At 58.9% G+C, this 56051-nt stretch carries 57 protein-coding genes (2 of these 57 cut by a window edge); 29 read left to right on the top strand and 28 right to left on the bottom strand.

Translation table 11 applies throughout. The features are described 5' to 3' along the window. The 3 genes from P349_RS06565 to mltB form a co-directional block, all read right to left on the bottom strand. Positions 1-472, bottom strand: the 5' portion of a protein-coding gene (locus P349_RS06565) for a metal ABC transporter permease (protein WP_032648012.1). Its footprint begins 389 nt before the window's first position; the window shows 472 of its 861 coding nt (coding positions 1-472); its start codon is at positions 470-472; the stop codon falls past the left edge of the window. Continuing rightward, positions 469-1122, bottom strand: a complete 654-nt coding sequence (locus tag P349_RS06570; protein WP_032648014.1) for a metal ABC transporter ATP-binding protein — start codon at positions 1120-1122, stop codon at positions 469-471. The genes P349_RS06565 and P349_RS06570 overlap by 4 nt, the downstream gene beginning before the upstream one ends. Before the next feature lie 312 nt (positions 1123-1434). Further along, complete coding sequence (gene mltB / locus P349_RS06575) at positions 1435-2535, bottom strand: lytic murein transglycosylase B (protein ID WP_193745671.1); 1101 nt, start codon at positions 2533-2535, stop codon at positions 1435-1437. 251 nt (positions 2536-2786) lie between these two features. On the opposite strand from mltB, the gene srlA reads away from it, so the two are divergent. The 7 genes from srlA to gutQ all read left to right on the top strand — a co-directional run bounded on the left by srlA (position 2787) and on the right by gutQ (position 7723). Further along, positions 2787-3350, top strand: a complete 564-nt coding sequence (srlA, locus tag P349_RS06580) for a PTS glucitol/sorbitol transporter subunit IIC (RefSeq protein ID WP_032648017.1) — start codon at positions 2787-2789, stop codon at positions 3348-3350. Then, the gene (srlE, locus tag P349_RS06585; RefSeq protein WP_024907704.1) at positions 3347-4306 is read left to right on the top strand and encodes a PTS glucitol/sorbitol transporter subunit IIB; all 960 of its coding nucleotides are present in this window, start codon (positions 3347-3349) and stop codon (positions 4304-4306) included. Before srlA ends, srlE begins: the two co-directional genes overlap by 4 nt. 12 nt (positions 4307-4318) lie before the next feature. Next, on the top strand, positions 4319-4681 hold the full coding sequence (gene srlB / locus P349_RS06590) for a PTS glucitol/sorbitol transporter subunit IIA (RefSeq protein WP_022649147.1): 363 nt from the start codon (positions 4319-4321) through the stop codon (positions 4679-4681). Between the two features lie 14 nt (positions 4682-4695). Then, a complete protein-coding gene (srlD, locus tag P349_RS06595) occupies positions 4696-5475 on the top strand; it encodes a sorbitol-6-phosphate dehydrogenase (RefSeq protein WP_023294411.1) in 780 nt (259 codons plus the stop codon). 93 nt (positions 5476-5568) lie between these two features. Beyond that, positions 5569-5928, top strand: a complete 360-nt coding sequence (gutM, locus tag P349_RS06600) for a transcriptional regulator GutM (protein WP_032648019.1) — start codon at positions 5569-5571, stop codon at positions 5926-5928. A 63-nt stretch (positions 5929-5991) separates the two neighbouring features. Further along, positions 5992-6765, top strand: coding sequence for a glucitol operon DNA-binding transcriptional repressor SrlR (gene srlR / locus P349_RS06605; protein WP_021241949.1), 774 nt, complete (start codon positions 5992-5994; stop codon positions 6763-6765). Further along, positions 6758-7723: an arabinose-5-phosphate isomerase GutQ gene (gutQ, locus tag P349_RS06610; protein ID WP_024907709.1), complete on the top strand. Its 966-nt coding sequence runs from the start codon at positions 6758-6760 to the stop codon at positions 7721-7723. Before srlR ends, gutQ begins: the two co-directional genes overlap by 8 nt. Here the strand turns inward: gutQ and norR are convergent. Further along, positions 7720-9234, bottom strand: coding sequence for a nitric oxide reductase transcriptional regulator NorR (norR, locus tag P349_RS06615; protein WP_032648021.1), 1515 nt, complete (start codon positions 9232-9234; stop codon positions 7720-7722). The genes gutQ and norR overlap by 4 nt on opposite strands. A 186-nt stretch (positions 9235-9420) precedes the next feature. On the opposite strand from norR, the gene norV reads away from it, so the two are divergent. The 5 genes from norV (at position 9421) to P349_RS06635 (ending at position 15880) form a co-directional block, all read left to right on the top strand. Further along, entirely contained in the window at positions 9421-10869 is a 1449-nt protein-coding gene (norV, locus tag P349_RS06620) for an anaerobic nitric oxide reductase flavorubredoxin (protein WP_032648022.1), read from the top strand. Next, the gene (gene norW, locus P349_RS06625) at positions 10866-11999 is read left to right on the top strand and encodes an NADH:flavorubredoxin reductase NorW (protein ID WP_032648024.1); all 1134 of its coding nucleotides are present in this window, start codon (positions 10866-10868) and stop codon (positions 11997-11999) included. Before norV ends, norW begins: the two co-directional genes overlap by 4 nt. A 244-nt stretch (positions 12000-12243) precedes the next feature. Next, positions 12244-12402: a hypothetical protein gene (locus P349_RS26660; RefSeq protein WP_162837374.1), complete on the top strand. Its 159-nt coding sequence runs from the start codon at positions 12244-12246 to the stop codon at positions 12400-12402. Positions 12403-12589: 187 nt separating this feature from the next. Beyond that, entirely contained in the window at positions 12590-14080 is a 1491-nt protein-coding gene (nagE, locus tag P349_RS06630; protein WP_032648026.1) for an N-acetylglucosamine-specific PTS transporter subunit IIBC, read from the top strand. Positions 14081-14212: 132 nt separating this feature from the next. Continuing rightward, positions 14213-15880, top strand: a complete 1668-nt coding sequence (locus P349_RS06635) for an SgrR family transcriptional regulator (RefSeq protein WP_032648027.1) — start codon at positions 14213-14215, stop codon at positions 15878-15880. Here the strand turns inward: P349_RS06635 and P349_RS06640 are convergent. From P349_RS06640 to P349_RS06655, 4 genes are all read right to left on the bottom strand, one after another. Further along, complete coding sequence (locus P349_RS06640) at positions 15853-16875, bottom strand: HoxN/HupN/NixA family nickel/cobalt transporter (protein ID WP_032648029.1); 1023 nt, start codon at positions 16873-16875, stop codon at positions 15853-15855. The two genes, P349_RS06635 and P349_RS06640, sit on opposite strands and share 28 nt — an antisense overlap. Next, positions 16853-19093 carry a carbamoyltransferase HypF gene (gene hypF, locus P349_RS06645; protein ID WP_032648031.1) on the bottom strand — a complete coding sequence of 747 codons (2241 nt, stop codon included), beginning with the start codon at positions 19091-19093 and terminating at the stop codon, positions 16853-16855. Before hypF ends, P349_RS06640 begins: the two co-directional genes overlap by 23 nt. Positions 19094-19098: 5 nt before the next feature. After that, complete coding sequence (gene hydN, locus P349_RS06650) at positions 19099-19644, bottom strand: electron transport protein HydN (RefSeq protein ID WP_029739520.1); 546 nt, start codon at positions 19642-19644, stop codon at positions 19099-19101. A gap of 134 nt (positions 19645-19778) precedes the next feature. Next, positions 19779-20792: a LacI family DNA-binding transcriptional regulator gene (locus tag P349_RS06655; protein ID WP_032648032.1), complete on the bottom strand. Its 1014-nt coding sequence runs from the start codon at positions 20790-20792 to the stop codon at positions 19779-19781. 214 nt (positions 20793-21006) lie between these two features. Between P349_RS06655 and ascF the strand changes: the two genes are divergently transcribed. Further along, the gene (gene ascF, locus P349_RS06660; protein ID WP_032648034.1) at positions 21007-22458 is read left to right on the top strand and encodes a PTS cellobiose/arbutin/salicin transporter subunit IIBC; all 1452 of its coding nucleotides are present in this window, start codon (positions 21007-21009) and stop codon (positions 22456-22458) included. Between the two features lie 18 nt (positions 22459-22476). Beyond that, a complete protein-coding gene (locus P349_RS06665) occupies positions 22477-23901 on the top strand; it encodes a 6-phospho-beta-glucosidase (RefSeq protein WP_032648036.1) in 1425 nt (474 codons plus the stop codon). Between the two features lie 88 nt (positions 23902-23989). Here the strand turns inward: P349_RS06665 and hycI are convergent, their stop codons facing one another. The 9 genes from hycI to hycA all read right to left on the bottom strand — a co-directional run bounded on the left by hycI (position 23990) and on the right by hycA (position 31768). Beyond that, positions 23990-24445 carry a hydrogenase maturation peptidase HycI gene (gene hycI, locus P349_RS06670; RefSeq protein ID WP_032648037.1) on the bottom strand — a complete coding sequence of 152 codons (456 nt, stop codon included), beginning with the start codon at positions 24443-24445 and terminating at the stop codon, positions 23990-23992. Beyond that, entirely contained in the window at positions 24438-24848 is a 411-nt protein-coding gene (locus P349_RS06675) for a formate hydrogenlyase maturation HycH family protein (RefSeq protein ID WP_032648039.1), read from the bottom strand. The genes hycI and P349_RS06675 overlap by 8 nt, the downstream gene beginning before the upstream one ends. Continuing rightward, positions 24845-25612 (bottom strand): formate hydrogenlyase subunit HycG, encoded by a 768-nt coding sequence (hycG, locus tag P349_RS06680; protein ID WP_032648040.1) that lies wholly within the window; start codon positions 25610-25612, stop codon positions 24845-24847. The genes P349_RS06675 and hycG overlap by 4 nt, the downstream gene beginning before the upstream one ends. Then, complete coding sequence (locus tag P349_RS06685) at positions 25612-26154, bottom strand: formate hydrogenlyase complex iron-sulfur subunit (RefSeq protein ID WP_032648042.1); 543 nt, start codon at positions 26152-26154, stop codon at positions 25612-25614. The genes hycG and P349_RS06685 overlap by 1 nt, the downstream gene beginning before the upstream one ends. 9 nt (positions 26155-26163) lie before the next feature. Next, complete coding sequence (hycE, locus tag P349_RS06690) at positions 26164-27873, bottom strand: formate hydrogenlyase subunit HycE (protein WP_032648044.1); 1710 nt, start codon at positions 27871-27873, stop codon at positions 26164-26166. Positions 27874-27888: 15 nt separating this feature from the next. Further along, positions 27889-28812, bottom strand: coding sequence for a respiratory chain complex I subunit 1 family protein (locus P349_RS06695; RefSeq protein ID WP_032648046.1), 924 nt, complete (start codon positions 28810-28812; stop codon positions 27889-27891). 1 nt (position 28813) lies between these two features. Further along, positions 28814-30628: a formate hydrogenlyase subunit 3 gene (gene hycC, locus P349_RS06700; protein ID WP_032648048.1), complete on the bottom strand. Its 1815-nt coding sequence runs from the start codon at positions 30626-30628 to the stop codon at positions 28814-28816. Beyond that, a complete protein-coding gene (locus P349_RS06705; RefSeq protein ID WP_032648049.1) occupies positions 30625-31233 on the bottom strand; it encodes a 4Fe-4S dicluster domain-containing protein in 609 nt (202 codons plus the stop codon). Before P349_RS06705 ends, hycC begins: the two co-directional genes overlap by 4 nt. 70 nt (positions 31234-31303) lie before the next feature. Further along, positions 31304-31768 carry a formate hydrogenlyase regulator HycA gene (hycA, locus tag P349_RS06710; protein ID WP_032648183.1) on the bottom strand — a complete coding sequence of 155 codons (465 nt, stop codon included), beginning with the start codon at positions 31766-31768 and terminating at the stop codon, positions 31304-31306. Positions 31769-31979: 211 nt separating this feature from the next. Here hycA and hypA point away from each other — a divergent pair, with 211 nt between their 5' ends. From hypA to P349_RS06760, 10 genes are all read left to right on the top strand, one after another. Continuing rightward, entirely contained in the window at positions 31980-32330 is a 351-nt protein-coding gene (gene hypA, locus P349_RS06715) for a hydrogenase maturation nickel metallochaperone HypA (RefSeq protein WP_029739533.1), read from the top strand. A gap of 3 nt (positions 32331-32333) precedes the next feature. After that, a complete protein-coding gene (hypB, locus tag P349_RS06720; RefSeq protein ID WP_032648051.1) occupies positions 32334-33197 on the top strand; it encodes a hydrogenase nickel incorporation protein HypB in 864 nt (287 codons plus the stop codon). Continuing rightward, on the top strand, positions 33188-33460 hold the full coding sequence (locus P349_RS06725) for a HypC/HybG/HupF family hydrogenase formation chaperone (protein ID WP_032648053.1): 273 nt from the start codon (positions 33188-33190) through the stop codon (positions 33458-33460). The genes hypB and P349_RS06725 overlap by 10 nt, the downstream gene beginning before the upstream one ends. Positions 33461-33462: 2 nt before the next feature. Next, the gene (gene hypD, locus P349_RS06730) at positions 33463-34584 is read left to right on the top strand and encodes a hydrogenase formation protein HypD (protein ID WP_032648055.1); all 1122 of its coding nucleotides are present in this window, start codon (positions 33463-33465) and stop codon (positions 34582-34584) included. Beyond that, a complete protein-coding gene (gene hypE / locus P349_RS06735; protein ID WP_032648057.1) occupies positions 34581-35591 on the top strand; it encodes a hydrogenase expression/formation protein HypE in 1011 nt (336 codons plus the stop codon). The genes hypD and hypE overlap by 4 nt, the downstream gene beginning before the upstream one ends. Before the next feature lie 56 nt (positions 35592-35647). Continuing rightward, a complete protein-coding gene (flhA, locus tag P349_RS06740) occupies positions 35648-37720 on the top strand; it encodes a formate hydrogenlyase transcriptional activator FlhA (RefSeq protein ID WP_032648059.1) in 2073 nt (690 codons plus the stop codon). 152 nt (positions 37721-37872) lie between these two features. Beyond that, complete coding sequence (locus P349_RS06745) at positions 37873-38871, top strand: ABC transporter substrate-binding protein (RefSeq protein WP_032648061.1); 999 nt, start codon at positions 37873-37875, stop codon at positions 38869-38871. Further along, positions 38871-39908 carry a FecCD family ABC transporter permease gene (locus tag P349_RS06750; RefSeq protein ID WP_032648063.1) on the top strand — a complete coding sequence of 346 codons (1038 nt, stop codon included), beginning with the start codon at positions 38871-38873 and terminating at the stop codon, positions 39906-39908. The genes P349_RS06745 and P349_RS06750 overlap by 1 nt, the downstream gene beginning before the upstream one ends. Then, on the top strand, positions 39908-40669 hold the full coding sequence (locus P349_RS06755) for an ABC transporter ATP-binding protein (RefSeq protein WP_032648065.1): 762 nt from the start codon (positions 39908-39910) through the stop codon (positions 40667-40669). The genes P349_RS06750 and P349_RS06755 overlap by 1 nt, the downstream gene beginning before the upstream one ends. A 16-nt stretch (positions 40670-40685) precedes the next feature. Then, positions 40686-41906 (top strand): MDR family MFS transporter, encoded by a 1221-nt coding sequence (locus tag P349_RS06760; protein WP_032648066.1) that lies wholly within the window; start codon positions 40686-40688, stop codon positions 41904-41906. Positions 41907-41911: 5 nt separating this feature from the next. Here P349_RS06760 and P349_RS06765 read toward each other — a convergent pair whose 3' ends face one another. Further along, positions 41912-42256 (bottom strand): nitrous oxide-stimulated promoter family protein, encoded by a 345-nt coding sequence (locus P349_RS06765; protein WP_024909244.1) that lies wholly within the window; start codon positions 42254-42256, stop codon positions 41912-41914. 175 nt (positions 42257-42431) lie between these two features. On the opposite strand from P349_RS06765, the gene P349_RS06770 reads away from it, so the two are divergent. Next, complete coding sequence (locus P349_RS06770) at positions 42432-42662, top strand: SymE family type I addiction module toxin (RefSeq protein WP_032648067.1); 231 nt, start codon at positions 42432-42434, stop codon at positions 42660-42662. Between the two features lie 113 nt (positions 42663-42775). Then, complete coding sequence (mutS, locus tag P349_RS06775; RefSeq protein ID WP_032648069.1) at positions 42776-45337, top strand: DNA mismatch repair protein MutS; 2562 nt, start codon at positions 42776-42778, stop codon at positions 45335-45337. Positions 45338-45475: 138 nt separating this feature from the next. Here mutS and P349_RS06780 read toward each other — a convergent pair whose 3' ends face one another. The 3 genes from P349_RS06780 to P349_RS06790 are packed head-to-tail and all read right to left on the bottom strand — an operon-like array spanning position 45476 to position 47727. After that, a complete protein-coding gene (locus P349_RS06780; protein ID WP_003862116.1) occupies positions 45476-45697 on the bottom strand; it encodes a non-oxidative hydroxyarylic acid decarboxylases subunit D in 222 nt (73 codons plus the stop codon). Positions 45698-45707: 10 nt separating this feature from the next. Beyond that, positions 45708-47135: a non-oxidative hydroxyarylic acid decarboxylases subunit C gene (locus P349_RS06785; protein WP_024909247.1), complete on the bottom strand. Its 1428-nt coding sequence runs from the start codon at positions 47133-47135 to the stop codon at positions 45708-45710. After that, positions 47125-47727, bottom strand: a complete 603-nt coding sequence (locus P349_RS06790; RefSeq protein WP_024909248.1) for a non-oxidative hydroxyarylic acid decarboxylases subunit B — start codon at positions 47725-47727, stop codon at positions 47125-47127. The genes P349_RS06785 and P349_RS06790 overlap by 11 nt, the downstream gene beginning before the upstream one ends. 171 nt (positions 47728-47898) lie before the next feature. On the opposite strand from P349_RS06790, the gene P349_RS06795 reads away from it, so the two are divergent. Beyond that, positions 47899-48306, top strand: coding sequence for a MarR family winged helix-turn-helix transcriptional regulator (locus P349_RS06795; RefSeq protein ID WP_024909249.1), 408 nt, complete (start codon positions 47899-47901; stop codon positions 48304-48306). On the opposite strand, the gene P349_RS06800 is transcribed toward P349_RS06795, so the two are convergent. Then, positions 48303-49190, bottom strand: a complete 888-nt coding sequence (locus tag P349_RS06800; protein WP_032648071.1) for a LysR family transcriptional regulator — start codon at positions 49188-49190, stop codon at positions 48303-48305. The two genes, P349_RS06795 and P349_RS06800, sit on opposite strands and share 4 nt — an antisense overlap. 108 nt (positions 49191-49298) lie before the next feature. Between P349_RS06800 and P349_RS06805 the strand changes: the two genes are divergently transcribed. Then, positions 49299-50501 carry an MFS transporter gene (locus P349_RS06805; RefSeq protein ID WP_032648073.1) on the top strand — a complete coding sequence of 401 codons (1203 nt, stop codon included), beginning with the start codon at positions 49299-49301 and terminating at the stop codon, positions 50499-50501. Continuing rightward, the gene (locus P349_RS06810; protein WP_024909252.1) at positions 50498-50878 is read left to right on the top strand and encodes a DUF4440 domain-containing protein; all 381 of its coding nucleotides are present in this window, start codon (positions 50498-50500) and stop codon (positions 50876-50878) included. The genes P349_RS06805 and P349_RS06810 overlap by 4 nt, the downstream gene beginning before the upstream one ends. A gap of 52 nt (positions 50879-50930) precedes the next feature. Here P349_RS06810 and rpoS read toward each other — a convergent pair whose 3' ends face one another. The 6 genes from rpoS to ispF form a co-directional block, all read right to left on the bottom strand. Further along, on the bottom strand, positions 50931-51923 hold the full coding sequence (gene rpoS, locus P349_RS06815; protein ID WP_008499600.1) for an RNA polymerase sigma factor RpoS: 993 nt from the start codon (positions 51921-51923) through the stop codon (positions 50931-50933). Between the two features lie 59 nt (positions 51924-51982). Continuing rightward, on the bottom strand, positions 51983-53107 hold the full coding sequence (gene nlpD / locus P349_RS06820; RefSeq protein WP_032648075.1) for a murein hydrolase activator NlpD: 1125 nt from the start codon (positions 53105-53107) through the stop codon (positions 51983-51985). A gap of 116 nt (positions 53108-53223) precedes the next feature. Next, complete coding sequence (locus tag P349_RS06825) at positions 53224-53850, bottom strand: protein-L-isoaspartate(D-aspartate) O-methyltransferase (RefSeq protein WP_023333224.1); 627 nt, start codon at positions 53848-53850, stop codon at positions 53224-53226. Further along, positions 53844-54605, bottom strand: a complete 762-nt coding sequence (surE, locus tag P349_RS06830) for a 5'/3'-nucleotidase SurE (RefSeq protein WP_032648077.1) — start codon at positions 54603-54605, stop codon at positions 53844-53846. Before surE ends, P349_RS06825 begins: the two co-directional genes overlap by 7 nt. Then, on the bottom strand, positions 54586-55635 hold the full coding sequence (gene truD / locus P349_RS06835) for a tRNA pseudouridine(13) synthase TruD (protein WP_032648079.1): 1050 nt from the start codon (positions 55633-55635) through the stop codon (positions 54586-54588). The genes surE and truD overlap by 20 nt, the downstream gene beginning before the upstream one ends. Further along, on the bottom strand, positions 55632-56051 hold the 3' portion of the coding sequence (gene ispF / locus P349_RS06840) for a 2-C-methyl-D-erythritol 2,4-cyclodiphosphate synthase (protein ID WP_008499607.1). Its footprint extends 60 nt past the window's final position; the window shows 420 of its 480 coding nt (coding positions 61-480); its start codon lies off the right edge, out of view; it ends in the stop codon at positions 55632-55634. The genes truD and ispF overlap by 4 nt, the downstream gene beginning before the upstream one ends.

Genomic DNA, 56051 nt, shown 5'->3' with positions numbered 1-56051 from the left:
ACATTGCCAGCACGATAAGGGTGAACATACACACGCCCGTGACAAACAGCGCGGCGTCGTTGTCCACGGCGAGGATGGAGCCAAACAGCAGATGCAGCAGATCGACATTCGACCCGCGAAGCGACACCAGCGTAACCCCCAGCGCCAGTGAGCCGAGATAAAACCCGGCAAAGCTGGCATCTTCTTTCAGCGGCGTGCGGCGACTGACCAGACCAGCCAGCAGCGCCACGGTAATGCCCGCGATAAAACCGCCCATACTCATCGCCAGCAGCGACATGCCGCTGAGCAAGTATCCCACGGCGACGCCCGGTAAAATGGCGTGAGAAAGGGCATCGCCCATCAGGCTCATCCGGCGCAGCTGAAGAAACACGCCAAGCGCGGTAGTGCTGACGGAGAGCGCCAGGCAAACCACCAGCGCGCGACGCATAAAGCCGTACTCAATAAACGGCTGAAAAAAGAGATGCCAGATCATGCCACCCTCACCCGCTCGGTTTTCCACTGGGGAACGTCAGCATCCAGCCGCAACGTCTGCGGGAAGTGGCGCGACACGCGCTCGCTGTCGTGCAGTACCGCGAGCAGTGTTTGCCCCTGCATATACATCTCCAGCATCACATCCATCAGCACGTTGCAGGTGGCCTCATCGACCCCGGTAAAGGGTTCATCCAGCATTACCAGCGGCGCCTGCTGCACCAGGACGCGGGCAAACAGCATGCGCTGGAACTGGCCGCCGGAGAGCTCATCGATGGTGGATAACGCCATGGATGCCAGCCCAACGCGCTCAAGCGCACTGGCAATGCGCAGCCGCGTTTCGCGACGAAACCCGGAGAAAAGCGAAATGCCCGGCCAGCAGCCTATGCTTACGACGTCCTGTACGGTCAGCGGAAACTGCGCCTCCAGCGCGTGACGCTGTGCCAGCCAGCCGATTACCGGACGCTTACCCTGCCAGCGGAAGCCACCGCTGACGGGCGGGATAAACCCGGCGAGCGTTTTCAGTAAGGTGGATTTCCCGCAGCCGTTAGCGCCGACAATCGCGGTCATGCTTCCGCGCTCAATCGTGCCCGAGAGGGGTCGCGTAACGGGCAGGCGTTCATAACCCGCGACCAGTTCATTCATCACGATCATGGCAATGCCACCGCCCAGCGCACGGCCAGCCCGATAAAGACAACAAGCACCAGCGCCAGCAAAAGCCGAACCAGAGCAGACAGAGAAAAAAGGGACGTTGACATGTCGATACCGCATTAAACGTTATAACATAACAATAATAAAAGACGGTTAAGATGTAAATGGAGGGTTTAAAAGGGAGTGTGGCGAAATGTTTCTGCAAAACTTCCCTCTCCCGTGGGAGAGGGTCAGGGTGAGGGCATCAGGCCGCACCGTGCGCGCCGCCATGCCGGGTGGCGGCGTTGCCTTACCCGGCCTACCCGTCGGAGCAGCTTACTGACTAAACGGTGACGCCGCCGGCACGCGGGCCTGCGATACAGCCAGCCCCAGTTGCCACACCGCCATCGCATAGTGAGTGCTGTGGTTATAGCGGGTAATGGCGTAGAAGTTCGGCAGGCCGTACCAGTACTGATAGCCCGTTCCGACATCCAGACGCAGCAGGCTCGCCTGTTGCGCATTACCCAGCGGCTGCGTTGGCGTTAAGCCTGCCGCGGTCAGCTGCGAAATGCTGTAGTTGGTTTTGAAGCCATTTTCCAGCCCCGGCGCCTGACCGTTCGCCTGCACCGCCACCTGGCCGCCCGGCACCCAGCCGTGCGCTTTGAAGTAGTTCGCCACGCTGCCAATGGCATCCACCGGATCCCACAGGTTGATGTGACCATCTCCGTTAAAGTCGACGGCATACTGTTTATAGGACGACGGCATAAACTGGCCGTAGCCCATCGCGCCGGCAAACGACCCTTTCAGATCGAGCGGATCGTCCTGCTCGTTGCGCGCCATCAGCAGGAAGGTTTCCAGCTCGGAAGAGAAATACTCCGCGCGGCGCGGGTAGTTAAAGGAGAGCGTCGCCAGCGCATCCAGGATGCGGGTTTTACCCATCACGCGGCCCCAGCGGGTTTCCACGCCAATAATCCCGACAATGATTTCAGGCGGTACGCCGTACACCTGCCACGCGCGGTTGAGCGCATCTTCATACTGATTCCAGAACACCACGCCGTTTTGCACGTTGTCCGGGGTAATAAACTGTTTGCGATAGCGCAGCCACGCGCCGTTTGGCCCGCTCGGCACCTGGGCCGTCGGCGCCTGCCTGTCCATCAGGCGCAGCACGTAGTCCAGACGCTTGGCCTGAGACAAAATTTCGTGCAGCTGCTGTCTGTCAAAGCCGTGTTTGCTCACCATTTTATCGATGAACTGCTCGGCCGCCGGGTTATTCGCGAAGTCGCCGCCCATCTGCATCATATTGTGCTGCGGCTCCAGCAGGAATCCTCCGGAAGGCGCGCCCGCCGTTTGCTGAACGGCTTCGGTCTTAGGTTTGCTACTACAGGCAGACAGCAGAATAAGCGCAGGCAACAGCGCTGCATAACGACGCTTGAACATGAGACATCCATTTAACGGGTTCGATAAGAACCCAGTATGGTAAAGCATCCGCAACACCTCAAGGAAGCGGTACGCACCTCCCCCACGCAAATCCGCGCTTTTTTACACCGAAAATCATTCACCACGTCAATTAACTTTCAAAATAATCCATTTTTCTTTCATTGTGAGATCTAACTAACACTTTAAAACCTTTCAAAGTGATTATTATTAGCCACAGATAGACAAAAACAAACGCCCCACAGGAGAGAAGAATGATAGAAACCATCACCCACAGCGCCGAGTGGTTCATCGGGCTGTTTCAGAAAGGCGGAGAAGTGTTCACCGGCATGGTGACCGGGATCCTGCCCCTGCTGATCAGCCTGCTGGTGATCATGAACGCGCTGATCAACTTTATCGGCCAGCAGCGTATTGAACGCTTCGCCCAGCGCTGTGCCGGGAATCCGCTGTCCCGCTACCTGATACTGCCCTTTATCGGCACCTTCGTGTTCTGCAACCCGATGACCTTAAGTCTCGGTCGCTTCATGCCGGAAAAGTACAAGCCGAGCTATTACGCCGCCGCCTCCTACAGCTGCCATTCGATGAACGGCCTGTTCCCGCACATCAACCCCGGCGAGCTGTTTGTGTATCTCGGGATCGCCAGCGGTCTCACCACGCTTGGCCTGCCGCTCGGCCCGCTGGCGGTGAGCTATCTGCTGGTCGGCCTGGTCACCAACTTCTTCCGCGGCTGGGTGACCGACCTCACCACCGCCATTTTTGAGAAAAAAATGGGCATCCAGCTTGAACAGAAAGTTCATCTTTCAGGAGCCACAGCATGAACCGGATCCGCATTGAGAAAGGCACGGGCGGCTGGGGCGGCCCGCTGGAGTTCGACGCCACCGAAGGCAAAAAGATTGTTTACATCACCGCGGGGACGCGCCCGGCGATCGTCGACAGGCTGCGCGAGCTGACCGGCTGGGAAGCGGTCGACGGCTTCAAGGAAGGGGAACCGCCGGAAGCGGAAATCGGCGTGGCGGTGATCGACTGCGGCGGCACGCTGCGCTGCGGCATCTACCCGAAGCGCCGCATTCCGACGGTGAACATTCACTCCACCGGAAAATCCGGCCCGCTGGCGCAGTACATTCTTGAAGACATTTATGTCTCAGGCGTGAAGGAGGACAACATCACGCTGGTGAATGGCAACCCCGCGCCGCAAAAAGCGGCCCCGCGCGAGTACGACACCAGCAAGAAAATCACCGAGCAGAGCGACGGCCTGCTGGCGAAGGTCGGGATGGGCATGGGTTCCGCCGTGGCGGTGCTGTTCCAGTCCGGGCGCGACACCATCGACACTGTGCTGAAGACCATTCTGCCGTTTATGGCGTTCGTCTCGGCGCTGATCGGCATCATCATGGCCTCCGGCCTGGGCGACTGGATTGCCCACGGGCTCGCCCCGCTCGCCAGCCACCCGCTCGGCCTGGTGACGCTGGCGCTGATCTGCTCCTTCCCGCTGCTGTCGCCGTTCCTCGGCCCGGGCGCGGTGATTGCCCAGGTCATCGGCGTGCTGATTGGCGTGCAGATTGGTCTGGGGAACATTCCTCCGCACCTCGCCCTGCCCGCCCTGTTTGCCATTAACGCCCAGGCAGCGTGCGATTTCATACCCGTGGGGCTGTCGCTGGCGGAAGCGCGCCAGGACACCGTGCGCGTGGGCGTGCCGTCCGTGCTGGTCAGCCGCTTCCTGACGGGCGCGCCGACGGTGCTGATTGCCTGGTTTGTCTCCGGCTTTATTTATCAATAAGAGGTTCCTGTCATGACCGTGATTTACCAGACCACCATTACCCGCATCGGCCAGAGCGCCGCCGACGCGCTGAGCGACCAGATGCTGATCACTTTCCGGGAAGGGGCGCCTGCGGATATCGAAGAGTTTTGCTTTATCCACTGCCACGGCGAGCTTAACGGTGAGCTGAAGGCAGGAAGCCAGCTTGAACTGGGCGAGGCGCGCTATGCCGTGACCGCCGTCGGCGACGTGGCCGAACAAAACCTGCGCGAGCTGGGCCACATCACCCTGCGTTTCGACGGCCAGCCGCAGGCGGAGTATCCCGGTACGGTTCACGTTGAGGGTCCGGTTCCGCAGGCTGTCACCCCAGGCTGCACGTTAAAATTTGTTGCGTAATTAAGGAGAAACACATGAGTCAGGTTGCCGTTGTCATTGGTGGAGGACAAACCTTAGGCGAGTTCCTCTGCCGTGGGCTTGCCGCTGAGGGCTATCGCGTGGCGGTAGTGGACATTCAGAGTGAAAAAGCCGCCCGCGTGGCGGACACCATTAACACCGAGTTTGGCGAAGGGATGGCGTACGGGTTTGGTGCCGACGCCACCAGCGAGCAGAGCGTGATGGCGCTGGCCCGCGGCGTGGACGAGATTTTTGGACGCACCGACCTGCTGGTCTACAGCGCGGGGATTGCGAAAGCGGCCTTTATCAGCGATTTCGAACTGGGGGATTTTGACCGCTCGCTGCAGGTGAATCTGGTGGGCTATTTCCTCTGCGCCCGCGAGTTTTCCCGTCTGATGATCCGCGACGGCATTCAGGGGCGCATCATTCAGATCAACTCAAAATCAGGGAAAGTGGGCAGCAAGCATAACTCCGGCTACAGCGCGGCGAAATTTGGCGGCGTGGGGCTGACGCAGTCTCTGGCGCTGGATCTGGCCGAATACGGCATTACCGTGCATTCGCTGATGCTGGGCAACCTGCTGAAATCGCCGATGTTCCAGTCCCTGCTGCCGCAGTACGCCACCAAGCTCGGCATCAAGGCTGAGGAAGTGGAGCAGTACTACATCGATAAAGTGCCGCTGAAGCGCGGGTGCGATTATCAGGACGTGCTGAACATGCTGCTGTTTTACGCCAGCCCGAAAGCCTCGTACTGCACCGGACAGTCGATTAACGTCACCGGTGGGCAGGTCATGTTCTGAGTTCATTCCCCGGTGGCGCTGCGCTTACCGGGGCTACAACACCACGTAGGCCGGGTAAGGCGCAGCCGCCACCCGGCAATTAAAGGAGCCGATATGGTCACCGCACTCATCACCGTTGCCGCCCTCGCCTGGCTCTGCCAGATGGCGTTCGGCGGCTGGCAAATCCACCAGTTTAATCGCGCGTTTGATGCCCTGTGTCAGAAAGGTCGCGTCGGAGTCGGACGTTCCGGCGGACGCTTCAAACCGCGGGTCGTCGTGGCTATTGCGCTGGATGAAAACAATAACGTCTGCGATTCACTGCTCATGCGCGGCATGACCGTCTTTGCCCGTCCGGTGAAAATCCAGGCAATTAACGGCATTTCGTTGCAGGAATTGCAGCCTGATGTGATCTTTCCCCATGATCCACTCTGTCAGAATGCACTATCATTAGCGCTTAATCTGAAACATGGATAATTTCGTTGTGAAAGCTATAGACTTGCGAAATTATCATTTCGCAACCTAAGGAACGAAGCGCCTATGAAACCTCGTCAGCGGCAGGCGGCCATTCTCGAACATCTGCAAAAGCAGGGAAAATGTTCGGTAGAGGATCTGGCCCACTACTTTGACACCACCGGCACGACAATACGCAAGGACCTGGTATTGCTCGAAAACTCTGGCGCCGTCATTCGAACCTACGGCGGCGTGGTGCTCAATAAGGATGAAGCGGACCCGCCTATCGATCACAAAACGCTGATCAACACCCACCAGAAGGCGCTGATTGCCGAAGCGGCGGTGAAATTTATCCACGATGGCGACTCCATTATCCTTGACGCCGGCAGCACCGTCCTGCAGATGATCCCGCTGCTCAGCCGCTTTAACAACATCACGGTGATGACCAACAGCCTGCACATCGTCAACGCCCTGTCAGAGTTCGACAGCGAGCAGACCATCCTGATGCCCGGCGGCACCTTCCGCAAAAAATCCGCTTCATTTCACGGCCAGCTGGCGGAGAACGCCTTCGACCATTTCAGCTTTGATAAACTGTTCATGGGCACCGACGGCATCGACCTGAACGCGGGCGTTACGACGTTCAACGAGGTGTTCAGCGTCAGTAAAGCCATGTGCAACGCCGCGCGGGAAGTAATTTTGATGGCAGACTCGTCGAAGTTTGGCCGCAAAAGCCCCAACATTGTCTGTAGCCTGGAAAGCGTTGATAAGCTGATTACCGACGCGGGTATCGACCCGGCGTTCAGGAAAGCGCTGGAAGAGAAAGGCATCGACGTGATCGTAACCGGAGAAAGAGATGAGTGATTTTCTGTTAGAAACGGGCCGCCAGACGCTGATGCTGGAATTGCAGGAAGCCAGCCGCCTGCCGGAACGTCTGGGCGAGGATTTTGTCCGCGCCGCCAACACCATTATCCACTGCGAAGGCAAAGTGATCGTGGCAGGCATCGGTAAATCCGGCCATATCGGCAAAAAGATTGCTGCGACGCTCGCCAGCACCGGCACCCCGGCGTTCTTCGTGCATCCTGCAGAGGCGCTGCACGGCGATCTGGGGATGATAGAAAGCCGCGACGTAATGCTGTTTATCTCCTACTCCGGTTCGGCCAAAGAGCTGGACCTGATTATTCCGCGCCTGCAGGAAAAATCGGTCGCCCTGCTGGCGATGACCGGGAAATCCCGCTCGCCGCTGGCGCTGGCCGCCAAAGCGACGCTGGATATTTCCGTTGAGCGTGAAGCCTGTCCGATGCACCTCGCCCCGACGTCCAGCACCGTCAACACGCTGATGATGGGCGACGCGCTGGCGATGGCGGTAATGCAGGCGCGCGGCTTTAACGAAGAAGATTTCGCCCGTTCGCATCCGGCGGGGGCGCTCGGCGCACGCCTGCTCAACAAGGTTCACCACCTGATGCGCACTGACGATGCTATTCCGCAGGTCAAACTCGATACCAGCGTCATGGACGCGATGCTGGAGCTGAGCCGCACCGGCCTGGGGCTGGTAGCGGTGTGCGATGACGACGGGTACGTCAAAGGCGTGTTCACCGACGGCGACCTGCGCCGCTGGCTGGTGGGCGGCGGCAAGCTGGAAACCAAAGTGTCGGACGCCATGACCCAGGGCGGGCTGACGCTGAACGCCGAGAGCCGCGCCATTGAAGCCAAAGAGGTGCTGATGAAGCGCAAAATCACCGCCGCGCCGGTGGTGGATGACGCCGGCAGACTGTGCGGTGCCATCAACCTGCAGGATTTCTATCAGGCCGGGATTATCTAACCCTTCAGTCCGAGACGCTTCGCCAGCCGGTGCAGGTTGGCGACGTCCATCTCCAGCGCCCGGGCGCACGCCGCCCAGTTACGGTTATTCTGCTCCAGCGCGCGGGTAATCATCTGACGCTGAAACGTCTCCGTGGCTTCACGCAGATTTTCATTCGCTATTTCTGGCGCCGCCTGCACGACAGCCGGTGCGGTTTCATCCTGCAGCGCAAAATGCCGCGCGTGGATCACCACTTCGTCACCCGAGCGCGTCGCCCGCGCCAGTACCACCGCACGGTGGATCGCATGCTCCAGCTCGCGCACGTTGCCCGGCCAGCCGTAGCTCAACAGATGCGCCCTCGCCCCCGGGCTCAGCACCACGCGGGAAAGCCCCATCCGGAGACGGCACTGCTCGCAGAAATAGCCCGCCAGCAGCACCACGTCGTCCCCGCGCTCGCGCAGCGGCGGCACGGTAAGTGGGAACACGCTCAGGCGGTGGAACAGGTCGGCGCGGAACTGCCCGGCCAGCACCGCTTCACGCAGGTCACGGTTGGTCGCCGCCAGCACGCGAACGTCCACTCTGTGACTGCGATCATCCCCCACGCGCTGGATGTCGCCGTACTGCAACACGCGCAGCAGCTTGGCCTGTAGCGACAGCGACAGCTCGCCAATTTCATCCAGAAACAGCGTACCGTTATCGGCCATTTCAAACTTGCCGCTGCGGTTGCTGATGGCCCCGGTAAACGCTCCCTTAACGTGACCAAACAGCTCGCTTTCCGCCACGCTCTCAGGAAGCGCGGCGCAGTTGAGGTACACCAGCGGGTTAATCGCGCGCGACGAGGCTTCGTGAATGGATTTCGCCACCAGCTCCTTACCGGTGCCGGTTTCGCCGAAGATCAGCACGTTCAAATCTGAGGCGGCAACAATCTCAATCTCTTTTTTGAGCTGCGCCATGCCCGGAGAGAGGCCAATCATCTCTGTGTGCGTTATCTGCTCAAACGCCGCCGGGCTGCCGGGAAGAATATTCTGGCTCTCCAGCTGTTCAATCAGCAGCGCGTTGTTAAGCGCCCCGGCGGCCAGCGCCGCAATCAGGCGCAGTTCTTCATCGCTAAAGGTGTCGAACTGGTCCGGCGACAGGCCGTCGAGGGTTAACGCGCCAATCAGATTCTGCCCAGCAAACAGCGGCAGGCCGATACAGGCGTGTACCTTCAGGCTCTCCTGTCCGGGAATAAGCCCGTCGTACGGATCGGGCAAGTCGCTGTCCGCCGGGAAGCGCACCACGTCACCCGCGCGGGCGATAGTTTCCAGACGCGGATGGCCTTCAAGGGTAAAGCGCCGTCCGAGCACATCCTTCGCCAGGCCGTCGATCGCCAGGGGAATAAACTGTCGTCCTTCGTAGCGCAGCAGCGCCGAGGCGTCGCACGCCAGCACGTGGCGCAGCGTGGAGATCAGCCGCTGAAAGCGGTCCTGATGGCCGATACCGGTTTGCAGCTCAATGGCGATCTTCGCCAGCACGTCTACGGAAAAGCTCATGTCTGCCTCGCTGTCATTTTGACAATGCATGTTGTCATAGTGACACTGTTTTGAATAGTCATAATGACTACCCATTACGGATCATAAAAATATTAATTAAGTAAAATCAATAAAATAAAAGTTGGCACGCAACTTGATATAAGCAAACCATCTTATTTGAAAATGCTGTATTACGTAGAGGTTGCTATGTCTATTCTGGTTAAAAATAACATTCATTGGGTCGGTCAACGTGACTGGGAAGTGCGCGATTTCCACGGGACGGAATACAAAACGCTGCGCGGCAGCAGCTACAACAGCTATCTCATCCGCGAAGGAAAAAACGTGCTGATCGATACCGTCGATCACAAGTTCAGCCGCGAGTTCGTGCAGAACCTGCGCAGCGAAATCGATCTCGACGCCATCGATTACATCATCATCAACCACGCGGAAGAAGATCACGCCGGCGCGCTGACCGAGCTGATGTCTTACATCCCGAACACACCTATCTACTGCACCACCAACGCCATCGACTCGATCAACGGCCACCACCACCATCCAGAGTGGAACTTCCACACCGTGAAAACCGGCGACGCGCTGGATATCGGTAATGGCAAGCAGCTGATCTTCGTGGAAACCCCGATGCTGCACTGGCCGGACAGCATGATGACCTACATGACCGATGACGCGGTGCTGTTCAGTAACGACGCCTTCGGCCAGCACTACTGCGACGAACGTTTGTTTAATGACGAAGTGGATCAGACAGAGCTGTTCGAGCAGTGCCAGCGGTACTATGCCAACATCCTGACCCCGTTCAGCCGCCTGGTGACGCCAAAAATTACCGAAATCCTCGGCTTCAACCTGCCGGTGGAGATGATTGCCACCTCCCACGGCGTAGTATGGCGTGAGAACCCGACCCAGATCGTCGAGCTGTATCTGAAGTGGGCGGCGGATTATCAGGAAGACCGCATCACGATCTTCTACGACACCATGTCCAACAACACCCGCATGATGGCGGACGCCATTGCCCAGGGCATCAACGAAGTGGACCCGAACGTGGCGGTGAAAATCTTCAATGTGGCGCGCAGCGATAAGAATGAGGTGTTAACCAACGTGTTCCGCTCTAAGGGCGTGCTGGTGGGCACCTCCACCATGAACAACGTGATGATGCCGAAAATTGCCGGTCTGGTAGAAGAGATGACCGGCCTGCGCTTTCGCAACAAGCGCGCCAGCGCCTTTGGCTCCCACGGCTGGAGCGGCGGCGCGGTAGACCGTCTCTCCACCCGCTTACAGGATGCGGGCTTTGAGATGTCCATGAGCCTGAAGGCCAAGTGGCGCCCGGATATCGACGCCCTGGAGATCTGTCGCCAGCACGGTCGCGACATTGCCCGTCAGTGGGCGCTCGCTCCGCTGCCGGAAGTGGCGGCAAAAGCACCCGAACAGCAGGAAGCCTGCGCCTGTGCCGCCGCGGCAGCCGCCGATCTCGGCCCGCGCATGCAGTGCAGCGTCTGCCAGTGGATTTACGATCCTGACCTGGGCGAACCGCTGCAGGATGTTGCCCCGGGCACGCCGTGGCGCGACGTGCCGGACAATTTCCTCTGCCCGGAATGTTCCCTCGGTAAGGACGTCTTTGACGAACTGGGTACGGAGGCAAAATGAGCAACGGTATCGTCATCATCGGCTCGGGCTTTGCCGCCCGTCAGCTGGTGAAAAACATCCGCAAGCAGGATGCCAGCGTGCCGCTGACGGTGATTGCCGCCGACAGCATGGACGAGTACAACAAGCCTGATTTAAGCCACGTTATTAGCCAGAATCAGCGCGCCCAAGACCTCACCCGCCAGACGGCGGGGGAGTTCGCGGAACAGTTCAACCTGCGTCTGTTTCCGTACACCTGGGTCACCGATATCGACGCCGCCGCCCGCGTGGTGAAAGCAAAAGAGAAGACCTGGCAGTACGACAGGCTGGTGCTCGCCACGGGTGCCTCTGCTTTCGTGCCGCCGATTGAGGGCCGCGAGCTGATGCTCACCCTCAACAGCCAGCAGGCGTATCAGGCCAGCGAAACGGCGCTTCGCGACGCAAAGCGCGTGATGATTGTCGGCGGCGGACTGATAGGTACCGAACTGGCGATGGATTTCAGCCGGGCAGGCAAAGCCGTTACCCTGGTCGACCATGCGGCGAGCATTCTGTCGGCGCTGATGCCCGCAGAAGTAAGCAGTCGCTTACAGCATCGTCTGACTGACATGGGGGTGCATCTGCTGCTGAAATCGCAGCTGCAAAGCCTGCGCAAAACCGAAGGCGGTATTCGTGCCACGCTCGACCGCAGCCGCAGCGTTGAGGTGGATGTGGTTATCGCGGCGACGGGACTGCGCCCGGAAACTGCGCTGGCGCATCGTGCAGGCGCCGAAACAGGCCGTGGCGTGAAGGTAAATAGCTACCTTCAAACCACGCAGCCCGATATTTACGCGTTAGGCGACTGCGCTGAAATCAACGGTCAGGTGCTGCCTTTCCTGCAGCCGATACAGCTGAGCGCCATGTATCTGGCGAAAAACCTGCTCGGCGGCAGCGCACCGCTGAAACTCCCCGCCATGCTGGTGAAGGTTAAAACGCCAGAGTTACCGTTGCATCTTGCGGGGGAGACGCAGCGCATGGATCTGAGCTGGCAGATTGCCATTGAACCTCACGGAATGGTTGCACGCGGCTCTGACGCCGAAGGTCAGGTACGCGCCTTTGTGGTTAGCGAAGATCGGATGAAGGAGGCTTTCGCTCTGCTGAAATCGCTGCCCGCGTAACCCGTAATCTCTTGCCACGCTCACTTAACCATTGGATGATATTATCCGCTGCCCCGATGTCCCGGGGCTTTTTTTTGCGAATTCTATTCAGGACATAAATACAAACAAGATAAATCATCAACATTAATCCCTTAACCATTACATCCATCAATATTTAAATACGGAACACCTGATAAACGCCAGCCTGTTTTATTCCCTGTTTTCGGCTTATCCTAAAAATAGACCCATTAGCCGGAGACATCCCATGACCACCTTTAGCAAAGAACTCAACTACCTTTCCGCCTATTTTAAACAGGCTAAAAAATCAGAACATATTTTGTTTCGCTGGCTCTACCTCAGCCCGGAGGCGCGCATAGAGCGCCTGAGAGAACTGATGATGCCGGTGAGTAAACGTGATAACTGAAGCACGACCAGTTTAAAACCGGAACAAATTAGTTACTTCATCATTGTTTATGCCGTGAACAATTCGCTGATAAAATATAATAAAAATTAATTTATTCCGCATCACATTTTTATTACAGGGACTTTCGCATTAAAATAAAAGGTGTTATTTTTCGTCGTGAATTAAGTCCTTTTTGGAATCCACTCTCATGAACGCATTTAGTTATCTGCAACGTCTGGGTAAAGCCCTGATGTTGCCAATCGCCACCCTGCCCGTTGCAGCGATATTATTACGCCTCGGGCAGCCTGATGTTTTTAATATTCCGTTTATAGCCAGCGCCGGTGGCGGTATCTTTGACAGTCTACCTTTGTTGTTTGCCTTAGGGATCGCCATTGGTCTGGCAAAAGACAACGCCGGTGCTGCAGCCCTCGCAGGGGCGGTGGGTTTCCTGGTGCTTACCAAAGCCACGGCCGTCATAAACTCATCCATTAACATGTCCTTCTTCGCCGGGATCATTGCCGGTGTCGTCGCGGGTCACTGCTACAACCGTTTCTCAAACACCAAACTTCCGGACTTTCTCGCCTTCTTTGCGGGCAAACGCCTGGTGCCGATCGTAACCGGGCTTATTTGCCTGTTCATCGCCTGGATTTGCGGGTATGTCTGGCCTTCCGTGCAGCACGGTATTGATACCTTCAGCCTGTTTGTCTCCCGCAGCGGCGAACCGGGGTGGTTTATTTATGGTGTCCTGAACCGCGCGCTAATCCCCTTCGGTTTGCATTACATTCTGCACTCCGTCTTCTGGTTTAGTCTCGGCGACTGCCTGAAAGTGACTTACGATGCCGCCAGCGCGGTACACAATATCTGTCTGGCCCCTGACGTGGTAAAAGGGCTGGTGGTTGGCGGTGCTGTACCGGGTATTGACGGTTCCAGCATCACGCAGATTGCAACCGACCTGACCCGTGGCGACCTTAACCGCTTCTTCGCCGGTGACCCGCATGCAGGCGTTTACATGGCCTGGGCTTACCCGATCTTTATGGGAGGCCTGCCGGGTGCCGCGCTGGCGATGTATTTCGCCGCACCGAAAGCACGTCGCGCTACCGTAGGGGGGATGCTGCTTTCTGTGGCTCTGACCGCTTTCCTGACCGGCATTACCGAGCCCATCGAGTTCTCCTTCCTGTTCCTTGCCCCTGCTCTGTATGCGCTGCATGCGGTACTGGCGGGCGTGAGCATGGTGATCACCAACAGCCTCGGCGTACTGCACGGTTTTGGTTTCTCTGCCGGGCTTATCGACTTCGTTCTCAACTGGGGACTGGCTACTAAGCCGTGGATCCTGATCCCACTGATCGTGCTGTTCTTCGCGATATACTTTGTCGTATTCACCTTCGCGATTCGCTTCTTTAAGCTGAAAACGCCGGGCCGCGAAGACGACGAGGCTGTAGCGGGTAATTCTGACGATCAAAGCGAAGCCATCGCACAATACATCGCGGCACTGGGTGGCAAAGACAACCTCAGGATTGTCGATGCCTGCATTACCCGCCTGCGTCTGACGCTCGTTGATAACAGCGTGCTGGATGAGCCCGTGCTGAAATCCCTGGGCGCGAAAGGTATTCTCAAAATGGGTACGCAGAATGCGCAGGTTATTCTGGGCCCGCAGGCAGAAAGCATTGCGCTAAAGATTCGGGCACAGCTTGAAATCTGACGCTGCATAATCCGGTTCCCTCTCCGCCCTGGAGGGGGAACAAAACCGGAACACTTTATCAATCCAGACCTTAATTATTCCGCAAAAAAACCTACACTCTCACCATCCACCTTTTATCCTGGGTACGTCGACATGCGCCAGCTTCAGAAAATCCGTCAGTATCAACGGCTTTATCAACACTATGGCGCAGAGCCAAAGCCGACGACTATTGCTGAAGTCGCCGAGGTGGCGCTGTGCAGTGAACGTCATGCACGTACCCTGTTGCGCCAGCTGGCGCAGAGCGGATGGTTAAGCTGGAATGCTCAGCCGGGACGGGGACATCGCGCCATCTTGCACTGCCTGACAACCACCAGCGAACTCAGCGCCCCTCTGATGCACGCCTGCCTGGAGAAGGGGGATTACCAGAGCGCGCTGCAGCTGGCTGATGGCGATCCAGCCAGCCTGCATCACATCATCACACCCTTTTTAGGCGGAAAGTGGCTTAAGCACCAGCCAACCCTGCGCATTCCCTGGTATCGTCCACTGACGTCGCTTCATCCGGCGCTTCAGCGTCGTCGCGCTGAGCAGCACATTATCTGCGCCGTACACGCGGGATTAACGCGCTACATGCCCGGTCAGCTGCATCCAGTACCTGATCTAGCCCATCACTGGGAATTCAACGAAGACAAACGCCGCTGGCGTTTTTACCTGCGCAGCGGTGCGCACTGGCACAATGGGCAAGCTATCAGCGATGAAGATATCCTCATTGCGCTGCAACAGGTATTGGCCGATCCGGCACGCAATGCAGGTCTGACTCACGTCTGCAAGGCGTTGCTTATTGCCCCCTGGTGTCTGGAGATACAGCTGACCATACCCGATGCGATGCTGGCGCATCGTCTCGCGCACCACGTATGCCGCCTGCCACATCCACAGCAACCGGACATCGGTGCCGGGCCCTTTGCCATTGCGCACCACCATTCTCACTACCTGCGCCTGGAGCGCCAGCCCTGGTATTTTGCTGCCCATCCGCTACTGCATGCGATAGAGTTCTGGCGAACCCGTACGGAGGCGCAAAAGCCAGCGTGGATCACCGTCGGGAAAGGACAAAATGCGCAGGCAGCGGTAACGTCCACCAGCGGCGGATTCGCCTGGCTAATGGTAAACGCCAGGTTACCCGAGCCGCTTGCGGCCTGGCTACGTCAGGAAATTCAGAGCATTACTCATCAACAGTTTCTCCATCGGGATGATTTAGAAACCCAAACGGAAATACTGCCAGGCCTGACACCACCGCAATACCCGCAGGCTTCGGAAACGATGCTTCCCGCCACGCTTTCGCTGGTTTGCTATCACACACCTGAACTGTGCGAACTGGCCGATATTCTGCGCGCGCGCCTGAAAAAGCACAGCTGCAACGTGACGGTGAAATGGAAAGATCGCGAAGAGTGGCATGGTCATAACGCGCTGGATCAGGCCGATCTTTTGTTGGGTGACTATCTGGCGGGTGAACTGCCAGGCTTTGCCCTGGTGGAGTGGTTTTTTGATGAGCCTGCGTGGGCCACGGCCTTAGGCGAGGACATCTGGCAAGAAGAGAAGCAGAAACTGATGGGTTATTGTGAAAGTGAGGAGATCCTGAATAATCACCTGCCCTCCTTCTTTCATTCCTTGCTGGAAAGCGGCGCCTGTACGCCGCTTTTCCACTACCGCTACCGTCTTAACACCCTGGAAAACGTGCAGGACATTGTGCTGACCGCCAGCGGCTGGCTTGATTTTACCCGCGCCTGGCTACCCCCTGCTCAGGATCGCACCACCAGCGCGTCGTAGCCGCGCCAGCGGTAGTTGACCATGGAGATCAGCCAGCAGGCAACGAACAGCCCGACCACCACAAACCCGGCGTTGCCCAGGTTGTCGTTTACCGCGCCAATCAGATCCCAGACGCCGCCGCTGAGGGCAAATTTATCCATCAGCAGACCCAGCGCTTCCAGCCCGCCGATAAACAGCGCCACCACCACGGAGGTGCCGGTGATGGTCATGTTGTAATAGAGCTTGCGCTGCGGCTTGTTAAACGCCCAGCCGTAGGCACCGACCATCAGCAGGTTATCGAGGGTATCCACCAGCGCCATGCCGCTGGCGAAGAGCGCCGGGAAGATCATGATTGACCACACCGACATCCCGCTGGAGGCGCTGGCGGCAGAGATCCCCAGCACGCCAATCTCGGTGGCCGTGTCAAAGCCGAGGCCAAACAGGAAACCGACCAGGTACATCTGCCAGCTTTTATTCACCAGACGAAAGGTTTTGCCAAACAGCCAGTTCATGACGCCGCCCTGGGCAGGGAGCGTGATGTCGCCCTGCACAGGCCTGCCGTGTTTCAGCGCCTGAAAACTGCGCCAGACGCCGCGCAGGATCACCATATTCACCAGCGCCATCGCCAGCAGGAAGGTCGCGGAAACGGCGGTACCAATCAGGCTGCCAGTTTCGTGGAACCATTCCATGTTTTTCTGAAACGCCGTGGCGGTAGCAGCGATGGCAATGGAGGCCAGCACCACGATGGTGGAGTGCCCCAGCGAGAACCACGCCCCCACGCCGGACGGGCGCGAGCCCTGCTGCATCAGCTTACGCGTCACGGTATCAATGGCGGCAATATGGTCAGCGTCCACCGCGTGACGCAGCCCGTAGCACCACGCCAGCAGACTTGCCGCCATCAGCGCCGTGCTGCCGCTAAAGGTGTGCCATGCCCATCCCCAGGCCAGCAGGTTTGCCATTACCAGAGCCAGCAGCAGGAGCGCGGCGCGAGGTTCATTGCGTAACAGTCGTAACATTTTTAGTCCTTTGTAAACATGACCGGGCAGCGGCGACCACCGCCTGCCCGAAGGAGATCGCTCCGTCACCTGCGGGCAGGCGCGAAGGAAAAAGAAGCGTAAAGTCAGAAAGGTAATGACGCAGGCGCGCGCGCAGCAGACGGTTGTGCAACACACCGCCGCTGAGACAGATTGTCGACAGCGATAAGCGCCGGGCATGGAACGCAGCGAGCTCCGCCAGCCCTTTTGCCAGCGCGTCGTGAAACGCCCACGCGCGCTCGCAGGGCTCTGCCTGCCAGCTCAGCCACTGCTGCCAGAAAAGCGCGAAGTCTTCCACCGACAGCGTAACCGGGTGTTCGACGCCGTTGCACTGTGCCGCCAGCGCTTCCAGCCTGCAGGCCGCTTCACCTTCCCAGGATTGGGTTTCGATACCCAGCGCGCAGGCGACGGCATCAAACAGGCGACCGCACGACGACGCCCGCGGCGCGTTGACGCCGCGCTGGATAGCCTTCACCAGCAGCGGCCAGTTCTGACGCTGTACCGCGCGCGTTTCCGGGTACTGCTGCCAGTCAGGGACAAACGCCAGACACTGGGCGAGCAGGTTGCGCCACGGCTGCCGCGCCGCCAGATCGCCCCCCGGCAGCGCAACGGCAGGCAGGCCACCTAAATGCGCGCACTCGAGATAGTTGACACGCAGGCACTCCCCGCCCCACAGCGCGCCGTTTTCACCCATGCCGATCCCGTCCAGCGTCAGGGCGATAACGTCTCCGCCATCGCGCGGCCAGCCGTTTTCGGCCAGGCACGCCGCCGCGTGAGCGTGATGATGCAGCACGGTTTCAACGGGCAGCCCCTGCGCCTGCGCCCACTGGCGCGCACGGTACCCCGGATGGGCGTCGCACACCACGCGCTCCGGCTCGAAGGCGTAGATGTCCTGCATCGTCGAGAGCGCGCCGCGCCACTGCGCTTCGACACCCTCGTCACCGAGATCGCCAAAATGCTGGCTCAGCACCGCCTGGTTGCCACGCACCAGGCAGAAGGTGTTTTTCATCTCCGCCCCGGTGCAGAACATGGCGGGAATATTCTCGAATCCCGCAGGCAACGTGATGGCATCGGGCACAAAACCGCGCGCCCGGCGCAGCATCGCGCCGTCCCGATCCACCACCGAATCGTCCATTCGTTGAAGAATATCGCGATTGTGTAGCAGGAAGCCGTCCACGATGCCGCTGAGCTCATCCAGCACCTGCCGGTTGGTGATGGCAGGCGGCCTGCCGCTAAGGTTGCCGGAGGTCATCACCAGCGGTCGCTGGCAGTCCATCATCAGCAAATGCTGCAGCGGGTTCGCAGGAAGCATGATGCCCACGGAATCCAGACCGGGCGCGATACCTTCCGGGAACGCGGGCAGCCAGGCTTTTGGCGTGAGCACAATGGGTGCGGCGGGTGAGCGTAGCAGCGTCTGAACCGTCTCCGGCAGGTCATCCGCATGCGGGATCATCACCGCCAGCGGCTTCGCGGGCCGCTGCTTGCGTGACCGAAGCGTCGCGACCGCCTCCGGGTTACGCGCGTCACAGACGAGGTGAAAGCCCCCCAGCCCTTTGACGGCGACAATACCGCCGCTTTTCAGCATCGCCACCGCTGCGCGCAGCGCAGCCTCGCGCTCAGCAGTCATGTCGCCCGCACGCCACATAAGCGCGGGCCCGCAGTCCGGGCAGGCGACCGGCTGGGCGTGAAAACGGCGGTCGGCAGGATTGCGGTACTCGGCTTCACACGGCCCACAGAGCGGGAACGGCGCCATTGCCGTGGCCGGGCGGTCGTAGGGCATGGCGCGGATAATGGTAAACCGCGGCCCGCAGTGGGTGCAGTTGATAAACGGATAGCGATAACGGCGTTCGAGTGGGTCGCACATCTCAGCCAGACACGCCGGACAGGTGGCGGCATCCGGCACAATCTGGGTGTCCATTGTCCCGGCCGCGCTGTGGCGGATGGTAAAGTCCTCCGGTACGTGCGCCCAGGTAAACGGCTGCGCTTCCACGCGGTCAATGCGTGCCAGCGGCGGGCAGTCCTGATGCAGCCTCGCGGTAAAGGCCCCCCCATTACCCGCGAGGCGCACCAGCACGCCCTCTCCGTCATTGCAGACGTCACCGGTCAACTGAAGCGCCTGCGCCAGCTGCCAGACGAAGGGACGAAACCCGACGCCCTGCACTTTGCCGCGCACGCGCAGCTGAACGCCGTTGCTGCTCATACGGTTCAGAACAGCAGCGATGACGAGGTGTCGAACGCCGCGCGGCGGCGCTTTTCGGCGCTCATCTGTTCAAGCTTGTCGCGATCCACGCAGACCAGCGCGTGCGTCGGGCAGGCTTCCATACAGGCCGGGCCGGCGTCGCGGTGGTAGCACAGGTCACATTTGTTGGCTTCGGCTTTGTCCGCACGCACGCTCAGCCCCATACCGCTGTTGCGCACTACCGGACGGACCACCACCTCCATCGCGCCATACGGGCAGGCGACCACGCAGGTTTTGCAGCCAATGCAGCGCTCCTGCATCACGTGCACAAAGCCTTTCTCGCGTTTAATCGCCCCGTTCGGGCAGACGTTCGCGCACGGTGCGTCTTCGCACTGGCGACAGATGGCGGCGGTGGAAATATTCACGCCTTTGATGACGTGGATGCGCGGCAAAAACGTGTCAGGGGTAAGCGACGCGCAGTCCTGCTCCGCCTGATGGGAAACCACGCACGCCACTTCACAGGTACGGCAACCAATACACTTACTGGCATCGGCCATAATAAAACGGTTCATCTGCTTCTCCAGCATTACAGTTATGCCCGGAGATATTCATAAACCGTGCCAATAATTAACCTATTGATTTTAATTGATTTTGAAAATTAAAGCGGTGCTGTCATCGTCACTTATGACGATGACAGCTGTCGACATCAGCGGTGCGGGCCGTCAATAACCGAGTCGCGCAGGACAAGCTCGCCGGAGAAAATTTGCTGATATTTAAACTCGCCGCCGTCGAGCATGAAGATCAGGCGGCTGATGGTCTCTTTGATCATCTCCGTTACCGGGATGCGTACGCTGGAAAGCGACGGCACAATGTAAGGCGCGATGGCCACGTCGTCAAAACCGATCACCGACACCGCGTCCGGTGCGGCTACGCCGCTGTCGTGCAGCTGCTTCATGGCGCCAATTGCCATGTCGTCATTACTCGCCACCAGCGCCGTAAAGCGTTCACCGCGAGCAAGCAGTTCGGACACCGCCGCCGCGCCGCTGGCGGGGTTCCACTTCCCCTGCGCAATCAGCCCCTCGCGCAGCGGAATACCGTGCTGCGCCAGCGCGTCCTTATAGCCGGAGAGACGCTCAACCCCGGTGGGAGAATCCAGCGAGCCGGTGATAAAGGCGATCTCCCGATGCCCTTTCGCAATCAGCTGTGACACCGCGTCCTGGCTGGAGGCTTTATGATCGGACCACACGCTGTGGCTGCTGTTTTTCCGCAGGCGGCGGTTGAGCACCATAATGGGCTGCTCGCACTTCTCGACGATCTCATCCATCTCTTCCACGCTCAGAAAACGCGGATAGATGATCACCGCGTCGCAGCGCATATCGAGCAAATACTGGATCGCCTCGCGCTCTTCATCCGCGCTGTGCTTGCCGTCCGCGAGGATCAGCTGCCGCCCTTTCTCTTCCGTCATGCGCGCGGCGTGAAACAGCAGCTCGCTAAAGTAGACGCCGTGATAAAGAGTGTTCGTCACCACCAGGCCCAGCGTCTGGGTACGTTTGGTCGCCAGGTTGCGCGCCAGCAAATTTGGGCGATAGCCGCTCTCTTCAATGGCCTGAAACACCCTGTCTTTGGTCTCCTGGCTGACATAGCCATTGCCCGACAGCACCCGGGACACCGTGGCTTTCGAAACGCCTGCCCGCTTCGCCACTTCAAGCATCGTGGTCATGTTGTTATTCCGTCTGCATCTGATGGAGCGCAGTGTACTGCACTGCAGAAAAATTGTCGCAGCGGTGAAATCACGCTTTGGGTTCCTGCTGGTGATCGGCGTCACGAAATAAAAAAATGGTCAAAAAGCGATCTTGTTTCATCCAAAGAAACTCATGATGATTATGTGGAACCGGTTTCCTACATTTCATACAACGATAACAGGATCACATCCGATGGCCAAAAATTACGCTGCGCTGGCGAACGACGTTGTCAGCGCGCTGGGTGGCAAAGAGAATATCGTCGCCGTCACCCACTGCATGACGCGACTTCGTTTCGTTCTGAAAGACGAAAGCCTTACCGACACCGCGCGCCTGAAAAGCATCAGCGGCGTGCTCGGCGTGGTGCGCACCGACAACCAGTGCCAGGTGATTATTGGCAATACCGTTTCACAGGCGTATCGAGAAGTGGTGAGCCTGCTGCCAACCAGCCTGCAGCCTGCCGTACCGGAAGGCCCGCAAAAGCTGACCCTGCGCCGCATTGGCGCCGGGATCCTCGACGCGCTGATCGGCACCATGTCCCCGCTGATCCCGGCGATCATCGGCGGCTCAATGGTCAAGCTGCTGGCGATGATCCTTGAGATGACCGGCGTGCTGCCCAAAGGCGCGCCGACGCTCACTATTCTGACCGTCATCGGCGACGGCGCGTTCTTCTTCCTGCCGCTGATGGTGGCGGCCTCGGCGGCGGTGAAGTTCAAAACCAACATGTCGCTGGCCATCGCCATTGCGGGCGTGCTGGTGCACCCGAGCTTTATCGAGCTGATGGCGAAAGCCGCGCAGGGCGAGCACGTCGAGTTCGCCTTTATCCCGGTGACGGCGGTGAAATACACCTACACCGTCATCCCGGCGCTGGTGATGACCTGGTGCCTGTCATACATCGAGCGCTGGGTGGATCGCATCACCCCGGCGGTAACCAAAAACTTCCTCAAGCCGATGCTGATCGTGCTGATTGCCGCCCCGCTCGCCATCGTGCTGATTGGGCCGCTGGGGATCTGGATCGGTAGCGCCATCTCCGCGCTGGTTTACACCATTCACGGCTATCTGGGCTGGCTCTCCGTGGCCATCATGGGCGCGCTGTGGCCGCTGCTGGTCATGACCGGGATGCACCGCGTGTTTACGCCAACCATCATTCAGACCATTGCCGAAACGGGCAAAGAAGGGATGGTCATGCCGTCGGAAATCGGCGCTAACCTGTCGCTCGGCGGCTCGTCACTGGCGGTGGCGTGGAAAACCAAAAACCCGGAGTTGCGCCAGACGGCACTGGCGGCGGCGGCCTCCGCTATTATGGCGGGGATCTTTGAACCGGCCCTGTACGGCGTGGCGGTGCGTCTGAAACGTCCGCTGATTGCGAGCCTGATCAGCGGCTTTATCTGCGGCGCGGTGGCGGGCATGGCCGGTCTCGCCAGCCACTCGATGGCGGCACCGGGGCTGTTTACCAGCGTACAGTTCTTCGACCCGGCGAACCCGATGACCATCGTCTGGGTGTTTGGCGTAATGGGTCTGGCAGTGGTGCTGTCGTTTGTTCTGACCCTGATACTGGGCTTTGAGGATATTCCGGTCGAAGACGACGCCGAAAAAGCGCGCGCCCTGCAGACCGCACCGGTACAGAACAACGCAGCAAAAGCATAAATTGAAAGCGAGGTAAGAATGTCTGTTTTTCCACAAGGATTTTTATGGGGCGGCGCGCTTGCCGCCAACCAGAGTGAAGGCGCTTACCGTGAGGGCGGCAAAGGGCTGACGACGGTCGATATGATCCCCCACGGCGCGAATCGCCTGGCGGTGAAACTCGGTAAGGAAAAGCGTTTCTCGCTGCGTGACGACGAGTTCTACCCGAGCCACGAGGCGATTGATTTTTACCATCGCTATAAAGAGGACATCGCCCTGATGGCGGAGATGGGCTTTACGGTGTTCCGCACCTCGATTGCCTGGAGCCGCCTCTACCCGAACGGCGACGAGCCGCTGCCGAACAAAGAGGGTATTGCCTTCTACCGCGCGGTGTTCGAGGAGTGCAAAAAGTACAACATTGAGCCGCTGGTGACGCTCTGCCACTTCGACGTGCCGATGCACCTGGTGACGGAGTACGGCTCGTGGCGCAACCGTAAGATGGTCGATTTCTTTGCCCGCTATGCCCGCACCTGCTTTGAGGAATTTAACGGGCTGGTGAAATACTGGCTGACCTTCAACGAAATCAACATCATGCTGCACAGCCCGTTCTCCGGGGCGGGGCTGGTGTTTGAGGAAGGTGAAAACGAAGATCAGGTGAAGTACCAGGCCGCGCACCACGAGCTGGTGGCGAGCGCGCTGGCGACTAAAATTGCTCACGAGGTGAACCCGGAAAACCAGGTCGGCTGCATGCTGGCGGGCGGAAATTTCTATCCGTACTCCTGCAAGCCGGAAGACGTGTGGATGGCGCTGGAGAAAGATCGCGAGAACCTGTTCTTTATCGACGTGCAGGCGCGGGGCAGCTATCCGGCCTATTCTGCCCGCGTGTTCCGCGAGAAAGGCGTGGTGATTGTGAAAGACCCGGGTGATGATCTACTTCTGAAAAACACCGTCGACTTTGTCTCGTTCAGCTATTACGCCTCGCGCTGCGCCTCGGCGGATATGAACGCGAACAATACCAATGCGGCGAACATCGTCAAATCTCTGCGCAACCCGCACATTCAGGTGAGCGAATGGGGCTGGGGCATCGACCCGCTCGGCCTGCGCATCACCATGAACATGATGTACGACCGCTACCAGAAGCCGCTGTTCCTGGTGGAAAACGGCCTGGGAGCGAAAGATGTCGTTGATGAAAACGGCGAGATTAACGACGACTACCGCATCAGCTATCTGCGCGAGCATATCCGCGCGATGGGCGACGCGATTGAGGACGGCGTGCCGCTGATGGGCTACACCACCTGGGGCTGTATTGACCTTGTCTCGGCCTCAACCGGGGAGATGAGCAAGCGCTACGGGTTTGTCTACGTTGACCGCGATGACGCCGGAAACGGCACGCTGGAGCGCAAACGCAAGAAATCGTTCTGGTGGTATAAGAAGGTGATTGCGAGTAACGGGGCGGATCTCGAATAGCCTGTTGCCCTCACCCCAGCCCTCTCCCACAGGGAGAGGGAGATGGGTTTGGTAGGCCGGGTAAGGCGAAGCCGCCACCCGGCACTGCTCAGAGCCGGGAGAAATCCCCGTCCCCAACCCATCCCGCAAGCCGCGAATACACCACCTCCACCGCCGCTTTCACCGGCGGCGTCATCGGGTAATAAAACCCGACAATGTCCGGCTGAATGCCCAAAAACAGCACCTCGCCCACGTCGTCTTTAATCTGATCGACCAGGTAGTTCAGCGGCATATTGTGGGTAGTAATCATAAACATCTCGGCGATGTCGTCCGGGTCAATCAGGCGGATCTCGCCGGGGTTGAGCCCCATATCGGTGGCATCGACGATTAACAGCCTGTCCGGGCGCAGTTCGCGAATGGCGACCACGTCGTTTTCCGGCGCGCTGCCGCCGTCAATCACCACCCAGTTGCCCTGCGGGTTTGCGGCGCACATCTCTGCCAGCAGCGGGCCCGCGCCGTCGTCACCCATCATGCTGTTGCCGACACACAGTAAAACGTCAGTCACGTAATCTCCTCACCATCAGGTAGATGGCGCTCTCCTGATGAATATCGTGCAGCATGCTAAGCAGCGTTTTGCTCCACGCCTGCTGCTCCGGGGTTTGCCTACCGAGCGCCGCGTCAAAGGCGTTGGCGAGCATCGCAATGTGGTTCGCATCGATCACGATCTCGCCGTACTTCGGCACGCCTTCCATCTTGCGCCGCGCCGTACTGCCCTCCTCCAGCGTGGCGATCCACGCCAGATACTCGGACCACGGACAGCTCAGCGCCGCCTCCAGGCAGTCGATCACCCCGAGGTGATGCCCAATCGCCAGGCTGTAATAGACCACCTGCTGCGCCGCATCCGGCGTGGCATCGTTCTCATCAATAAACTTACGGCTCAGCTGGCTGAACACCACCGTTTCACTCATCGGATACGCGCCTCTTCGACGATGCTGTTCAGGTTCGCCACGATCTCATTGAGGCGCGGATCGTTTTCCGCCTCCAGCCAGCGCGCCACCTGATGCTCGCCCTGGCTCAGCAGGCGCAGATAGTCGTCGGCAATCTGACGGCCGTAACGGTAGCCCGCCAGCCTGCGCGCCGTGCGATCCACCTTCACCCGCAGCGGCTGCACCATATCCGGGTGCAGAATGGCCGCTGGCTGGTTGTCCAACTCGCCCGGCTCGCGCGCGTGGATTTTTTGCTCCAGCAGGCCAAGCGCCATGGCAAAGCCGTACAGCGTGGCGGCAGGCGTCGGCGGGCAGCCCGGAATGTAGACGTCCACCGGCACGATTTTGTCGGTGCCGCCCCAGACGCAGTAGAGGTCATGGAAGATGCCGCCGCTGTTGCCGCAGGCGCCGTACGAGATGCAGATTTTCGGATCAGGGGCGGACTGCCAGGCGCGCAGCGCGGGCGAGCGCATTGCGCGGGTGACGGCCCCGGTGAACAGCAGGATGTCCGCATGACGCGGGGACGGCACCACTTTGATGCCGAAGCGCTCCGCGTCAAACAGCGGCGACAGCGTAGCGAAGATCTCAATCTCGCAGCCGTTGCAGCCCCCGCAGTCCACGCGGTAGACGTAGGCCGAGCGTTTGATTTTTTTCAACAGCGACGCCTTCATGCTGGCGATGGATTCGTCCACCGTCATCGGCACCGGAATGCCGTTAGCGTCGCGCGGGCCCAGTAGGTTTTCCATCAGCTGGCCTCTCTCATATGGCGGGTGATATCAATACGGTCGGACGGCAGGAGGCACTTCTGACGCTTGCACGCCGGGCAGGTTTCAAAGGTTTCACGGTGATGCTCCGCGCGGGCGTCGCCGTTGTGCTGCAGCAGCGCGATGGCGTAGTCGATCTCTTTCTGCACGGCGAACCGGCGCTGACAGACGCGGCAGTGGCACAGGTCAAAGCGCGACTGCTGCAGGAAGTCTTCTTTCTTCCATACCGCCAGCTCGTACTCCTGCGACAGACGAATGGCGACCGTCGGGCACACCTCTTCGCAGCGGCCGCAGAAGATGCAGCGCCCGAGGTTGAACTGCCAGGCCAGCTCGCCGGTTTTGAGATCCGTTTCCACCGTTAAGGCGTTCGACGGACAGGCGTTGACGCAGGCCGCGCAGCCGATGCACTGCTGCGGGTTGTGTTCCGGCTTGCCGCGAAAGTTTTTATCCACCGGCATCGGCTCCAGCGGATAGCTGCTGGTCTGCGTGCCCGTTTTGATCACTTTTTTGATAAAGGTAAACATGGCGAGTCCTTATTTCAGCGGCGAGTTTTTACGCTCGATGCTGTAGCGCTCAAGCTCTTTGTACGGCACCACCTGGCTTTTCTTCTTGCGCACGTCCACGACGGTCATGCGGTCGGTGCAGGAGTAGCACGGGTCGAGGCTGCCGATGATCAGCGGCGCGTCAGAGACGGTGTTACCGCGCAGCATGTAGCGCAGGGTTGGCCAGTTGGCGTAGGTGGCCGCGCGGCAACGCCAGCGGTAGAGCTTCTGGTTGTCGCCGGTCATGCTCCAGTGGATATCGTCCCCGCGCGGCGCTTCGGCAAAGCCAAGGGCAAAGCGGTTCGGGATGTAGGTGAAGCCCTCCACCATCAGTGGGCCGCCCGGCAGGTTGTCCAGACCAAAGTCGATCATGTTCAGGGCGGTGAACACCTCGTTGATACGCACCTTGAGCCGCGAGATGACGTCGCAGCCCTGCTCGCTGTGCACGGTCATCGGCAGCAGGCCGTAGCCGACGAACGGGTGATCGGCGCGGGTATCGCGGGCGTGGCCGCTGGCGCGCACCATCGGGCCGACGTTGCTGAAGTCGCGGGCAATTTCCGGGTCAAGGCGGCCAATGCCGACGGTGCGCTGCTCGATGTTTGGCGTGCTGAGCAGCATGTCCACCAGCTCCTGCACGTCGCGGCGCATCTGCTGCGCCAGCTGACGGGTCTGGATCATGTCGTCCTTCAACAGGTCGCGGCGGATCCCGCCGATCAGGTTCAGGCCGTAGGTTTTACGCGCCCCGGTGAGGATCTCCGCCATCTTCATCGACGCCTCTCGCACGCGGAAGAACTGCATAAACCCGGAGTCAAAGCCGACAAAGTGGCAGGCCAGGCCAAGGTTCAGCAGGTGCGAGTGCAGGCGCTCCACCTCCAGCAGAATGGCGCGGATCATCTGCGCGCGCTCCGGCACCACGATCCCCATGCCGTTCTCCACCGAAGTGGAGTAGGCGGTGCTGTGGGCGAAGCCGCAGATGCCGCACACGCGGTCAGAGAGGAAGGTCACTTCGTTGTAGCCCATGCGGGTTTCCGCCAGCTTTTCCATGCCGCGGTGAACATAGAACAGGCGGTAGTCGGCGTCGATGATGTTTTCGCCGTCGACGAACAGGCGGAAGTGGCCCGGCTCGTCAGAGGTGACGTGCAGCGGGCCGATCGGCACCACGTTGTTTTTCTTGCTGCCCAGCTCGTTGATGAATTCGTAGGTTTCGCTGTCGGTAGTCGGCGCCGGGCGCTGGCGGTAGTCCATGCTATCTTTGCGCAGCGGATAGAGCTCGTCCGGCCAGTCGTCCGGTAGCACCAGGCGGCGCTCGTCCGGCAGGCCGACCGGCACCAGGCCGTACATGTCGCGCACTTCGCGCTCGCCCCAGACGGCGGCAGGCACGCGCGGCGTGACGGACGGGTATTCCGGCTTATTCGGATCGACCTCGACGCGCACGGTGAGCCAGCACTTTTCGCCCTGCTCCATCGACATCACGTAGTACACCGCATAGCTGCCGCACAGCTGGCGCTCGTCGTTGCCGAACAGTACCGACAGCCAGCCGCCCTGCCGGTAGTAGAGAAACTCCACCACTTCCGGCAGATAATTCACCTTTACGGTGACGGTTACCTGGTCTTTGGTTTGCCAGGACTCCTCCAGCACCACGCCGGGGAAAGCCTGATGCAATGCGGCGAGATACTGCTGACCTTTCTTTTCTTCAGACATAAATACTCTCTTTAATCACGCCACCAGCAAGGAGACGAACGCTAAAAATGCAAAACCAAAACCGGCCCAGGTGATGCGTGACGTTTCGACAAAACGCAGGCGCGCCATACTGTTTTCAAACAGGGCAATCACCAGCACGCCGACCAGCAGCTTGAGGACGGCAACCACGACGGCCAGCAGCAGACCGCCCGCGGAGAAGTGCGTCATCTGCCCCCACGGGAAGAAGACGCCGACAAACATCTGCAGCACCACCAGCTGTTTGAGGCTGATGCCCCACTTCAGCACCGCGAAGCCGTAGCCGCTGTACTCGGTAAGCGGCCCTTCCTGCAGCTCCTGCTCGGCTTCCGCCAGATCGAACGGCAGTTTGCCCATCTCAATAAACGTGGCGAACGCGCAGGCGCACAGCGCCAGCACCAGCGGGATTGAGCGCGCCACCGGCCAGTGGTAAACGGTGTGGGTGATAAAGCTGATGTGGGTGGAACCCGCCACCTGCGCGGCGACCCACAGCCCCAGCAGCAGGATCGGCTCAACCAGCACGCCGAGCATCGCCTCGCGGCTGGCGCCGATGCCGGTAAACGGGCTTCCGGTGTCGAGGCCCGCAATCGCAAAGAAGAAACGGGCGATGGCAAAGAGGTAGATAAGCGTAATCAGATCCCCGAGCGCCGGCAGCGGCGATCCCACCGTCACCACCGGCAGCGCGGTGGCGATGGTCAGCATGACGCCCACCATCACGAACGGCGTCAGGCGGAAGACCCAGCCTGCGGCATCCGGCGCCACGCTCTGACGAGAAAGCAGTTTGAAGAGATCGCGGTACTCCTGAAGCACCCCAGGCCCGCGACGGTTGTGCATCCGGGCGCGCGCCACGCGCGTGATGCCCGACAGCAGCGGCGCGGCGGCGAACAGCACCAGCGCCTGAAGAATTGCCAGTAACAGACTCATGTCAGGCTCCTCGTGAAATCACAATGACCACCAGCACCGCCAGCTCGATGACCGCCAGACGGCGGAACAGCGCGGGCGCGGCGGCGCTCTGCCAGCCGGGTACCCAGGCCACCGGATTCAACCAGTGGCGCAGCTTCAGCACGGCGGCGAAGTTCTCCTTCACCGGCATGGCGAAACCGTGGGCGGTGATAACCATCGACTGTTCGTGTTCGTAGCCGCAGGCCCACGCCGCACCGCGAGCGCGGGAGGTGAGCCTGTCGCGTTTGAAGAACAGCATCAGGACGAGCGGCAGCAGCGGTGCGCCAATCAGCAGCAGCGCGATCATAGGCTGAGAGACGGTGGTATTCGCCACGGTCAGCGGCAGCGGAATGGCGTTGCCCAGCAGCGGCAACAGCCACGGTGCGGCGACGCCGCCCGCGATGCAGCACAGCGCCAGCGCGACTACGCTCACCCCCATCATCAACGGTGCGCAGCAGGCATTTTCAGCTTCGCGGGTGCGCGGCGCGCCGAGGAAGGTCACGCCGTAGACTTTCGCCATGCACATCACCGCCAGCGCCCCGGTAATTGCCAGCCCGACCGCCAGCAGCGGGCCGAGCAAACGCGCGATAAAGAGATCGCTCTGACCGAGCGCGAAGAAGGACTGATAGATCACCCACTCCCCGGCAAAGCCGTTCAGCGGCGGCAGCGCGGCCATCGCCATCAGCCCGACCAGCATCGCCAGTGAAATTACCGGCATCTTTTTGCCAATCCCGCCCAGCTTTTCAATGTCGCGATGGCCGGTGCGAAACCAGACGCTTCCCGCGCCGAGGAACAGGGTGCTTTTAAACAGGCTGTGGTTAACGAGGTGATAAAGACCGCCGATAAAACCGGCCGCGATTAGCGCCGGATGATTGAGCGCCAGCCCGGTTACGCCCGCGCCAATACCGAGCAGGATGATGCCGATATTTTCAAGCGTGTGGTACGCCAGAAGACGCTGGATATTGTGCTCCATCAGCGCGTACAGGCCGCCGACGAACGCGGTAATCATTCCGGCGATCAGCAGCACAACGCCCCACCACAGCGGCGGTTGTCCGCCGGTCAGCGTAATCGCCAAAATTCCGAACAGACCCACTTTCACCACCACCACCGAAAACAGCGCGGCGGCGGGCGCGGAGGCATTCGCATGCGCCTGCGGCACCCAGCCGTGCAGCGGGATGATGCCAGCGAGCAGGCCAAAGCCGATAACACCCAGCAGCCAGACGTCATTCCCCAGCGGATGCCCGTTGAGCGCAGAGAAATCCAGCGTGCCAAAGCGTTGCCACACCAGCCAGCAGGCCAGCGCCAGCAGCAGCGTCCCCAGGCGTCCCAGCGCAAACCACAGCTTGCCGGAGGCGCTGCAGCCCGTCAGGAACACGCCGCACAGCGCCATGATTTCCGCCATCACCACCAGCGCGCCGAGGTTGCTGGCGATAACGGTACAGACCGCCGTCGCCATCAGCAGATTGACCAGCAGGCCGTTGGCTTTAGCGTGCGGGTGGCGGTGCCAGTCGATATTGAACAGGCTGATAAACAGCCCGCACAGACCAAACGTCACCAGCCAGATGGCGTTCAGGGGCGTGATCTCAACGGTGTGCCGAATCAGCGGCATCACGGTTTCTGCGGACTGGCCGCCGAGCAGGACAACGCCGCCTGCCGCCAGCGTCATCAGGCTAGCTACCGCCCCGCCAATCCCGGCGATTGCGCCGCTCAGGGTTTTATGGAATGAGAAGATCAGCGCCAGAACAGCGGCGGCAGTAAAACAGGCTACCGCGCTGGTAATCATCATTGCCGCGTTCATTTCGCCCCCTCGTTAAGCGCCTGTAGCAAAGAAAGGTCGCCAAAATCACTGTTGATGGTCAGCTCGCGTTTACGCTTGCTGGTACGGGCGATGTCGCGAATGTTAACCAGAATCAATGCCTTAGTCGGGCAGGTGCGCACGCAGGCCGGACCCTGCTCATCGAAGCTGCACAGGTCGCACTTCACCGCCACGGCGCGGATGCCGGGCACCCAGTCCAGCAGCGTGCTTACGCGTGCCGGAGCCGGTGGCGCAGGCGGGACTTTTGGCGAGTTAGCGTTCGCCGGAATGTGCAGCGGACGGCTGCCGGAAAATTCAATCGCGCCAAACGGGCAGGCGATGCCGCACAGCTTGCAGCTTACGCACAGGCTTTCGTTCAGCTGGACAGCGCCATCAACACGGGTGATGGCATTCACTGGGCAGACACCCGCGCAGGGAGCATCTTCACAGTGATGGCATAGCTGCGGGGCAGACTCTTTTTCATTACGCATGACGTGCAGGCGCGGCATGGACTGCAGCCCATGCAGGCGATGCGTTTCCGAACACGCCGCCTCACAGGTTCGACAGCCAATACAGACCGTCGAGTCGGCAATTACAAAACGGTTCACCGGGTCATCCTCTGGTGATAGTCATTTTTGACGAAAAACTGTCTTGTCGACACTTCTCGACACGCAAGGGTCAGGCCACGTTCGCTGAGGCATTTCCGTCCATCAGCTGCTTCAGGTTGACCGGGAGATCGCGTTCAACGGCGGCGTACAGGCCGTTATAGACCGGCGCGATTTTTTCCAGATAGTGCTCCAGCACCTGCTGGCGATCGCGGTTGCTGACGTGGCCGTCCACCATGCCGTCAGCCATCAGCTGCGCCTTCGCAATACACTGTTTTTCGCCGTCTTTTGTCTCGAGGTGGTACTCAATGGTGTGGCTGTTGAAGTTATCTGCCAGGGTCACGTTGATCGTGAAATGGCCGAACAGGACAAAGCGCATATCCCCCTGTGCCGCGCAGCTCATCGCGTGGTGAAGACGCGCTTTCGAGAGGGTAATGCCCTGAACCAGCGAGTTGCAGTAAAGGTGCCACTGGTCCTGCAGCTGCTGATGACGCTGCGCGATGTAATCCGCTTTTTCGCTGATTTCCCAAATAGTCATAGAAGGTATCCGTTTAATGGAGATAGCGGCTGTTAAGCAGATTCCATGCCAGTTTTTATCCATATGATTTTTAATGGATTTAATTGCAAAACCGCTGTCAACGCCGCGGTGTCGACGTGTCATTTCGACAGCGTTGACATCGTCACGCCTTAACAAAAATCAAGCTGGCACCGTTATTGCATTCAATGGCGCAATTCACTGAGGAGGCGTCATGCACGAAATCACCCTCTGCCAGCGGGCTCTGGAACTTATCGAGCAGCAGGCAGTGCAAAACCACGCGAAACGCGTTACCGGCGTCTGGCTGAAGGTCGGGGCGTTTTCCTGCGTCGAGACCAGCGCCCTGAATTTCTGTTTTGAACTGGTGTGCCGCGGCACGCTGGCGGAAGGCTGCGAACTGCATATTGAAGAGCAGCAGGCGGAGTGCTGGTGCGAGCAGTGCCAGCAGTACGTCACCCTGCTGTCATCAAAGGTTCAGCGCTGTCCGCAGTGTCAGAGCACCGGGCTGCGCATCGTGGCGGATGACGGCATGCAGATCCAACGTCTCGAAATCGAGAAGGAGTAAAGTATGTGTAGTACCTGCGGTTGCGCCGAAGGCAACCTGTATATAGAAGGGGATGAACATCGCCCCCATTCCGCGTTTCGCTCCGCGCCCTTTTCTCCTGCCCCACGACCTTCTGCGGCACTGACCGGTATCACCTTCGCCCCGCAACGCTCCGCTGTGGGCGATCTGCACTACGGCCACGGGGAGGCGGGCACCCACGCGCCGGGCATGAGCCAGCGCCAGATGCTGGAGGTGGAAATCAACGTGCTGGACAAAAATAATCAGATCGCCGCCCGCAACCGCGCCCGCTTTGCCACCCGCAAACAGCTGGTGCTGAATCTGGTCTCCAGCCCCGGGGCCGGCAAAACCACGCTGTTAACGGAAACGCTCAAGCGCCTGAACGGGCGCGTCTCCTGCGCGGTGATTGAAGGCGACCAGCAAACCGTTAACGACGCGGCGCGTATTCGCGAAACCGGCACCCCGGCAATCCAGGTTAATACCGGCAAAGGCTGCCACCTGGATGCGCAGATGATTGCCGACGCCGCCCCGCGTCTGCCGCTGGCGGATGACGGCATTCTGTTTATTGAAAACGTCGGCAACCTGGTCTGCCCGGCGAGCTTCGACCTGGGCGAACGGCACAAGGTGGCGGTGCTTTCGGTGACCGAAGGCGAAGACAAACCGCTGAAGTACCCGCATATGTTTGCCGCCGCGTCCGTCATGCTGCTGAACAAAGTCGACCTGCTGCCGTACCTGAATTTCGACGTGGATAAGTGCCTGGCGTATGCCCGTGAAGTGAATCCGGAGATTGAGATCCTGCTGGTCTCCGCCACGCGCGGTGACGGCATGGACAGTTGGCTACAGTGGCTGGAGAACGAGCGATGTGCATAGGCGTCCCTGGACAAATTCACGCCATCGACGGTAATCAGGCCAAAGTCGAGGTCTGCGGCATCCTGCGCGATGTCGACCTGACCCTGGTGGGCAACACAGATGAAACGGGCGCATCGCGTCTCGGCCAGTGGGTGCTGGTGCACGTGGGGTTCGCCATGAGCGTAATTAACGAAGCGGAAGCCCGCGACACGCTGGATGCGTTACAGAACATGTTTGACGTGGAGCCGGACGTGGGCGCGCTGCTGTACGGCGAGGAGCGGTAATCATGCGTTACGTTGATGAATACCGCGCGCCGGAGCAGGTGCTGCAGCTTATCGGCTACCTGAAAACGCGCGCAGCGCGGCTGGACTACACGAAAGAAAGACCGCTGCGGATCATGGAGGTGTGCGGCGGGCACACGCACGCCATCTTCAAATTTGGCCTCGACCAGCTGCTGCCGGAGAATATCGAGTTTATCCACGGCCCCGGCTGCCCGGTCTGCGTTCTGCCGATGGGGCGCATCGACAGCTGTATTGAAATTGCCAGCCAGCCCGACGTCATTTTCTGCACCTTTGGCGACGCGATGCGCGTGCCGGGGAAAAACGGCTCGCTGCTGCAGGCAAAAGCGCGCGGTGCGGACGTGCGGATCGTCTATTCGCCGATGGATGCCCTGACGCTGGCAGCGGATAACCCCGCACGCAAGGTGGTGTTTTTTGGCCTGGGGTTTGAAACCACCATGCCCGCCACCGCCATCACGCTGCAGCAGGCGAAAGCGCGCGGCGTCGATAACTTTTTCTTCTTCTGCCAGCACATTACGCTTATCCCCACCCTGCGCAGCCTGCTGGAAGAGCCGGGAAACGGCATTGACGCCTTTCTGGCACCGGGGCATGTCAGCATGGTGATTGGCACAGACGCCTACGGTTTTATCGCTGAACAGTACAATCGTCCGTTAGTGGTCGCTGGTTTCGAACCACTTGATCTACTGCAAGGTGTCACCATGCTGGTTGAGCAGAAAATAGCGGCCCTGAGTGCAGTGGAAAACCAGTACCGGCGCGTGGTGCCGGATGCGGGAAATGAACGGGCACAGCAGGCGATAGCCGACGTGTTTAGCGTTGAGGGCGACAGCGAATGGCGTGGTCTGGGGCTGATTGCCGAATCCGGCGTGCGCCTGACGTCAGCCTATCGCACATTCGACGCCGAAGCGCATTTCCGCCCGCAGCCGCAGCAGGTTTGCGACGATCCCCGGGCCCGCTGCGGCGAGGTGCTCACCGGCAAATGCAAACCGCATCAGTGCCCGTTATTTGGCAATACCTGCAACCCGCAAACGGCGTTTGGCGCGCTGATGGTCTCCTCCGAAGGCGCGTGTGCCGCGTGGTATCAGTATCGCAACCAGGAGAGTGAAGCATGAATACGGTTGAAATGGCGCACGGTAGCGGCGGACAGGCGATGCAGCAGCTGATTAACCGGCTATTTATGTCGGCCTTTAACAACCCCTGGCTCGCCGAACAGGAAGACCAGGCGCGCATTGACCTCGCCACCCTCACCGCCCAGGGCGACAGGCTGGCCTTCTCCACCGACAGCTACGTCATTGACCCGCTGTTCTTCCCGGGTGGCGATATCGGCAAGCTCGCCGTCTGCGGCACGGCCAACGACGTGGCCGTCAGCGGCGCCGTTCCGCGCTACCTCTCCTGCGGGTTTATCCTCGAAGAGGGCCTGCCGATGGAGACGCTCACGGCAGTGGTCAACAGCATGGCGCAGACCGCGCGCGAGGCGGGGATAGCTATCGTTACAGGCGATACCAAAGTGGTGCAGCGCGGCGCGGCCGACAAGCTGTTTATCAACACCGCCGGCATGGGGGCGATCCCCGCCGATATTCACTGGGGCGCGCAGCAGCTTAGCGTGGGCGATGTGCTGATCGTGACCGGAACGCTGGGCTGTCACGGGGCGACCATCCTGAATCTGCGCGAAGGCCTGGGGCTGGACGGGGAACTGCGCAGCGACTGCGCGGTGCTCACCCCGCTGATTCAGACGCTGCGTGCCGTACCCGGCGTCAAAGCCCTGCGGGACGCCACGCGAGGCGGCGTGAATGCCGTGGCCCACGAATTTGCAGCAAGCTGCGGGTACGGGATTGAACTCACCGAGCGCAGCCTGCCCGTTAAGCCCGCCGTTCGCGGGCTTTGCGAACTGCTGGGGCTGGACCCGCTTAACTTCGCAAACGAAGGCAAACTGGTGATTGGCGTTGAACGCGCGGCAGCGGAAGCCGTTCTTGAACAGCTGCGGGCTCATCCGTCAGGAAAAGAGGCGGCAATGATTGGTGAAGTGGTTGAGCGCAAAGGGGTGCGCCTGACCGGGCTTTATGGCGTGAAGCGCACTCTGGATCTGCCGCACGCGGAACCTTTACCCCGTATTTGCTAGAACCGCGCCAAAAGCGGTCAGCATGGATTTTTTGCTCGTTTTTACTGGAAAGCACTATGCCGTATACACCGATGAGCGATCTTGGACAGCAGGGCCTGTTTGACATCACGCGCACACTTTTACAGCAGCCCGATCTCGGCGCGCTGAGCGATGCCCTGACCCGGCTGGTCAGGCAGTCGGCGCTGGCCGACAGCGCCGCGATTGTACTGTGGCATAGCGGAACGCACCGCGCGAGCTACTACTCAACGCGTGACAATGGCAAAACGTTCGAATATGAAGACGAAACGTATCTCGCGCATGGCCCGGTGCGCCGCATTCTCTCCCGACCTGAAGTGCTGCACTGCAACTTTGAGGAGTTCCGCCAGGCGTGGCCGCGGCTCGCGGAGAGTAACCTCTATCAGCCTTTCGGGCATTACTGCATGTTGCCGCTGGCGGCAGAGGGTCAGATTTTTGGCGGCTGCGAGTTTATCCGCACCACCGGCCAGCCCTGGAGCGAGGCGGAATACGAACGCCTGCACACCTTTACCCAGATTGTGGCCGTCGTCGCTGAGCAGATCCAAAGCCGCGTCACCAATAATGTGGATTACGACCTGCTGAGCCGCGAACGCGACAACTTCCGCATTCTGGTCGCCATCACTAACGCCGTGCTGTCACGGCTCGACATGGATGAACTGGTGAGCGAAGTCTCGAAAGAGATCCATCACTATTTCAAAATCGATGCCATCAGCATTGCGCTTCGCGGCCATCGCAAGGGCAAGCTGAACATCTACTCCACGCATTACCTTGATGAAGCCAACCCGGCACACGAGCAGAGCGAAGTAGATGAAGCGGGGACCCTTTCTGAACGAGTCTTCAAAAGCAAAGAGATCCTCCTGCTCAACCTGAACGAGCAGGATCCTGTCGCGCCGTACGAGCGGATGCTGTTTAACACCTGGGGCAACAAAATTCAGACCCTGTGCCTGCTGCCGCTGATGTCCGGCAACACCATGCTGGGCGTGCTTAAGCTGGCGCAGTGCGAGGAAGGCGTCTTTACCACTGCCAACCTGAAGCTGCTGCGTCAGATCGCCGAGCGTATTTCCATCGCCCTGGATAACGCCCTCGCCTATCAGGAAATTCATCGTCTGAAGGAGCGGCTGGTGGATGAGAACCTGGCCCTGACCGAACAGCTCAACAACGTGGACAGCGAGTTTGGTGAAATCATCGGACGTAGCGACGCCATGTACAACGTGCTCAAGCAGGTTGAGATGGTGGCGCAAAGCGACAGCACGGTACTGATTCTGGGCGAAACCGGTACGGGTAAAGAGCTGATTGCCCGCGCCATCCACAACCTGAGCAACCGCAACAGCCGTCGGATGGTGAAGATGAACTGCGCCGCGATGCCTGCAGGACTTCTGGAAAGCGACCTGTTCGGCCACGAACGGGGCGCCTTTACCGGGGCAAGCAGCCAGCGGCTGGGCCGGTTTGAGCTGGCGGACAAAAGCTCGCTGTTCCTCGATGAAGTGGGCGATATGCCGCTTGAGCTACAGCCGAAACTGCTGCGCGTCCTGCAGGAGCAGGAGTTTGAACGTCTTGGCAGCAACAAGCTTATCCAGACTGACGTGCGGCTGATTGCCGCTACCAACCGCGATCTAAAAAAAATGGTCGCCGACCGCGAGTTTCGCAGCGACCTTTACTATCGCCTGAACGTGTTCCCTATCTTCCTGCCGCCGCTGCGCGAGCGCCCGGAAGATATCCCCCTGCTGGTCAAAGCGTTTACCGCCAAGATCGCGCGCAGGATGGGGCGAAATATCGACAGCATTCCTGCCGAGACGTTGCGTACCCTTTCATCGATGGAGTGGCCCGGCAACGTGCGCGAGCTGGAAAACGTCATCGAACGTGCGGTGCTGCTGACGCGCGGCAATGTGCTGCAACTCTCCCTGCCTGAAGTGACGCTGCCTGACGTGAGCGTGCCCGCCGCCGAGACAGCGAAAGAGGGAGAAGATGAATATCAGCTCATTATGCGCGTGCTGAAAGAGACCAACGGCGTGGTCGCCGGGCCAAAAGGTGCCGCCCAGCGTTTAGGGTTAAAACGCACTACCCTGCTGTCGCGCATGAAGCGACTCGGGATTGAGAAAGAGAGCCTGGTTTAAGCCCCTACTCTGGCGGTGTTTTCTGGCACCGCCTTTCGTTACCCCGCGCAATGGTCCCTCATTGACACAAAATCGTTTCCTCTGTATAAAATTCCGCCTTAATAATGAGTTTCATTTGCATCAATAATAATATTAATCAAGGGTAGCGTTTCATGAAGAAGGTCATCTGCGCGTTAGGCCTGGCGGTTGCGTCGGTCAGTTCTGCTCTGGCAACCACATATCCTCTGACCATTGAAAACTGTGGCTATAAAGAGACGTTCACCAAAGCGCCGGAACGCGTCGTGGCCCTGGGACAGAACACCGTCGAAATTTTGCTCCTGCTGGGCCTGGAAGATAAGGTGAAGGCCAGCGCCTTCTGGCCTACTAAAGTGTTGCCGCAACTGGCGGAACAGAACGCAAAAATCAAAACCCTGACGGTAGAAATCCCGACGCTGGAATCCATCCTTTCGCAAAACCCTGATTTTGTTCCTGCCCAGCTTCCTCTGCTGCTTGGGCCGGAGAGTAAGGTCGCAAAGCGTGAAGATCTGGCCACTGTCGGCGTGAACAGCTATTTATCACCGGGCATGTGCGCGACCAAAAAGGCCGCCGGCGATATGTACGGCAGCCGCCAGAAGCTGTGGGATATGACCTATCTCTATAAAGAGATTGAGGATTTCGCTAAAATTTTCAACGTTGAAGATCGCGGCCAGGCCGTCATTGCGGATTTCAAAAAACGCGAGGCCGACCTGCGTAAGGAATTCAGCAAGAATAAAAAAGATCTCTCGTTTGTCTTCTGGTTCTCCAGCTCATCCCCTTCTGCGGACGCCTACGTCGGCGGTAAAAACAGCGCCTCAGGGTTCATCGCTGACGTGCTGGGCGGGCATAACGCCATCACCTCCGAGACCGAATGGCCGACCGTGGGTTGGGAAAGCATTATTGCCGCCAATCCGGATGTCATCGTGGTGTCCAGCCTGGACCGCAACCGCTGGGCGCTGGATAACGCACAAGAGAAAATCAAATTCCTGAAGAGCGATCCGGCGGTCAGCCAGCTGGACGCCGTGAAAAAAGGCCATATTGTGGTGATGGACGGTCAGGCCATGAACCCGACGATCCGCACGATTTACGGGGCTGAGCAGGTCGGCGAACAGCTCAGAAAACTGGGGCTGAACTGATGACATCCGCCGTTCTTCAGGCCCGGCAGAGCCTGGTTCTGACGACCTCGGCTTTGTTCGCCCTGGTACTGCTATTTCTGGTGATCGCCCTGAGCGTCAGCGTCGGCGAGCTGTCCATCCCGCTGGATAACGTGTTTTACGCCATCAGCAATAAAATGGGGCTTACCGAGGTTCCGCTCACTCGCATCTATGAGAGCGTCATCTGGGACTTTCGCCTGAGCCGCGCGCTGGTGGCGGCCTGCTGCGGCGCGGGGCTGGCCATCTGCGGTGCCGTATTGCAGAGCCTGCTGAAGAACGCTCTGGCGGAACCCTACGTGCTCGGCGTGTCCGCGGGCGCGTCGACCGGGGCGGTTTCTGTCGTCGTATTGGGGATCGGCACCGGTGCGGTGTCTCTCTCCGCCGGTGCCTTTGCCGGGGCGTTCGCCGCGTTTGCGTTTGTCGCGTTTCTGACGAACGGCGCGCGCGGCGGGAATGAACGGACCATTCTGGCAGGGGTCGCTGCCTCGCAGCTTTTCAACGCCATTACCGCCTACACCATCAGCACCTCCGCCAGCGCCCAGCAGGCGCGCGACGTGATGTTCTGGCTGCTGGGCAGCTTCAGCGGCGTACGCTGGCCTGAATTCCAGCTGGCGCTGGTCGTGGTACTGATTGGATTAGCCGTTTGCCTCTACTATTCCCGGGCGCTGGATGCCTTCACGTTTGGTGATGACGCCGCCGCCTCTTTGGGTATTGCCGTCCCGTGGGTGCGCCTGACGCTCTTTACCACTACCGCGCTGATTACCGCGACCATCGTCAGCATGGCGGGGTCAATCGGCTTTGTCGGGCTGGTGGTGCCGCACGTGATGCGCTTCCTGTTCGGGCCGCTGCACCGCACGCTGCTGATTGCCAGCGCGCTGGCAGGGGCGATCCTGATGGTGCTGGCAGACATTGCCTCGCGCATGCTGATTGCGCCGCAAAGCCTGCCCGTCGGGGTGGTCACCGCGCTGGTGGGCGTCCCCTTCTTTGCCGTGATTATCTACCGTTCAAGGAATAAGTGATGAGCATCTGTGCGGAAAATATTACCTGGAAGGTCGGCAAAAAGGTCATCGTTAATGACGTCTCGCTGAAGGTGTCACGGGGCGAAACGGTAGGTCTGCTTGGCCCTAACGGCTGCGGGAAATCGTCTCTTTTACGGATCCTCGCGGGGCTGCGTCGCCCGGACGCTGGCTGCGTTACCCTGGACGGGCAGGACATCTCCCGCATCGCCAAAAAGCAGCTTGCCCGCCGGGTCGCCTTCGTGGAGCAGCACGGCATGACGGACGCCAATATGCGCGTGCGCGACGTGGTGAAACTTGGGCGTATTCCACACCACTCCGCCTTTTCCAACTGGAGCAACCACGATGACGAAACCGTCACCGCCGCTCTGCAGCGCGTGGATATGCTGGATAAAAGTGACCAGGGCTGGCTGAGCCTCTCCGGCGGCGAGCGCCAGCGCGTCCACATTGCCCGCGCGCTGGCCCAGACCCCGACTGAAATCCTGCTGGATGAACCGACCAACCACCTGGACATTCATCATCAGATGCAGCTGATGCAGTTGATCAGCGAATTACCGGTCACCAGCATTGTCGCTATCCACGATCTCAACCATGCCTCGATGTTCTGCGACACGCTGATTGTGATGCAGAAAGGACAAATTGTGGCGACGGGGACACCGCAGGACATCTTATCCGAGTCGTTGCTCTGGGATGTCTTCCGGGTTAAAACCAAAATCGAGATCTCGCCGTTCCATGGCAAAAAGCACATCCACTTTATCGTTTAGGGGCGAGTGAAGAACGATGCCCCTTCGCCCCGCCACCACGCTCTGGCCGCCCGTCTTACTGGGTAGCCAGTTTGTTTTTAACATTGGCTTTTACGCCGTTGTCCCCTTCCTGGCGATATTCCTGCGCGACGATATGCTGCTCTCCGGCGGGCTGATCGGGCTGATCCTCGGCCTGCGCACGTTCTCTCAGCAGGGGATGTTTATCGTCGGTGGTGCGCTCTCGGACAGGTTTGGTGCGAAAGTTGTTATCCTGAGCGGGTGCATGATTCGCGTTGCGGGGTATTTGCTGCTGGCGTTCGGAGGCTCGCTGTGGCCGATTATTCTGGGCGCGTGCCTGACAGGCGTGGGCGGCGCGCTGTTTTCTCCGTCTATTGAGGCATTGCTGGCGAAAGCGGGCACGCACAGCGAGGCGAAAGGTAAACGAAGCCGGGCGGAGTGGTTCGCGCTCTTTGCGGTCTGCGGGGAACTCGGTGCGGTACTGGGCCCGGTTGCCGGCGCCCTGCTCACCGGCCTGGGCTTTCGCCAGGTGGCGCTGGCGGGCGCAGGGGTCTTTATCGTTGCGCTGGTGGTGCTCTACTTTTGCCTGCCCGCGTCACGCCACGCCTCTCGGACGCTGAAGCTCGTTCCCTGGTGGACGACGTTCCGCCAGCCGCGCTTTGTCGCCTTTATCATTGCCTACAGCTCGTGGCTTTTGAGCTATAACCAGCTCTATCTGGCGCTGCCGGTAGAGATCCAGCGTTCCGGCGGTAACGAGAAAGATCTCGGCCCGCTTTTTATGCTGGCCTCGTTGCTGATCGTTGCATTACAGCTGCCGCTGGCGCGTTTCGCCCGGCGCGTGGGCGCGGTGAGGCTCCTGCCGGTAGGCTTTTTGCTGCTTTCAGCCGCCTTCGCGAGCGTGGCGATGTTTGCCCCGATGACGCCGCCGGAAGGCTGGCTACGCTTACTGCCTTCCGTCTGCCTGGTGACGCTGTTGACGCTGGGACAGATGCTGCTGGTGCCATCGGCGAAAGATCTGATCCCTCGGTTTGCGGAGGAGTCCACGCTTGGCGCGCACTACGGGGCACTCGCCACCGCCGGCGGCATTGCGGTACTGGCAGGAAACCTGGTGTTTGGCAGCCTGTTGGATCGCGCGCTGGTGCCCTCAACGCAGGCAATGTATCCCTGGCTGCTGCTGGCCCTTTTCCCACTCTGCAGCGCGCTGGCCCTGAACGTGATTTGCCGTCCGCTGAGACGCTGAACCGATCACTTTTTCGGACGGTACTTCTCCGGCAGTTCCGGTACGGGACGACGATCATCAATCAGATGACGAACGGTCAGGATAGGATGACGCCATAACATACGCGGACCTGCCCAGCGCATGACCTGCTTCATCTCTTCACGTCTGGCAGGCTGGTAGCAGTGTACCGGACACTGCTTGCAGGCAGGCTTGTCCTCACCAAAAACGCACTTATCCAGGCGCTTATCGGCATACGCGTTGAGCGCCTGATAATGCCCTTCCTCCTGAGATGCCTGCGGACACTGCTTTTCATACAACGCGATCATTTTCGCGATGGTCTCTTTTTCTCGTGAGATGCGTTTACCGGACATAACGGCCTACCGAATAATAAAGTGCATTAATAATACACTTTTAAGCACTGTATTTCAGCGGTTGCATTTCGTTTCCTGAAGCCTGATTCCAGTTTTAACCCTGCACCGACCGATAATCACTGGTATTTTATACAGGTATCAGAAATAACCTTTGTCCGTGTTGTCTGGAGACCCTATGCAAGAGCTCGCTATCAGCAAACCCTATCGCCATTTAAGAGTGGGATATTTTAGAAAGCGCCATGAAGACCGCAATACCAAGATACCAAAGCGCTACAGCGTACATGCGGCGCTGAGCTTAAAAGGTGACTGGCTTGAAAAGGCGGGATTTACAACCCATTCCAGAGTCAGAGTGGACGTGGAGCATGGAAAAATTGTCATTGAATTAATGTCGGAAGACGGCTCGTAAAGCCACGACATTTTTCTGCGCCGGACCTTTTTTTCATGCGACAATAGAAGGAACAAACGGCCACTGAGCCGATCAAAACGGTTTATATTCAAAGAAATGGACATCATAACTCCATGAGCACAATCGACAATTTCGACGCACATACGCCGATGATGCAGCAGTATCTGAAGCTGAAGGCACAGCATCCGGAAATCCTGCTGTTTTACCGTATGGGTGATTTTTACGAGCTGTTTTATGACGATGCTAAGCGTGCATCGCAGCTGCTCGACATTTCGTTGACCAAACGTGGCGCATCGGCAGGTGAACCCATCCCGATGGCAGGTATCCCGCACCACGCGGTAGAAAACTACCTGGCGAAACTGGTGAATCAGGGTGAGTCCGTCGCCATCTGCGAACAGATCGGCGATCCGGCGACCTCAAAAGGCCCGGTGGAACGCAAAGTCGTGCGCATCGTCACGCCAGGTACCATCAGTGATGAAGCCCTGCTTCAGGAGCGCCAGGATAACCTGCTGGCAGCGCTGTGGCAGGACGGTAAAGGCTTTGGCTACGCGACGCTGGATATCAGCTCCGGACGTTTTCGTCTGAGTGAACCGGCTGACCGTGAAACGATGGCAGCCGAACTGCAGCGAACCAACCCGGCAGAATTGCTCTATGCCGAAGATTTCGCCGAAATGGCGCTGATTGAAGGTCGTCGTGGGTTGCGTCGTCGTCCGTTGTGGGAATTCGAAATTGATACCGCGCGCCAGCAGCTGAATCTGCAGTTTGGCACCCGCGATCTGATTGGCTTTGGCGTTGAAAATGCCCCGCGCGGGCTGTGTGCGGCAGGGTGTCTCCTGCAATACGTGAAAGATACCCAGCGCACCTCCCTGCCGCATATCCGCTCTATCACCATGGAGCGCCAGCAGGACAGCATCATCATGGATGCCGCCACGCGCCGTAATCTGGAGATCACGCAGAACCTGGCGGGTGGCGTAGAAAACACGCTCGCGTCGGTCCTCGACAGTACGGTAACGCCAATGGGCAGCCGCATGCTGAAACGCTGGCTGCATATGCCGATTCGCGATACCGCTACGCTGGTTTGCCGTCAGCAGACGATTGCCGCCCTGCAGGATCGCTATACCGAGCTGCAGCCGGTCCTGCGCCAGGTGGGCGATCTGGAGCGTATCCTTGCTCGTCTGGCACTGCGCACGGCACGACCACGCGACCTCGCGCGGATGCGTCATGCTTTCCAGCAGCTGCCGGAACTCCGTGCGCAGCTGAGCGACGTTGACAGCGCGCCGGTACAGAAACTCCGCGAAACCATGGGAGAATTTACCGAACTCCGCGAGCTGCTGGAGCGCGCCATTATCGATGCGCCTCCGGTACTGGTGCGTGATGGCGGCGTGATTGCCCCTGGCTACAACGAGGAACTGGACGAATGGCGCGCGCTGGCCGACGGTGCGACGGACTACCTCGACAAGCTGGAAATCCGCGAGCGCGAACGTCTTGGGCTCGACACCCTGAAAGTGGGTTATAACGCGGTTCACGGTTACTATATTCAGATCAGCCGCGGGCAGAGCCATCTGGCGCCGATTCACTACGTGCGCCGCCAGACGTTGAAAAACGCCGAACGCTACATCATTCCTGAACTGAAAGAGTACGAAGACAAAGTCCTCACCTCGAAAGGTAAAGCGCTGGCGCTGGAAAAACAGCTTTATGACGAGCTGTTTGACATGCTGATGCCGCACCTGGCCGACCTACAGCTGAGCGCCAGCGCGCTGGCGGAACTGGACGTGCTGGTGAACCTGGCAGAACGCGCGGAAACGCTGAACTACACCTGCCCGACCTTTACCGAGAAACCTGGCATTCGTATCACTGAAGGTCGTCATCCGGTAGTAGAGCAGGTGCTGAATGAACCGTTCATCGCCAACCCGCTGAGCCTGTCACCGCAGAGAAGAATGCTGATCATTACCGGTCCGAACATGGGCGGTAAGAGTACCTATATGCGTCAGACGGCGCTGATTGCCCTGCTTGCCTATATCGGCAGCTACGTTCCGGCGCAAAACGTGGAGATTGGCCCCATCGACCGTATCTTTACCCGCGTCGGGGCTGCGGACGATCTGGCGAGCGGTCGCTCTACCTTCATGGTCGAGATGACCGAAACGGCAAACATTCTGCATAACGCGACGGAGCACAGCCTGGTGCTGATGGACGAAGTCGGACGCGGAACGTCAACCTATGACGGTTTGTCACTGGCATGGGCCTGTGCGGAAAGCCTCGCGAACAAAATCAAGGCCATGACGCTGTTCGCCACCCACTACTTCGAGCTGACGCAGCTGCCGGAGAAAATGGAAGGGGTTGCGAACGTTCATCTGGATGCGCTGGAGCACGGTGATACCATAGCCTTCATGCACACGGTGCAGGATGGCGCGGCAAGCAAGAGCTATGGCCTGGCCGTCGCGGCGCTGGCAGGTGTACCGAAAGAGGTGATCAAGCGCGCGCGTCAGAAACTGCGTGAACTGGAAAGCCTGTCACCGAATGCGGCGGCGACGCAGATTGATGGTACGCAGATGTCGCTGCTGGTACCGGCGGAAGAGACATCGCCTGCCGTGGAAGCGCTGGAAAACCTCGATCCGGATTCACTGACGCCGCGTCAGGCGCTGGAGTGGATTTATCGGTTGAAGAGTCTGGTTTAGTTCTCTGCGGTCTGTTTTGTCGGGTGGCGGCTTCGCCTTACCCGACCTACAAACCCGTAGGCCCGGTAAGCGCAGCGCCACCGGGCAAAAGACCGCACAATATTATCGCCCGGTAAGCGCAGCGCCACCGGGCTTTTTTTACAGCAGCGGCGGGATCGTCGGCACCTGCGGTGCCTCATCAATATCCTTCTGCGTCATGCGGAACGCTTCCGGATAATGCTCACGGCTGGTACGACGCAACGGTTCAGTGTCGCGCCAGGTATACAAACAATGCTGGCACTGGTAAACGGTCCAGACCCCTTTCACCGGCGACGTAGCCATCACTTCAATATGCTCATCGGCACAACGTGGACAAATCATCTTTTCCTCCTTATTGGCGTGCTGCCAGCATCGCGGTCAGTTTTTCAGCCCAGGCTTTGGTTTCAGGCAGATCCTGTACCGGCTGGCTATAGTGGCCCCGGGTATCCGGCGCGACAGGCGTGGTGGCATCGATAATCAGTTTGTCGGTAATGCCCGCCGGGCTGGATCCAGGATCCAGTTCCAGCACCGACATGTTCGGCAGCTGCACCAGATCGCCTGCCGGGTTGACCTTCGATGACAGCGCCCACATCACCTGCGGGAGGTTGAACGGATCGACATCCTCATCCACCACGATCACCATCTTCACGTAGCCCAGACCGTGCGGCGTGGTCATTGCACGTAAACCGACCGCACGGGCAAAACCGCCGTAACGTTTTTTGGTGGAGATAATCGCCAGCAGACCGTGGGTGTACATCGCGTTAACCGCCTGCACTTCCGGGAATTCTGCTTTCAGCTGCTGGTAGAGCGGCACGCAGGTAGCCGGTCCCATCAGATAATCGATCTCGGTCCACGGCATGCCAAGGTAAAGGGATTCGAAAATCGGTTTGGTGCGGTAAGAGACTTTGTCGATACGGACAACTGTCATGTTACGGCCACCGGAGTAGTGCCCGGTAAACTCGCCGAAAGGCCCTTCGATTTCACGCTTGCGGCCCTCAATCACCCCTTCCAGGATCACTTCAGAACCCCACGGCACGTCGAAGCCGGTCAGCGGTGCGGTGGCAATAGGATACGGGCTTTCACGCAGCGCACCGGCCATTTCATACTCGGACTGATCGTATTTCAGCGGCGTGGCGCCCATCAGGGTGATGATCGGGTCGTTGCCGAGGGTAATCGCAATCGGCAGGTCTTCGCCGCGCTCTTCCGCTTTGTGCAGATGCAGAGCGATATCGTGCATCGGTACCGGCTGCAGGCCGAGCTTGCGCTTGCCCTTCACTTCCATGCGGTAGATCCCGACGTTTTGCTTGCCAAAGTGATCCGGGTCAAGCGGATCGCGCGAGACGACACACGCTTTATCGAGATAAAAGCCCCCGTCACCGTCGTTCAGACGGAACAGCGGCAGAATATCGAACAGGTTGATGTCTTCACCGTCCACCGTATTCTGCGCCCAGGCCGGGTTAGCGCGGCGCTCCGGTGTGACGGGGAATTTATCCCAGCGGCGGATAAACTCGTCGATCTGTTTTTTTACCGGCGTGTTCGCCGGCAGCCCCATCGAAATGGCGTGGTTCTGCCAGGAGCCGATGGTGTTCATCACCACGCGGGCATCGGTAAAGCCACGAATGTTGTCGAACCACAGCGCGGGCGCGCCGTCGCCAATGCGGCCGGTCGCGTTGGCTGCCGCTGCCAGATCGGGCTCGGCGTTTACCTCTTCCTCAATTTTCAGCAGTTGCCCTTGCTCATCGAGCGCCTGGAGGAAGCTTCTCAAATCATCAAATGCCATCTTTATTCTCCTGTGAAAAATGTTTCGCCTCCCGCAGCCCGTTCCAGCGTCGCGCCTTTTTATGCTCCAGACCGAACTGGTCGAGCACGCGGGTCACAATATGCTGGGTAATGTCATCTGCGGTCTGAGGGTGGTTGTAATACGCAGGCATAGGCGGCACCATCGCCACGCCCATGCGGGAGAGCGCAAGCATGTTCTCAAGATGAATGGTGCTGAGCGGCGTTTCACGGGGAACCAGCACCAGCTTGCGACCCTCTTTCAACACCACATCCGCCGCACGTCCCACCAGCCCTTCGGCGTAGCCCGCGCGGATACCCGCCAGCGTTTTCATGCTGCAGGGAATGACGATCATGCCGTCGGTGCGAAACGAGCCGGAAGAGATAGTGGCGGCCTGGTCAGCCGGGCTGTGGACAACGTCAGCCAGCGCAGCGACGTCCTGCGCGGTGTAAGGCGTTTCCAGCTCAATGGTGGTTTTTGCCCACTTAGACATCACCAGATGGGTTTCCACCTCCGGCATGTCACGCAGTGCCTGCAATAAAGCCACACCCAGCGGCGCGCCCGTTGCTCCCGTCATTCCTACTATCAATCTCATTCATCACCTCAACAATTTGTTCGTACACGAACATTATAAATAAGCTACTCCAGGATTGTTTTTCTGACAAGATCGTTCGCATACGATCACACGAATGGCTAAAAAATGCCGCGTTAAAATTGAGAGCAATAGCGGCTATCATAGGGGGAGATTTTTTCCGTCGGAGTGTTCATGGAACTAAGACAAGAGGCGTTCCACCTGTTACGTCAGCTTTTTCAACAGCATACCGCGCAGTGGCAACATGCCTTGCCGGAACTGACCAAGCCACAGTATGCGGTGATGCGTTCCATTGCCGAGCATCCGGGCATTGAACAGGTGGCATTGACTGAAGTCGCGGTCAGCACGAAAGCGACCCTGGCGGAGATGCTCAGCCGCATGGAGGCGCGTGGTCTGGTCAAACGCGAGCACGACCCTGCGGATAAGCGCCGTCGCTTTGTCTTCCTGACGCCAGAAGGGGAAGCCCTGCTTGCAGACTGTAAGCCGGTAGGCAATGAAGTTGATGAGGCCTTTTTAGGCCGTCTAAGCAAGGCCGAACGGGAGCAGTTCTCGGCGCTCATCAAAAAGATGATGCACGATTAATTCACGCTGGTGCGCATAAAATCGATAAAGGTGCGCACTTTCGCTGACACATGCCGGGCATCAGGATACACCGCATAGATACCCTGCCGCGCAAAGGTATATTCCGGTAATACCGGGGCCAGTTTTCCAGCATCAAGCGCACCGCGTACCAGCCATTCCGGCAGTAACGCCACCCCACCGCCTGCGAGCGCAAAAGCCATAAGGGCCTGAGCACTGTCGGCAAACAGGCGCGGCGCTTGTTTTATCTCCAGTATTTCAGGCGCACCGCTGGCATCTCTCACCTGCCAGCGCAGCGGCGAGGCCAGGCGCTCGTGGATGATCCAGTCGGCTTGCGCCAGCTGCGCAAGCGTTTCTATCGGATGGTTAACGAGCCACCCGGGCGTCGCCACAGGGAGAATAGAAAAGTGCGAAATCAGCGCGGCGTGGTTGCGCGAATCGGCAAGCGTTCCCAGCCGGATGGCCACGTCAAAGCGCTCCGAGATAAGGTCGGCGTGCAGGGACGACGAAGCATGTCGTACGCGAAGATCCGGGTGCTGCTGGCTAAACCTGGCCAGCAGCGGCACCACCACCTGTGAGCCATACTCGGGCGTAGTGGTGATCCGCAGTTCGCCAGTAAGCCCCGCATGGTTCGCGCGGACATCTTCCTGCAGCCGTTCGGCGTCCTTCAGAAGCGCCACGCTGCGCTGATGAAAAAGCGCGCCCGCCTCGGTTAACGTCAGTCGACGGGTGGAGCGCAGCAGCAGCGTAACGCCCAGCTCATCTTCAAGCTGGCGAATATTGAAGCTAACGACCGCTTTTGTCAGCCCCATCGCCTCGGCGGCCGCCGTAAAACTGCCGGTGTCGGCCACCGCGACAAACATCTGCGTCCGCTGCAGGTTAATCATCATCACGCCCTTTACTGTCAAAATATTTTTGACAGTATATCGCGCTTTGTCAGGTTTATCCGTGCTTCCCGGATCGATACGATACGCCACCTCACTGGAGGATCCACCATGACGTATCGCAGCAAAGTCGCCGTTGTTTATCTGCTGGGCTTTTTTCTTGATTTGATCAACATGTTCATTGCCAGCGTCGCGTTCCCGGCAATGGCTCACGCCTTTAACGCCACGCCTTCGGCCCTTACCTGGGTTAGTAACGGGTACATTGCCGGCCTGACGCTGGTGATCCCGTTTAGCAGCGTGCTCACGCGCCGCATCGGGCCCAAGCGCGTCATCCTGCTCTCGCTTTTTCTGTTCAGCGCAGCCTCCGCAGCGGCGGGCCTGTCTGCAACGCTTGAAAGTCTGATCGCCTGGCGAGTGATCCAGGGCGTGGGAGGAGGCTTACTGATCCCCGTTGGACAGGCGCTGACCTGGCAACAGTATAAGCCTCACGAGCGTGCCAGACTCTCCTCGGCGGTGATGCTGGTCGCGCTGCTTGCCCCGGCCTGCTCCCCGGCTGTCGGCGGTGTGCTGGTGCAGACGCTGGGCTGGCGATGGATCTTTTTCGCTACGCTACCGGTCGCTATCGTGACCTTTGCTCTGGCGTGCCTGTGGCTTAAACACGAAAAACCCACGATGAAAGCGGCCAGACTGCTAAACCTGCCCTTGCTCGCGGACCCGCTTTTACGTTTTTCCATGCTTGTCTATTTATGCGTTCCTGGCGTATTTATTGGGGTGAGCGTCACGGGCATGTTTTATCTTCAGCACATGGCGAACATGAGCCCAGCCACAACGGGGATGCTCATGCTGCCGTGGTCCGTGGCATCGTTTATCGCCATCACGGCAACGGGACGTTATTTTAACCGTATCGGCCCCCGGCCGCTGATCGTCATCGGCTGCCTGTTGCAGGCCACGGGGATCCTGCTTTTGATTAACATCAGTTCGGCTACGCTGCTGCCTGCCGTTGCGTTTACCCTGATGGGCGCGGGAGGAAGCCTGTGCAGCAGTACGGCTCAGAGCAGCGCGTTTCTGACAACGCGACGGGAAGAGATGCCCGATGCCAGCGCGCTGTGGAATCTCAATCGTCAGCTGAGCTTTTTTGCCGGTGCCCTGCTGCTTGCCCAAGTGCTGAACCTGGCTCAGGCGTGGCTGCCACCGCTCGCCGCCTGGCACGGGATGTTTATTTTTGCCGCAGGCATGACCTTGCTGCCTGTACTGTATGTTTTTCGTCTTAACAATTCGCAGGTGCTCACCCAGCTGCGACAGGAGAATTCATGACGCCTTTCGAACACGACATTATCGACCTCCACATTGCGCTTGAAGACTGGTTAGGTAAAGGTGAAGGTGATTCCGACGCCCTGCACGCCCGTTTTCGTCCCGATTTTCTGATGATCCCGCCGGGCGGCGTTCATATCGACTATGACGGCCTTGTCAGCTTTCTGGAAAAACAGCGCGGAAGCCGTCCCGGACTGAAGATCGTCATTGATGAATTAACAACGCGCCAGGCGTGGCCTCACGGCGCGGTACTCCATTACCGGGAGACGCAAACCCGGCCGGACCAGCCCGTTAACGTGCGCTGGTCAACCGCGGTGCTCAATCAGGAAGGCGATCGGATAGTGTGGCGTCTGCTGCACGAGACGGCGACGCAACCGTAACACAAAAGAAAAAGGCCCGTCTCACGACGGGCCTTTTTTGACGAAAGGTTGCTTATTCGCGGAACAGCGCTTCGATATTCAGACCTTGCCCCTGCAGGATTTCACGCAGGCGGCGCAGACCTTCAACCTGAATCTGACGAACACGTTCACGGGTCAAGCCAATTTCGCGGCCGACGTCTTCCAGTGTCGCAGCTTCATACCCCAGTAAACCGAAACGACGTGCCAGCACTTCACGCTGTTTGGCGTTCAGTTCGAACAGCCATTTGACGATGCTCTGCTTCATGTCATCGTCCTGCGTGGTGTCTTCCGGGCCGTTGTCTTTTTCATCGGCCAGGATGTCCAGCAGCGCTTTTTCGGAGTCGCCACCCAGCGGGGTGTCAACGGAGGTAATGCGCTCGTTGAGACGCAGCATACGGCTTACGTCATCAACCGGTTTATCGAGTTGTTCGGCAATTTCTTCTGCGCTTGGCTCGTGGTCCAGTTTATGGGACAACTCGCGCGCGGTGCGCAGATAAACGTTCAACTCTTTGACGATGTGAATCGGCAGGCGGATCGTACGGGTCTGGTTCATAATAGCCCGTTCGATGGTCTGACGAATCCACCAGGTCGCGTAGGTTGAGAAACGGAACCCGCGTTCCGGGTCAAACTTCTCAACTGCGCGGATGAGACCCAGGTTGCCCTCTTCAATCAGATCCAGCAGAGCCAGACCACGATTGCCGTAACGGCGGGCAATTTTCACGACCAGTCGCAGGTTACTTTCAATCATGCGACGACGCGAGGCCACATCACCACGCAAAGCACGACGTGCGAAATAGACTTCTTCTTCGGCCGTTAGCAGTGGGGAGTAACCAATCTCCCCAAGGTAAAGCTGAGTCGCGTCCAGTACACGCTGTGTGGCACCCTGCGATAACAGCTCTTCTTCAGCCAAATCGTTATCACTGGGTTCCTCTTCTACTAAGGCTTTTTCGTCAAAAGCCTCTACTCCGTTCTCATCAAATTCCGCGTCTTCATTTAAATCATGAACTTTCAGCGTATTCTGACTCATAAGGTGGCTCCTACCCGTGATCCCTGAACGAGACACCCTGGCTGGCATGCCCCGTCAAATTATCGCTGCGGCAAGTACTGCAGCGGGTTTACGGATTTCCCCTTGTAACGAATTTCAAAATGCAAGCGTGTAGAACTGGTTCCGGTGCTACCCATGGTAGCGATTTTTTGCCCCGCCTTAACTTCTTGTTGTTCCCGGACCAGCATTGTGTCGTTATGGGCGTAGGCACTCAGGTAATCATCGTTATGTTTGATGATAATAAGATTACCGTAACCGCGCAGAGCGTTACCGGCATACACAACGCGTCCGTCTGCGGTCGCGATGATAGCCTGTCCTTTACTCCCTGCGATATCGATCCCTTTATTTCCCCCTTCGGAGGAAGAGAAGTTTTCGATAACCTTGCCGTCAGTTGGCCAGCGCCATGCAGAAATCGGCGAACTGGAGGTCATACTGCTGGCAGTCGGTTCAGTAGAGCTAACCACAGGTGCCGTAACCGGTGCTGTGACAGCAGTCGCAGTCCCTTTATTATTCGGCAACATTTTGTTAGCAGTCTGATCACCTGAATCCTCAGAATACGTAATTACAGGTTGTGAAGCAACCACCGTGGTGGATTTTTGTGCAGGCTTAACGCTGTTATTCTGCGCCGTCACATCGGCCGCTGAAACGGTGTTGCCAGGGGTCAGCGGCGTGCCCGTCGCGTTACCCACCTGGAGCGTTTGCCCGACTTCCAGACCGTATGGGGCCTGGACGTTATTGCGCTGCGCGAGGTCACGGAAATCGTTCCCGGTGATCCACGCAATGTAGAACAGTGTATCGCCGCGTTTCACGGTATAGGTGCTGCCACCGGTATAGCTGCCTTTCGGAATGTTCCCATACTGGCGGTTATAGACTATGCGGCCATTTTGGGTCTGAACAGGTTGTTCAACTGGCTGAACCTGCATTGGCTGTGTAACAGGATGTTGCACAGGCTGAATTTGTGGTGTTTTCTGCGGCGCAGCCGTCCCCATTTTAGGTGGCGGCGTGATTAACATTCCGCTGGACGTGCTACCGGAGCCGCTGTTTCCGCCGACGGAACTGACGGGCGCAGGCGCGTTGTTAGAACTTGTACAACCTGCCAGCCAGAGCGAAACCAGTGATAATGCCGCAACACGGCTGATGGTGAATTTAGGGCTTCCCGCGCTCATTTATCCCCCAGGAATGTTTTAACTACCAGTGACTTAAAATATACCGTGATGGCACGAATCTTTCGCGCCACACCATACGCTGAATTTGCCTTAATAACCCTGGATAATTCCGAGTCTCAGGCCAACTCCCCCTTCACCAGAGGCACAAAGCGCACGGCTTCCACGGTGTCGATAATAAACTCGCCGCCGCGCCGACGAACGCGCTTCAACAGCTGCTGCTCGTCCCCGACAGGCAGAACCAGAATGCCCCCCTCATCCAGCTGCGATAACAGGGCAGCAGGAATTTCAGGCGGGGCCGCCGTCACGATGATGGCGTCAAACGGGGCGCGAGCCTTCCAACCCTGCCATCCATCACCGTGTCGTGTCGAAACATTATGTAAATCAAGTTGTTTCAGGCGACGACGCGCCTGCCACTGTAAACCTTTAATCCGCTCAACGGAGCATACATGATGAACCAGATGCGCCAGGATCGCAGTCTGATACCCCGACCCGGTGCCAATCTCCAGCACGCGGGAGTCGGGCGTCAGCTCCAGCAGCTCCGTCATCCGCGCTACCATATAAGGCTGTGAAATCGTCTGGCCCTGCCCGATGGGCAGCGCCACGTTTTCCCACGCTTTGTGTTCAAACGCCTCGTCTACAAATTTCTCACGCGGAACCTGAGCAAGCGCTTCAAGCACGTGCTCGTCGCGGATCCCCTGCGCGCGGAGTTGTTCCAGAAGAGTTTGTACACGTTTGTTTACCATTGCGCGTTCACTCCTGCGCGATCCAGCCAGCCCGACACCACATCATGCGCGCTATACGCGGTTAAATCTACGTGCAGCGGGGTAACCGAAACATAGCCTTCTTCTACGGCGGCAAAGTCGGTATCCGGACCCGCATCGCACTTATCGCCAGGAGGGCCAATCCAGTAAAGCGTGTTGCCGCGCGGATCCTGCTGCGGGATCACCTGATCGGCAGGATGTCGGCTTCCGCAACGGGTGACGCGAATGCCTTTAATTTCATCGAGAGGAAGATCCGGCACGTTGATGTTGAGGATGCGCCCGGTACGCAACGGCTCGCGGCCGAGCGCCCGCAGGATCGAACAGGTCACCGCAGCGGCGGTGTCGTAATGCGTGTAGCCGTTTAACGAGACCGCCAGCGCCGGGAACCCCAGATGGCGCCCTTCCATTGCGGCCGCCACGGTACCGGAATAAATCACGTCATCGCCGAGGTTAGGCCCGGCGTTAATGCCGGAGACGACGATATCCGGACGCGGACGCATCAGCGCGTTCACGCCCAGAAAAACGCAGTCGGTTGGCGTGCCCATCTGCACGGCAATATCGCCATTTTCAAAGGTAAAGGTGCGAAGCGACGACTCCAGCGTCAGCGAGTTAGACGCTCCACTGCGGTTACGATCGGGTGCCACGACCTGCACATCCGCAAATTCACGGAGGTGTTTCGCCAGGGTCTGAATGCCCGGCGCGTGGATCCCGTCATCGTTATTCAGCAATATTCGCATAATCACCCGAGGTGTTGATAAGTTCCCTGACAACACTGGTGGCAAAGCTACCTGCCGGCAGCCAGAAGCGTAACTCGACGGTTACGTCATCCCACCAGTTCCAGATTAACTGCTGCGGATAGAGCAGCATTGCGCGGCGTGCCGCGTCGACTTTTTCCCGCACCAGCAAGGATTGCAGTTCTGGCGCATCCGCTACGGCTGCTTGCTCGGCGGCCAGCGCGTCGCCCTGTGTTCCCCAGTCGCCCGTACCGGGCAGCGCGGCGGTAATCATCAGCGCTTTTGCGTCCACGCGCGACTGCACATCGGCCATTTCTTCGGCCGTTGCCACAAACCAGCTTCCGCGTCCCGCTAATTGTAGCGCATCGCCAACAACAACTTGATTCGCGTCCGGTTTTTTCAGCCTTTCGCTCACAATCTGATTAAACAACGCACTGCGGGCCGCCGACAACCAAAAACTGCGTTTATTCCTGTCGCGCACCGGTGCATCGCTTTGCGCCCAGCGCAGCGCGCCCTGCAGGTTGCTGCCGCCAATACCAAAGCGCTGCGCGCCAAAGTAGTTCGGCACGCCGAGTTCACTGATAGCGTTCAGACGTTTTTCAACGTCTTCGCGGTGGGTCACTTCCCGCAGCACCAGCGTAAAGTCGTTACCCTTCAACGCACCCAGACGCAGTTTGCGCTTGTGGCGGGCGAATTCCAGTACCTTACAGCCTTCAAGCTCAAATTTGCTTAAATCAGGCATCGTATTACCGGGAACGCGCGCGCAGAGCCACTGTTCAGTGACGGCGTGTTTATCTTTCTGCCCGGCAAAGCTCACTTCGCGGGCATGAATTTTAAGGAATTTTGCCAGCGCGTCGGCCACAAAGCGGGTATTGCAGCCATTTTTCAGAATACGCACCAGGATATGTTCGCCTTCGCCATCCGGCTCAAAGCCCAGATCCTCTATCACGAGGAAGTCTTCAGGGCTGGCTTTCAGCACCCCGTTCCCCTGCGGTTTACCGTGCAGGTATGTCAGGTTGTCGAAGTCTGTCATTTGCTCGCCTTCACCAGCAGCGCCACGGCTTCACAGGCAATCCCTTCGCCGCGCCCGGTAAAGCCCAGCTTCTCGGTCGTCGTCGCTTTGACGTTCACGTCGTCCATGTGGCAGCCCAGATCTTCTGCAATAAACACGCGCATCTGCGGAATGTGCGGCAGCATTTTCGGGGCCTGGGCAATAATCGTCACGTCGACGTTGCCGAGGGTGTAGCCTTTCGCCTGAATGCGACGCCACGCTTCGCGCAGCAGTTCGCGGCTGTCCGCGCCTTTAAATGCCGGGTCGGTGTCCGGGAACAGCTTGCCGATATCACCCAGCGCGGCAGCGCCCAGCAGCGCGTCGGTCAGCGCATGCAGCGCCACGTCGCCATCAGAATGTGCCAGCAGTCCTTTTTCATAAGGAATGCGCACGCCGCC

It is taken from the genome of Enterobacter sp. DC4, assembly GCF_000568095.1.
In the GTDB taxonomy this organism is placed as follows: Bacteria; Pseudomonadota; Gammaproteobacteria; order Enterobacterales; family Enterobacteriaceae; genus Enterobacter; species Enterobacter pseudoroggenkampii.
This window is presented reverse-complemented; position numbering and strand designations above follow the sequence as displayed.

Bases quoted from the DNA above. Each gene is read 5' to 3' on its own strand.
- P349_RS06570 (WP_032648014.1), bottom strand. From the start codon at position 1,122: ATGATCGTGATGAATGAACTGGTCGCGGGTTATGAACGCCTGCCCGTT.
- mltB (WP_193745671.1), bottom strand. From the start codon at position 2,535: ATGTTCAAGCGTCGTTATGCAGCGCTGTTGCCTGCGCTTATTCTGCTG.
- srlA (WP_032648017.1), top strand. From the start codon at position 2,787: ATGATAGAAACCATCACCCACAGCGCCGAGTGGTTCATCGGGCTGTTT.
- srlE (WP_024907704.1), top strand. From the start codon at position 3,347: ATGAACCGGATCCGCATTGAGAAAGGCACGGGCGGCTGGGGCGGCCCG.
- srlB (WP_022649147.1), top strand. From the start codon at position 4,319: ATGACCGTGATTTACCAGACCACCATTACCCGCATCGGCCAGAGCGCC.
- srlD (WP_023294411.1), top strand. From the start codon at position 4,696: ATGAGTCAGGTTGCCGTTGTCATTGGTGGAGGACAAACCTTAGGCGAG.
- gutM (WP_032648019.1), top strand. From the start codon at position 5,569: ATGGTCACCGCACTCATCACCGTTGCCGCCCTCGCCTGGCTCTGCCAG.
- srlR (WP_021241949.1), top strand. From the start codon at position 5,992: ATGAAACCTCGTCAGCGGCAGGCGGCCATTCTCGAACATCTGCAAAAG.
- gutQ (WP_024907709.1), top strand. From the start codon at position 6,758: ATGAGTGATTTTCTGTTAGAAACGGGCCGCCAGACGCTGATGCTGGAA.
- norR (WP_032648021.1), bottom strand. From the start codon at position 9,234: ATGAGCTTTTCCGTAGACGTGCTGGCGAAGATCGCCATTGAGCTGCAA.
- norV (WP_032648022.1), top strand. From the start codon at position 9,421: ATGTCTATTCTGGTTAAAAATAACATTCATTGGGTCGGTCAACGTGAC.
- norW (WP_032648024.1), top strand. From the start codon at position 10,866: ATGAGCAACGGTATCGTCATCATCGGCTCGGGCTTTGCCGCCCGTCAG.
- P349_RS26660 (WP_162837374.1), top strand. From the start codon at position 12,244: ATGACCACCTTTAGCAAAGAACTCAACTACCTTTCCGCCTATTTTAAA.
- nagE (WP_032648026.1), top strand. From the start codon at position 12,590: ATGAACGCATTTAGTTATCTGCAACGTCTGGGTAAAGCCCTGATGTTG.
- P349_RS06635 (WP_032648027.1), top strand. From the start codon at position 14,213: ATGCGCCAGCTTCAGAAAATCCGTCAGTATCAACGGCTTTATCAACAC.
- P349_RS06640 (WP_032648029.1), bottom strand. From the start codon at position 16,875: ATGTTACGACTGTTACGCAATGAACCTCGCGCCGCGCTCCTGCTGCTG.
- hypF (WP_032648031.1), bottom strand. From the start codon at position 19,093: ATGAGCAGCAACGGCGTTCAGCTGCGCGTGCGCGGCAAAGTGCAGGGC.
- hydN (WP_029739520.1), bottom strand. From the start codon at position 19,644: ATGAACCGTTTTATTATGGCCGATGCCAGTAAGTGTATTGGTTGCCGT.
- P349_RS06655 (WP_032648032.1), bottom strand. From the start codon at position 20,792: ATGACCACGATGCTTGAAGTGGCGAAGCGGGCAGGCGTTTCGAAAGCC.
- ascF (WP_032648034.1), top strand. From the start codon at position 21,007: ATGGCCAAAAATTACGCTGCGCTGGCGAACGACGTTGTCAGCGCGCTG.
- P349_RS06665 (WP_032648036.1), top strand. From the start codon at position 22,477: ATGTCTGTTTTTCCACAAGGATTTTTATGGGGCGGCGCGCTTGCCGCC.
- P349_RS06675 (WP_032648039.1), bottom strand. From the start codon at position 24,848: ATGAGTGAAACGGTGGTGTTCAGCCAGCTGAGCCGTAAGTTTATTGAT.
- hycG (WP_032648040.1), bottom strand. From the start codon at position 25,612: ATGGAAAACCTACTGGGCCCGCGCGACGCTAACGGCATTCCGGTGCCG.
- P349_RS06685 (WP_032648042.1), bottom strand. From the start codon at position 26,154: ATGTTTACCTTTATCAAAAAAGTGATCAAAACGGGCACGCAGACCAGC.
- hycE (WP_032648044.1), bottom strand. From the start codon at position 27,873: ATGTCTGAAGAAAAGAAAGGTCAGCAGTATCTCGCCGCATTGCATCAG.
- P349_RS06695 (WP_032648046.1), bottom strand. From the start codon at position 28,812: ATGAGTCTGTTACTGGCAATTCTTCAGGCGCTGGTGCTGTTCGCCGCC.
- hycC (WP_032648048.1), bottom strand. From the start codon at position 30,628: ATGAACGCGGCAATGATGATTACCAGCGCGGTAGCCTGTTTTACTGCC.
- hycA (WP_032648183.1), bottom strand. From the start codon at position 31,768: ATGACTATTTGGGAAATCAGCGAAAAAGCGGATTACATCGCGCAGCGT.
- hypA (WP_029739533.1), top strand. From the start codon at position 31,980: ATGCACGAAATCACCCTCTGCCAGCGGGCTCTGGAACTTATCGAGCAG.
- hypB (WP_032648051.1), top strand. From the start codon at position 32,334: ATGTGTAGTACCTGCGGTTGCGCCGAAGGCAACCTGTATATAGAAGGG.
- P349_RS06725 (WP_032648053.1), top strand. From the start codon at position 33,188: ATGTGCATAGGCGTCCCTGGACAAATTCACGCCATCGACGGTAATCAG.
- hypD (WP_032648055.1), top strand. From the start codon at position 33,463: ATGCGTTACGTTGATGAATACCGCGCGCCGGAGCAGGTGCTGCAGCTT.
- hypE (WP_032648057.1), top strand. From the start codon at position 34,581: ATGAATACGGTTGAAATGGCGCACGGTAGCGGCGGACAGGCGATGCAG.
- flhA (WP_032648059.1), top strand. From the start codon at position 35,648: ATGCCGTATACACCGATGAGCGATCTTGGACAGCAGGGCCTGTTTGAC.
- P349_RS06745 (WP_032648061.1), top strand. From the start codon at position 37,873: ATGAAGAAGGTCATCTGCGCGTTAGGCCTGGCGGTTGCGTCGGTCAGT.
- P349_RS06750 (WP_032648063.1), top strand. From the start codon at position 38,871: ATGACATCCGCCGTTCTTCAGGCCCGGCAGAGCCTGGTTCTGACGACC.
- P349_RS06755 (WP_032648065.1), top strand. From the start codon at position 39,908: ATGAGCATCTGTGCGGAAAATATTACCTGGAAGGTCGGCAAAAAGGTC.
- P349_RS06760 (WP_032648066.1), top strand. From the start codon at position 40,686: ATGCCCCTTCGCCCCGCCACCACGCTCTGGCCGCCCGTCTTACTGGGT.
- P349_RS06765 (WP_024909244.1), bottom strand. From the start codon at position 42,256: ATGTCCGGTAAACGCATCTCACGAGAAAAAGAGACCATCGCGAAAATG.
- P349_RS06770 (WP_032648067.1), top strand. From the start codon at position 42,432: ATGCAAGAGCTCGCTATCAGCAAACCCTATCGCCATTTAAGAGTGGGA.
- mutS (WP_032648069.1), top strand. From the start codon at position 42,776: ATGAGCACAATCGACAATTTCGACGCACATACGCCGATGATGCAGCAG.
- P349_RS06780 (WP_003862116.1), bottom strand. From the start codon at position 45,697: ATGATTTGTCCACGTTGTGCCGATGAGCATATTGAAGTGATGGCTACG.
- P349_RS06785 (WP_024909247.1), bottom strand. From the start codon at position 47,135: ATGGCATTTGATGATTTGAGAAGCTTCCTCCAGGCGCTCGATGAGCAA.
- P349_RS06790 (WP_024909248.1), bottom strand. From the start codon at position 47,727: ATGAGATTGATAGTAGGAATGACGGGAGCAACGGGCGCGCCGCTGGGT.
- P349_RS06795 (WP_024909249.1), top strand. From the start codon at position 47,899: ATGGAACTAAGACAAGAGGCGTTCCACCTGTTACGTCAGCTTTTTCAA.
- P349_RS06800 (WP_032648071.1), bottom strand. From the start codon at position 49,190: ATGATTAACCTGCAGCGGACGCAGATGTTTGTCGCGGTGGCCGACACC.
- P349_RS06805 (WP_032648073.1), top strand. From the start codon at position 49,299: ATGACGTATCGCAGCAAAGTCGCCGTTGTTTATCTGCTGGGCTTTTTT.
- P349_RS06810 (WP_024909252.1), top strand. From the start codon at position 50,498: ATGACGCCTTTCGAACACGACATTATCGACCTCCACATTGCGCTTGAA.
- rpoS (WP_008499600.1), bottom strand. From the start codon at position 51,923: ATGAGTCAGAATACGCTGAAAGTTCATGATTTAAATGAAGACGCGGAA.
- nlpD (WP_032648075.1), bottom strand. From the start codon at position 53,107: ATGAGCGCGGGAAGCCCTAAATTCACCATCAGCCGTGTTGCGGCATTA.
- P349_RS06825 (WP_023333224.1), bottom strand. From the start codon at position 53,850: ATGGTAAACAAACGTGTACAAACTCTTCTGGAACAACTCCGCGCGCAG.
- surE (WP_032648077.1), bottom strand. From the start codon at position 54,605: ATGCGAATATTGCTGAATAACGATGACGGGATCCACGCGCCGGGCATT.
- truD (WP_032648079.1), bottom strand. From the start codon at position 55,635: ATGACAGACTTCGACAACCTGACATACCTGCACGGTAAACCGCAGGGG.